The sequence below is a fragment of the Paenibacillus sp. Root52 genome (assembly GCF_001426865.1).
Classification (GTDB): domain Bacteria; phylum Bacillota; class Bacilli; order Paenibacillales; family Paenibacillaceae; genus Paenibacillus.
In genome coordinates, this window is record NZ_LMFO01000016.1 from 1 (window position 1) to 57,671 (window position 57,671).

56 protein-coding genes and 1 riboswitch (1 of these 57 running past the window's edge) are annotated in these 57,671 nt (G+C 45.7%); of the genes, 53 read left to right on the forward strand and 3 right to left on the reverse strand.

The window, feature by feature from the left end; genetic code table 11:
• Nucleotides 1–266: 266 nt before the first annotated feature.
• Nucleotides 267–704 carry a hypothetical protein gene (locus ASD24_RS15730; protein ID WP_235540614.1) on the forward strand — a complete coding sequence of 146 codons (438 nt, stop codon included), beginning with the start codon at nucleotides 267–269 and terminating at the stop codon, nucleotides 702–704.
• 717 nt (nucleotides 705–1,421) lie between these two features.
• Here the strand turns inward: ASD24_RS15730 and ASD24_RS15735 are convergent.
• Nucleotides 1,422–1,946 carry a hypothetical protein gene (locus ASD24_RS15735; RefSeq protein WP_056697363.1) on the reverse strand — a complete coding sequence of 175 codons (525 nt, stop codon included), beginning with the start codon at nucleotides 1,944–1,946 and terminating at the stop codon, nucleotides 1,422–1,424.
• Between the two features lie 498 nt (nucleotides 1,947–2,444).
• Here ASD24_RS15735 and ASD24_RS15740 point away from each other — a divergent pair, with 498 nt between their 5' ends.
• From ASD24_RS15740 to rsmI, 12 genes are all read left to right on the forward strand, one after another.
• On the forward strand, nucleotides 2,445–2,630 hold the full coding sequence (locus ASD24_RS15740; protein WP_056697365.1) for a sigma factor G inhibitor Gin: 186 nt from the start codon (nucleotides 2,445–2,447) through the stop codon (nucleotides 2,628–2,630).
• 301 nt (nucleotides 2,631–2,931) lie between these two features.
• A complete protein-coding gene (locus ASD24_RS15745) occupies nucleotides 2,932–4,764 on the forward strand; it encodes an aminotransferase class I/II-fold pyridoxal phosphate-dependent enzyme (protein WP_056697367.1) in 1,833 nt (610 codons plus the stop codon).
• A 121-nt stretch (nucleotides 4,765–4,885) separates the two neighbouring features.
• On the forward strand, nucleotides 4,886–5,227 hold the full coding sequence (locus ASD24_RS15750) for a CidA/LrgA family protein (RefSeq protein ID WP_162248953.1): 342 nt from the start codon (nucleotides 4,886–4,888) through the stop codon (nucleotides 5,225–5,227).
• On the forward strand, nucleotides 5,203–5,892 hold the full coding sequence (locus tag ASD24_RS15755; protein ID WP_200956162.1) for an LrgB family protein: 690 nt from the start codon (nucleotides 5,203–5,205) through the stop codon (nucleotides 5,890–5,892). Before ASD24_RS15750 ends, ASD24_RS15755 begins: the two co-directional genes overlap by 25 nt.
• Nucleotides 5,893–6,383: 491 nt before the next feature.
• On the forward strand, nucleotides 6,384–7,031 hold the full coding sequence (gene tmk / locus ASD24_RS15760) for a dTMP kinase (RefSeq protein ID WP_056697373.1): 648 nt from the start codon (nucleotides 6,384–6,386) through the stop codon (nucleotides 7,029–7,031).
• A 60-nt stretch (nucleotides 7,032–7,091) separates the two neighbouring features.
• Nucleotides 7,092–7,421: a cyclic-di-AMP receptor gene (locus ASD24_RS15765; RefSeq protein ID WP_056697375.1), complete on the forward strand. Its 330-nt coding sequence runs from the start codon at nucleotides 7,092–7,094 to the stop codon at nucleotides 7,419–7,421.
• A 379-nt stretch (nucleotides 7,422–7,800) separates the two neighbouring features.
• Nucleotides 7,801–8,244, forward strand: coding sequence for a YaaR family protein (locus ASD24_RS15775; protein WP_056697379.1), 444 nt, complete (start codon nucleotides 7,801–7,803; stop codon nucleotides 8,242–8,244).
• Nucleotides 8,245–8,253: 9 nt separating this feature from the next.
• A complete protein-coding gene (gene holB / locus ASD24_RS15780) occupies nucleotides 8,254–9,225 on the forward strand; it encodes a DNA polymerase III subunit delta' (RefSeq protein WP_056697381.1) in 972 nt (323 codons plus the stop codon).
• Between the two features lie 116 nt (nucleotides 9,226–9,341).
• The gene (locus ASD24_RS15785; protein ID WP_056697383.1) at nucleotides 9,342–10,142 is read left to right on the forward strand and encodes a PSP1 domain-containing protein; all 801 of its coding nucleotides are present in this window, start codon (nucleotides 9,342–9,344) and stop codon (nucleotides 10,140–10,142) included.
• Between the two features lie 28 nt (nucleotides 10,143–10,170).
• Entirely contained in the window at nucleotides 10,171–10,539 is a 369-nt protein-coding gene (gene yabA / locus ASD24_RS15790) for a DNA replication initiation control protein YabA (protein WP_056697385.1), read from the forward strand.
• Nucleotides 10,540–10,641: 102 nt separating this feature from the next.
• The gene (locus tag ASD24_RS15795; RefSeq protein ID WP_056697387.1) at nucleotides 10,642–11,421 is read left to right on the forward strand and encodes a tRNA1(Val) (adenine(37)-N6)-methyltransferase; all 780 of its coding nucleotides are present in this window, start codon (nucleotides 10,642–10,644) and stop codon (nucleotides 11,419–11,421) included.
• Complete coding sequence (gene rsmI / locus ASD24_RS15800) at nucleotides 11,422–12,303, forward strand: 16S rRNA (cytidine(1402)-2'-O)-methyltransferase (protein WP_056697389.1); 882 nt, start codon at nucleotides 11,422–11,424, stop codon at nucleotides 12,301–12,303.
• Between the two features lie 319 nt (nucleotides 12,304–12,622).
• Here rsmI and ASD24_RS15805 read toward each other — a convergent pair whose 3' ends face one another.
• The gene (locus tag ASD24_RS15805) at nucleotides 12,623–12,877 is read right to left on the reverse strand and encodes an AbrB/MazE/SpoVT family DNA-binding domain-containing protein (protein WP_024633700.1); all 255 of its coding nucleotides are present in this window, start codon (nucleotides 12,875–12,877) and stop codon (nucleotides 12,623–12,625) included.
• Nucleotides 12,878–13,198: 321 nt separating this feature from the next.
• Between ASD24_RS15805 and ASD24_RS15810 the strand changes: the two genes are divergently transcribed.
• From ASD24_RS15810 to ASD24_RS15870, 13 genes are all read left to right on the forward strand, one after another.
• Nucleotides 13,199–14,476: an HD domain-containing protein gene (locus ASD24_RS15810; protein ID WP_056697391.1), complete on the forward strand. Its 1,278-nt coding sequence runs from the start codon at nucleotides 13,199–13,201 to the stop codon at nucleotides 14,474–14,476.
• A gap of 368 nt (nucleotides 14,477–14,844) precedes the next feature.
• Nucleotides 14,845–15,615, forward strand: a complete 771-nt coding sequence (locus ASD24_RS15815) for a TatD family hydrolase (protein ID WP_200956163.1) — start codon at nucleotides 14,845–14,847, stop codon at nucleotides 15,613–15,615.
• 240 nt (nucleotides 15,616–15,855) lie between these two features.
• Nucleotides 15,856–16,109, forward strand: a riboswitch (cyclic di-AMP (ydaO/yuaA leader).
• A 272-nt stretch (nucleotides 16,110–16,381) separates the two neighbouring features.
• Nucleotides 16,382–17,581 (forward strand): 3D domain-containing protein, encoded by a 1,200-nt coding sequence (locus tag ASD24_RS15820; RefSeq protein WP_056697393.1) that lies wholly within the window; start codon nucleotides 16,382–16,384, stop codon nucleotides 17,579–17,581.
• A 157-nt stretch (nucleotides 17,582–17,738) separates the two neighbouring features.
• Nucleotides 17,739–18,284 carry a ribonuclease M5 gene (rnmV, locus tag ASD24_RS15825; RefSeq protein ID WP_056697395.1) on the forward strand — a complete coding sequence of 182 codons (546 nt, stop codon included), beginning with the start codon at nucleotides 17,739–17,741 and terminating at the stop codon, nucleotides 18,282–18,284.
• A gap of 5 nt (nucleotides 18,285–18,289) precedes the next feature.
• Nucleotides 18,290–19,192: a 16S rRNA (adenine(1518)-N(6)/adenine(1519)-N(6))-dimethyltransferase RsmA gene (gene rsmA / locus ASD24_RS15830; protein ID WP_056697397.1), complete on the forward strand. Its 903-nt coding sequence runs from the start codon at nucleotides 18,290–18,292 to the stop codon at nucleotides 19,190–19,192.
• 142 nt (nucleotides 19,193–19,334) lie between these two features.
• Nucleotides 19,335–20,231: a sporulation peptidase YabG gene (gene yabG, locus ASD24_RS15835; protein WP_056697399.1), complete on the forward strand. Its 897-nt coding sequence runs from the start codon at nucleotides 19,335–19,337 to the stop codon at nucleotides 20,229–20,231.
• A 153-nt stretch (nucleotides 20,232–20,384) separates the two neighbouring features.
• Nucleotides 20,385–20,660, forward strand: coding sequence for a biofilm formation stimulator Veg (gene veg / locus ASD24_RS15840; protein ID WP_056697400.1), 276 nt, complete (start codon nucleotides 20,385–20,387; stop codon nucleotides 20,658–20,660).
• A gap of 236 nt (nucleotides 20,661–20,896) precedes the next feature.
• Nucleotides 20,897–21,073 carry a small, acid-soluble spore protein, alpha/beta type gene (locus ASD24_RS15845; protein ID WP_056697402.1) on the forward strand — a complete coding sequence of 59 codons (177 nt, stop codon included), beginning with the start codon at nucleotides 20,897–20,899 and terminating at the stop codon, nucleotides 21,071–21,073.
• 150 nt (nucleotides 21,074–21,223) lie between these two features.
• The gene (gene ispE, locus ASD24_RS15850) at nucleotides 21,224–22,078 is read left to right on the forward strand and encodes a 4-(cytidine 5'-diphospho)-2-C-methyl-D-erythritol kinase (protein WP_056697479.1); all 855 of its coding nucleotides are present in this window, start codon (nucleotides 21,224–21,226) and stop codon (nucleotides 22,076–22,078) included.
• A gap of 139 nt (nucleotides 22,079–22,217) precedes the next feature.
• Nucleotides 22,218–23,045 carry a pur operon repressor gene (gene purR, locus ASD24_RS15855; RefSeq protein ID WP_056697404.1) on the forward strand — a complete coding sequence of 276 codons (828 nt, stop codon included), beginning with the start codon at nucleotides 22,218–22,220 and terminating at the stop codon, nucleotides 23,043–23,045.
• A gap of 188 nt (nucleotides 23,046–23,233) precedes the next feature.
• A complete protein-coding gene (spoVG, locus tag ASD24_RS15860; RefSeq protein WP_017691372.1) occupies nucleotides 23,234–23,518 on the forward strand; it encodes a septation regulator SpoVG in 285 nt (94 codons plus the stop codon).
• Nucleotides 23,519–23,908: 390 nt separating this feature from the next.
• The gene (gene glmU, locus ASD24_RS15865; protein WP_442952594.1) at nucleotides 23,909–25,300 is read left to right on the forward strand and encodes a bifunctional UDP-N-acetylglucosamine diphosphorylase/glucosamine-1-phosphate N-acetyltransferase GlmU; all 1,392 of its coding nucleotides are present in this window, start codon (nucleotides 23,909–23,911) and stop codon (nucleotides 25,298–25,300) included.
• Between the two features lie 100 nt (nucleotides 25,301–25,400).
• Nucleotides 25,401–26,354, forward strand: coding sequence for a ribose-phosphate diphosphokinase (locus ASD24_RS15870; RefSeq protein ID WP_017691370.1), 954 nt, complete (start codon nucleotides 25,401–25,403; stop codon nucleotides 26,352–26,354).
• Between the two features lie 363 nt (nucleotides 26,355–26,717).
• On the opposite strand, the gene ASD24_RS15875 is transcribed toward ASD24_RS15870, so the two are convergent.
• The gene (locus ASD24_RS15875) at nucleotides 26,718–26,963 is read right to left on the reverse strand and encodes a hypothetical protein (protein ID WP_235540616.1); all 246 of its coding nucleotides are present in this window, start codon (nucleotides 26,961–26,963) and stop codon (nucleotides 26,718–26,720) included.
• A gap of 134 nt (nucleotides 26,964–27,097) precedes the next feature.
• Between ASD24_RS15875 and pth the strand changes: the two genes are divergently transcribed.
• From pth to ASD24_RS16010, 27 genes are all read left to right on the forward strand, one after another.
• Nucleotides 27,098–27,658 carry an aminoacyl-tRNA hydrolase gene (gene pth / locus ASD24_RS15880; protein ID WP_056697409.1) on the forward strand — a complete coding sequence of 187 codons (561 nt, stop codon included), beginning with the start codon at nucleotides 27,098–27,100 and terminating at the stop codon, nucleotides 27,656–27,658.
• A gap of 261 nt (nucleotides 27,659–27,919) precedes the next feature.
• Nucleotides 27,920–28,150 carry an anti-sigma-F factor Fin family protein gene (locus ASD24_RS15885; protein ID WP_056697411.1) on the forward strand — a complete coding sequence of 77 codons (231 nt, stop codon included), beginning with the start codon at nucleotides 27,920–27,922 and terminating at the stop codon, nucleotides 28,148–28,150.
• Between the two features lie 278 nt (nucleotides 28,151–28,428).
• Entirely contained in the window at nucleotides 28,429–31,956 is a 3,528-nt protein-coding gene (gene mfd, locus ASD24_RS15890) for a transcription-repair coupling factor (RefSeq protein ID WP_056697412.1), read from the forward strand.
• Nucleotides 31,940–33,094 carry a peptidylprolyl isomerase gene (locus ASD24_RS15895; RefSeq protein WP_056697414.1) on the forward strand — a complete coding sequence of 385 codons (1,155 nt, stop codon included), beginning with the start codon at nucleotides 31,940–31,942 and terminating at the stop codon, nucleotides 33,092–33,094. The genes mfd and ASD24_RS15895 overlap by 17 nt, the downstream gene beginning before the upstream one ends.
• A gap of 281 nt (nucleotides 33,095–33,375) precedes the next feature.
• On the forward strand, nucleotides 33,376–33,918 hold the full coding sequence (gene spoVT, locus ASD24_RS15900; protein ID WP_056697416.1) for a stage V sporulation protein T: 543 nt from the start codon (nucleotides 33,376–33,378) through the stop codon (nucleotides 33,916–33,918).
• Between the two features lie 170 nt (nucleotides 33,919–34,088).
• Nucleotides 34,089–35,876 (forward strand): putative polysaccharide biosynthesis protein, encoded by a 1,788-nt coding sequence (locus ASD24_RS15905; protein WP_056697418.1) that lies wholly within the window; start codon nucleotides 34,089–34,091, stop codon nucleotides 35,874–35,876.
• Between the two features lie 303 nt (nucleotides 35,877–36,179).
• Nucleotides 36,180–37,673 (forward strand): nucleoside triphosphate pyrophosphohydrolase, encoded by a 1,494-nt coding sequence (mazG, locus tag ASD24_RS15910; RefSeq protein ID WP_056697420.1) that lies wholly within the window; start codon nucleotides 36,180–36,182, stop codon nucleotides 37,671–37,673.
• Between the two features lie 305 nt (nucleotides 37,674–37,978).
• Nucleotides 37,979–38,251 carry an HU family DNA-binding protein gene (locus tag ASD24_RS15915; protein ID WP_056697421.1) on the forward strand — a complete coding sequence of 91 codons (273 nt, stop codon included), beginning with the start codon at nucleotides 37,979–37,981 and terminating at the stop codon, nucleotides 38,249–38,251.
• Nucleotides 38,251–38,529 carry an RNA-binding S4 domain-containing protein gene (locus tag ASD24_RS15920; protein ID WP_056697423.1) on the forward strand — a complete coding sequence of 93 codons (279 nt, stop codon included), beginning with the start codon at nucleotides 38,251–38,253 and terminating at the stop codon, nucleotides 38,527–38,529. Before ASD24_RS15915 ends, ASD24_RS15920 begins: the two co-directional genes overlap by 1 nt.
• Before the next feature lie 177 nt (nucleotides 38,530–38,706).
• A complete protein-coding gene (gene yabP, locus ASD24_RS15925; protein WP_056697424.1) occupies nucleotides 38,707–38,991 on the forward strand; it encodes a sporulation protein YabP in 285 nt (94 codons plus the stop codon).
• A complete protein-coding gene (yabQ, locus tag ASD24_RS31515) occupies nucleotides 38,988–39,557 on the forward strand; it encodes a spore cortex biosynthesis protein YabQ (RefSeq protein WP_056697426.1) in 570 nt (189 codons plus the stop codon). The genes yabP and yabQ overlap by 4 nt, the downstream gene beginning before the upstream one ends.
• A gap of 12 nt (nucleotides 39,558–39,569) precedes the next feature.
• Nucleotides 39,570–39,905, forward strand: a complete 336-nt coding sequence (locus ASD24_RS15935; RefSeq protein ID WP_056697428.1) for an FtsB family cell division protein — start codon at nucleotides 39,570–39,572, stop codon at nucleotides 39,903–39,905.
• Nucleotides 39,906–40,103: 198 nt separating this feature from the next.
• Nucleotides 40,104–40,628 (forward strand): S1 domain-containing RNA-binding protein, encoded by a 525-nt coding sequence (locus ASD24_RS15940; RefSeq protein ID WP_056697430.1) that lies wholly within the window; start codon nucleotides 40,104–40,106, stop codon nucleotides 40,626–40,628.
• 545 nt (nucleotides 40,629–41,173) lie between these two features.
• The gene (gene spoIIE / locus ASD24_RS15945) at nucleotides 41,174–43,681 is read left to right on the forward strand and encodes a stage II sporulation protein E (protein ID WP_200956164.1); all 2,508 of its coding nucleotides are present in this window, start codon (nucleotides 41,174–41,176) and stop codon (nucleotides 43,679–43,681) included.
• A gap of 82 nt (nucleotides 43,682–43,763) precedes the next feature.
• A complete protein-coding gene (locus ASD24_RS15950) occupies nucleotides 43,764–44,516 on the forward strand; it encodes a vWA domain-containing protein (protein ID WP_056697432.1) in 753 nt (250 codons plus the stop codon).
• Entirely contained in the window at nucleotides 44,500–45,447 is a 948-nt protein-coding gene (locus ASD24_RS15955) for a serine/threonine protein kinase (protein ID WP_056697434.1), read from the forward strand. Before ASD24_RS15950 ends, ASD24_RS15955 begins: the two co-directional genes overlap by 17 nt.
• A 43-nt stretch (nucleotides 45,448–45,490) precedes the next feature.
• Nucleotides 45,491–46,930 carry a tRNA lysidine(34) synthetase TilS gene (tilS, locus tag ASD24_RS15960; protein ID WP_056697436.1) on the forward strand — a complete coding sequence of 480 codons (1,440 nt, stop codon included), beginning with the start codon at nucleotides 45,491–45,493 and terminating at the stop codon, nucleotides 46,928–46,930.
• A gap of 53 nt (nucleotides 46,931–46,983) precedes the next feature.
• Complete coding sequence (gene hpt / locus ASD24_RS15965) at nucleotides 46,984–47,523, forward strand: hypoxanthine phosphoribosyltransferase (protein ID WP_056697438.1); 540 nt, start codon at nucleotides 46,984–46,986, stop codon at nucleotides 47,521–47,523.
• A 100-nt stretch (nucleotides 47,524–47,623) separates the two neighbouring features.
• On the forward strand, nucleotides 47,624–49,669 hold the full coding sequence (gene ftsH, locus ASD24_RS15970) for an ATP-dependent zinc metalloprotease FtsH (protein ID WP_056697439.1): 2,046 nt from the start codon (nucleotides 47,624–47,626) through the stop codon (nucleotides 49,667–49,669).
• 333 nt (nucleotides 49,670–50,002) lie between these two features.
• Nucleotides 50,003–50,941 carry a quinolinate synthase NadA gene (gene nadA, locus ASD24_RS15975; RefSeq protein WP_056697442.1) on the forward strand — a complete coding sequence of 313 codons (939 nt, stop codon included), beginning with the start codon at nucleotides 50,003–50,005 and terminating at the stop codon, nucleotides 50,939–50,941.
• A 35-nt stretch (nucleotides 50,942–50,976) separates the two neighbouring features.
• On the forward strand, nucleotides 50,977–52,593 hold the full coding sequence (gene nadB, locus ASD24_RS15980) for an L-aspartate oxidase (protein WP_056697443.1): 1,617 nt from the start codon (nucleotides 50,977–50,979) through the stop codon (nucleotides 52,591–52,593).
• Entirely contained in the window at nucleotides 52,590–53,456 is an 867-nt protein-coding gene (gene nadC / locus ASD24_RS15985; RefSeq protein ID WP_056697445.1) for a carboxylating nicotinate-nucleotide diphosphorylase, read from the forward strand. Before nadB ends, nadC begins: the two co-directional genes overlap by 4 nt.
• A 6-nt stretch (nucleotides 53,457–53,462) precedes the next feature.
• Complete coding sequence (locus tag ASD24_RS15990) at nucleotides 53,463–54,233, forward strand: type III pantothenate kinase (protein WP_056697447.1); 771 nt, start codon at nucleotides 53,463–53,465, stop codon at nucleotides 54,231–54,233.
• 90 nt (nucleotides 54,234–54,323) lie between these two features.
• On the forward strand, nucleotides 54,324–55,241 hold the full coding sequence (gene hslO, locus ASD24_RS15995; RefSeq protein ID WP_156395476.1) for an Hsp33 family molecular chaperone HslO: 918 nt from the start codon (nucleotides 54,324–54,326) through the stop codon (nucleotides 55,239–55,241).
• Between the two features lie 23 nt (nucleotides 55,242–55,264).
• The gene (locus tag ASD24_RS16000) at nucleotides 55,265–56,215 is read left to right on the forward strand and encodes a peptidyl-prolyl cis-trans isomerase (protein ID WP_056697451.1); all 951 of its coding nucleotides are present in this window, start codon (nucleotides 55,265–55,267) and stop codon (nucleotides 56,213–56,215) included.
• Between the two features lie 337 nt (nucleotides 56,216–56,552).
• A complete protein-coding gene (cysK, locus tag ASD24_RS16005; RefSeq protein WP_056697453.1) occupies nucleotides 56,553–57,491 on the forward strand; it encodes a cysteine synthase A in 939 nt (312 codons plus the stop codon).
• 142 nt (nucleotides 57,492–57,633) lie between these two features.
• Nucleotides 57,634–57,671: the 5' end (the start) of an anthranilate synthase component I family protein gene (locus ASD24_RS16010; RefSeq protein WP_056697483.1), read on the forward strand. The gene runs 1,558 nt beyond the window's last position; the window shows 38 of its 1,596 coding nt (coding positions 1–38); the start codon lies at nucleotides 57,634–57,636; the stop codon falls past the right edge of the window.

Below are 57,671 nucleotides of genomic sequence, written 5' to 3' on the forward strand. Positions count from 1 at the left end.
GCCGATGGTACTTGGACCGCAGGGTCCTGGGAGAGTAGGACGCCGCCAAGCAAAGAACCACTGCCGATGTTATTCGGTGGTGGTTTTTATTTGTTTATTGTTCTTTTCTGAAAATATGATATCGTTTTGACATTTTCTAACGAAAAGAAGGTAACAGTTTTGTTACGGAAAGAAAGCTCAAAACCAGTATAATAGGACTATGTTAATTATGCTAAAAGTACCTCAACACAGAGCTGGAATGTGCAGCTGTGAAAAGGAGGGTGTGTGTGTTAAGTCGGCGAAGACTCGGACTATGTTCATTTCTAATGATCTGCATGTTGGTTTTACTAACCGCTTGCGGTGAAACAGGAGTCGCATGGACTTCTTATGAAGGAGCGGTTAATGAGAAAGGATTCCCCGTTCCCAAGGTAGCCAATAAATCTGACCAATCTGAAGGTAATTCGGATATGGATTATGTACGATATACATTGTCTGGTATCAGTGAAAGCACAAGCTTGCCTGAAGTATATCTAAACGAAATCAAAAATTGGGGCTGGACAGAGGAGCAAGCTAAGCGTAATTCCAATACCTCAAGCTCCCTACGTGTATTTGCTAAAGAGGGACATATCGTACAGTTAGCTGTGCATGATGGATTCTTTACGTTAATGGTTCCAAAGAATGATACAGCCCAAACGACTGTGAAATCATTGGATGACGAGGACTAGCGATGTCCGTGCATGATCATGAAGTAGTTTAGAATGATGAAATCAAGCCTATATATAAAAGTGCTCGTTACATTGACGAGTGCTTTTTTGTTTGGATGTAGTGGACTTTATTTAATGTGAGAGGATACATATGAGAGTTTAATACTAAAGAACCTTAAGATCGGACAGGTAAGCCCAATGACGTTTAACAATTTCCTCAAGACTAAGGTAGCTAAAAGGGAAATAAGCGCAGATGGAGTAGGGCGAAGACAGAAGTATTAAGGTAATCATATTCCCGATATGAAGGGCATAGAGAGAAACAGAGAGGAACAGAGAAGGCAAGGTGCAGAAGCTGTGTAAGATACGGTTGGGATCTGTGTGAAGCCCAGGTCATAAGGGGCATAAGATTTGACGTCATCTCTACCTTCCTCCGGTTTGTTACTGGCAGTCACCTTAGATCGAGGGGAGAGTGAGCTATAGAGGCAGGAAGATACGGGACATTATTTAAACTAATTGGTGGGGATAACTCTGATGGCTTGTACCCAGCGTGTGGATAAAGGAGTATTTAAGCGAAAGAAAAAAGGTTATCCACAGTGGATAACCTTTTTTATGTTGGTTGATTACTTATCTTGAATATGGAGTGATTCAATTTTAAATTAGGGTAGTAAGAGAAGCGACAATAGTGAAAGCAATATGTAGTACTTAAAACTGATCTCAATCTGCATGAGACCGGATTCATTATTGAAGATAATAAGAGACATCTTGATTAGTCAATTTAATCAAACCATCTTTGCGTTCTCTGGAAAGAAACAGAATTACATATAAGCGAGGTACAAGCAGCCAGATATGCCAGAATATTAACGCAAACGTAAAGGATAGCGGTGACCAGATCAGACATACTGTGATGATGCATAGGCCAATCCAGCAAATATTAAGATGTACGCGTACAAACATACGGTAGCTGAAATGCTGGTCAGGGATATAGCCAAGCCAAGGCATACGGAGGCTCCAGCGCCAGCGTTTGGTATAAGAGCTACGCACTAGAAGGAGTATCGTCCTGGAGATGACATAGTGAATCCAAATTGTAATGGGACCTGCTAGTACAAAAGATAAGAGACCCATCCAGGAGAATGCGAGTAAGTTAAAGAAAAGCATGATAATAGGCAAGCAGAGATAGCTGTAGATGACACTACGAGCGATGACCTTTTTTTTCAGAAGCCGGTATTGATAGAATGTAGCTTTATTCTCCGGTTCAGCGAACATACGTGGACAAATCCTCCTTCAGGGATCACGTTAATGTGCAAAGATGCTTCAATCTAGTTGTGGTGTGAATCCTTATGCTTATATGAACCTTGTATGTCATGGTGAGATGATGTACAAGATGTTAAACCTTTTTGAGTCTAGAACCAATTATACTCCCGATGAGACAGACTGTCAGTTTCCAATGGTGATGTATTATATATCGGCTGAAATTCCAAGATTTTTTAAGGTAATAGAATATTAGTTTTGGAGCGCATCCTAAAAGGTGATATTTAACGTTTAAAACATAAGCACGTAGGCTGCCTAATCCAGCCCGAAGATCGTATAACATGCATGAATAGACGCTTTTTAAAGTGATGATGATGTTTATTATAGGTACAGACACCCAAGAGGGGAGAAGTGAATATATATATTTTGTAAAAGAAATGCACTATGAAAAGGTTTAAAATAATAGAAACTGTGCAATACTGATAGTAAACGTAAAACAAGGTGGGATGGTTGATGGAAGAACACACCGAACACACATGTATCATATGCGAGCAACGTAAACGAGACGGCATTTTTATTGTATCCGAATTTATATGTGATACTTGTGAAGCTGAGATGGTTCATACCGATGCGCAGGATGCGAAGTATAATTATTTTGTCCATCAGATGAAGCAAATATGGGTGCAAAAGAACGCTTAAAGAAAACAAAACAATATATAGGTGTAGGTATGATCGAGACCCCGGGAGGGTCTTTTTTCTGTGTATTCAAGGGTATGATTGAGAAAGAGGGGGAAATCATCTCATGAGTGCGGTAAAAAGGGATATGCTAAAATGGAGATTGAGTTAAGAAATCAATTGAGTTCAACGGATAGAGGATCATTGGTGGAGAGCTTCGTACATCATATAGGAAGAGTTATGGAGTCAGTGTTACTTTTAATCTTAAAAAATGATGGATTAGCACTAGATTATTAAAATACTGAGCGTATGGGAAGGTTAGGATATGAAATTGGAATCACATCGTGCACCGCTTTACGAGGCATTACTTGCGTATCGGGACTCAGGACAACGTTCCTTTCATGTACCGGGTCACAAAAATGGACAAGTCTATCGAGCTTTATTGCAAAAGGAAAGAAGCACACATTCTGATGATCAGGCTACAAGTGATAATGAGAGCCATTTGGGGAGAGAGCCGTTAGAGCAATCACAACTACATATAGTAGAGGGAGAGCATGTAAGTACCGGTGAAAGACAGGTGCCTTTACAAGATACTACTCTACGGGAAGAGAAGCATCAGGAGGAGCAGTCCCAGTCCAACATCGTACCCACGAGAGCATTCCTAGAGATGATGCGTATGGATGTGACAGAAATCTCGGGCACGGATGATTTGCATCATCCTGAGGGAGTTATTTTGGAGGCGCAGCAGTTGGCAGCGGATTGTTATGGTGCTGAGGAAAGTTTCTTTTTGGTCGGGGGGAGCACAGCTGGCAATCTATCGTTACTCTTAACCGTGTGTGATGAGCCGGGAAGTATCGTGCTGGTACAACGTAATGTACACAAGTCCGTTATTTATGGGCTGATGCTCGCCGGTGCCAAGGCTGTATTCCTAGAGCCTTGGGTTGATCCTACGTCTGGACTTGCCGTTATGCCGTCTGTTCAGACGGTGCAAGCAGCTGTCCAGGCATATCCCGAAGCAAAGGGACTACTTGTCACGTTGCCTAACTATTATGGGATGGGCGCTGATCTGACGCCTATAGCCCGTATTTGCCACGAGGCCGGTATGCCGTTGCTCGTGGATGAAGCGCATGGCGCGCATTATGGGCAGCATCCGGAGCTGCCTGCATCTGCACTGTCCTGCGGAGCGGACGGTGTAGTGCAGTCTACGCATAAGATGCTGTCTGCCTTCACCATGGGAGCCATGCTGCATGTTCAGGGAACACGGGTTAACCGTTCCCTGCTGCGTCAGCGATTGGCCATGGTGCAGAGCTCAAGCCCATCATACCCTGTGATGGCTTCGCTCGATCTTGCGCGCCAGCTCCTGCATGTGCGGGGCGCGCAGACTTTCACGGCGGGGCTCGCCGCCGTGAGCACCTTCAAGCGCGGCCTCGCGGAGCTGCCGCGTTTCCGATTGCTGCAGCCTGCGGCGCTGCAGCAGCAAGTGCTGTCAGCCGATGTGGAACCGGCTGACCAAACTGTCCGAGCATCTGCTGCACAGCCAGAGCAGATGCACGGGCAATCGGCGGCAGGGCTAGGCCACGCCGCAGCAGGATACACCGCTCAGGATCCATTCAAGGCCGTCATTTATGACGGATTAGGAATACTGAGCGGTTATGGCTTGCAGCAGCAGCTTGAAGCGCGCGGCTGCATACCCGAGATGAGCGACGAACGATACGTCGTCTTGCTCTTCAGTTTGGGGTCTACAGAGGAGGATGCCCAGCAGGTGTTACAGGCTTTGCAGGACATCAGCTCAGCTTCTGCTGGTGAGGAAGATTTGCTCTGTCCTGAGGAATCAGGAGAACATATGAGAGAAGAGAAGCATTACATTTCCACGTGGAACAATTTCCAAGAAAAGGTAACCTACTCGGAGCCGATCCTATTTTCACTCCAGCCCATTAGAGAAGAGCACACAATAGAAGTACCTATTAATGAATGTGCTGGGCGCTATTCTGCAGAGATGGTTATTCCATACCCTCCAGGTATTCCTCTCATATATCCTGGGGAGCGTATAAGCCCTACAATACTTGCACGTATACAGCTTCTGCGGGATGAGGGAGCTAAGTTCCATGGCGTAACCGATGCTTCTCTGCAAACAATGAAGGTAATGAAGAACCAATAGAGAGAGTTATTTATTTTTTAATAGAGAGAAAGAAGGTACACCGTTGGGTATTCCGCTAAAAAAATATACAGGAATAGTCCTACAAGTCATATGTATGTATGGCTTCTATTGGGTAGGAAACATGATTCAAACCATACTGAATCTACCGCTTACGGGTAGCATCATAGGGATGTTAGTACTTTTCATTGTCATTCAACTAGGCTGGATCAAAATAAGCTGGGGTGAAGAAGGCTCGTCTTGGCTTCAGTCCAATCTGCAATTGTTATTTGTGCCACCAACTGTCGGTATTATTAATCATTTCGATTTCTTCCGAGCCAATACCATCTTACTTGTCCTTGGGCTAATTGTAAGCACACTAACTACTTGTCTGTTATCTGCCTTAACCAGTCATTGGATTATGGCTTGGAGGGAGAAGTATCAACGGAAGGAGGAACTCTCGTGTCATCAATCCTCCTTGGATTAGGAATGATTATATTGACGGTTGTGATGTATGTGGGAGCGACATATATGTATCGCCGATTCAAATGGCCTATTGTTATGCCTGTTCTAACGACAACGGCTGTCATTGTTCTGATTTTGGTTATTACAGATATCCCGTTAGATACGTATATGCTTGGGGGGCAATGGATTCAAGAACTGCTCGGCCCTGCTGTTGTTTCCTTGGCGTTCCCCTTATCCAAACATATCCATGTGTTAAAAAAGAATATCCTACCCGTTATAGGTGGCACCATTATAGGTAGCATTACAGGCATGTTCACAGGTGCATCGGTGGCAATTGTGCTAGGATACCCGAAAGAGATGGTCATCGCCATTTTGCCCAAATCGGTAACTACACCTGTTGCTATTCAGCTTGCTGATCAGGTTGGAGGAAATTCCTCTTTTACTTCACTGTTTGTGATGATTGCGGGTTTCTCCGGTATATTACTGGGTCCCATGCTGCTAAGGTGGGCAAAAATAAAGAGCAGCCATGCCTATGGGGTTGGTCTAGGTTCAGCATCTCATGCACTGGGAATGGCTAGATCTTTCGAGTATGGGGAGAATGCTGTGGCATTAAGCTCTGTTTCGATGATTATGAGTGCGATTGTTGGATCAATGATGCTTCCGCTCTGGGTATGGGTGCTGTATTAGAGGCATCTCAGCGTCGAGTATGGGATTCAGCCCAAATAAGTGGATAGTTACGAAGTTTGTTTTCTTCGCAAACAATGAGTTGCCCACGTAGTTTGGTCTACGCTCCGCTACTCCATTTCTAGCTTCATCCCATCTCCTCGGTACTGAAAACCGTCCTTTTTGAACATGATTATAAGGGAAATGCTGACCATCAGCCATTGATCATGTATAGTAATATAAATAGAAGCTTGTACAAAAGTAGACAGTGAGGCTTCTGGGTGCATGGGCATACACCTTCAAGCAGGCTACTTCATAGTCTGGAGTATGTAGCCCAGTGTACGACAGATAAATTCAGCTATGTGGATTTAACTAACGGCAATCTGGATGAGTTTTTTTATCAAGAGATCAGTCGTAGAAGTTATGTAGCTGAACTTACACAGAGCATATTCATTACACAGTACTCACGATCACACATTTAGACGCAATAATCGATATAGAAAGCAGGGAAGCATATGCAGGGCAGAGGTAAATTCATTACGCTGGAAGGGGGAGAGGGTTCCGGAAAAACAACGATGATCAGCAGGTTAGGTTCTTACTTGGAAGAACAGGGTATACCATTGCTAGTTACTCGTGAGCCTGGTGGGATTGAGATTGCGGAGAAAATACGTTCCATCATCCTTGACCCTCTTCATACGTCAATGGATTCACGAACCGAAGCACTGCTCTATGCGGCTGCTCGTAGTCAGCATCTGGCGGAGAAGGTGGAGCCAGCACTGAAGGCAGGTAAGATGGTCATCTGTGACCGGTTTGTTGACAGCAGTCTGGCTTACCAAGGATATGCTCGTGGACTTGGCATGGAATCCGTATGGGCTATTAATAAGTTTGCGATCGGTGACCTAATGCCAGATGTGACGCTGTATCTGGATATTGAACCTGAAGAAGGGCTTGCCCGGATCAATGCTCATAATGGACGTGAAGTGAACCGTCTAGACTTGGAAAGTTTAGAGTTTCATCGAAAAGTACGTGAGGGTTATTTTCTTCTAAAGGAACAATTCCCAGATCGGATTCAAATTATTGATGCTTCCCGCAAGCCAGATGAGGTTGCTGCTTCAATGATTTTGTCGCTTAAGGCAGGGATTTTGAAGGATTTTGACGAGTAATTGTCTAATATATAAACATGGCATTTATGAAGTGCTTATTATTGAAGGAGGTTATGCAGGATGAAACTAATTGTTGCGATTATACAGGATAAAGACAGCAACCGATTATCCAGCGCCCTGGTCAAAGCGAATTATAGAGCTACGAAGCTGGCCAGTACCGGTGGGTTTTTGAAGGCAGGCAACACGACGTTTATGATCGGTGTCGATGATGGTCAGGTCGAATCCGTAATGAACGTCATTCGCAGCAGTTGTAAGGTTCGTGAACAGCTCGTAACGCCAGTTACGCCAATGAGTGGAACAACCGACTCTTACCTGCCGCTACCTGTTGAAGTTCAAGTCGGGGGAGCAACCGTGTTTGTTCTGCCAGTTGATCGTTTTGAGCACTTTTAAGAGGGATTAAGCGTAATCTCTAATACGCCTCGGATGAATCATGCCTCAAGGCATAATAGAGAAAAGTTACGTCTTTCTTAAGATCAACAATCGACATTCTTCGTCCAAGAAAAATAATCCATAATAGTGTACGTTCAAAAGCTTTTTGAACAACCTCAACTGTATAGGACGGCTCTTCTTGGACGAAGGCTGACTATTCTAGAAATGCATAAATTGCACATGATGGTGAATTTTCTCTACCATTATATATAGAGGTTTATACAGCTCATAATAAAGGCTAATTTCACGCACAGGCGCAATGCGCACTGTGCTGATGGGCGATTGCCCTACAGAAGACGTATCTTGATAACAGGTATTATAATAGAAAGCGGGCGTATCCATGAAAATCAATCCTGGGTTCCGGCCAATGCAGAGCGGTATCAGTTCTTCCGATTCTAGCTCTAAGCCGGTTCAATCCAAAAACTTCTCTGATATGATGAATCACCAGGGTGAACGAGCGTCACAGGCTGAATTGAACCGTAGATTAAGTGAAATTCAAATGCAGGGTGACCGCTTGGCTCGATCCATGACGATCCGCGAACTCAAAGCTTATAAGCAGCTCGTAAAGCGGTTTTTAGAAGAAACGGTTCGTCGCGGTGTCTCTATGAAAGAAACTCGGGGATGGGATCGCAGAGGACGGGGTAAACGGTATAAATTGATTGATGAAGTCGATGCAGCCCTGTTAATAATGGCAGATGAGCTGCTTGAGACTGAGGATGGAAAAATTACACTGCTTCAACAAGTCGGTGAAATTCGGGGAATGCTTATTAATTTAAGCTTCTGAGGAGGAAGTATGTCTTTTCAACAAATTATGGGTCAGCAGGCAGCGAAGCAGATGTTACAGAGCAGCTTAAGGCGTGAGGCGGTCAGCCATGCATATTTGTTCAGCGGGCCATCTGGCAGCGGGCAATTGCAGACAGCGATTACGTTTGCCAAGGCGATATTCTGTACAGAGCTAGAGGACGATGCCTGCGGTCAATGTTTAGAATGTCGAAAGGTAGAGCATGGCAATCATCCTGATCTAACGATGCTTGCTCCAGATGGAAACAACATCAAAATTGATCAAATTCGAGATTTACAGCGCATTTTCTCCTATCGTTCAGAGGCTGGACATCCTAAAGTGTACATTATAGAGCAGGCTGAAAAAATGACGGTTCAAGCGGCCAATAGTTTGCTGAAGTTTCTGGAAGAGCCTCAGGTACCTGCAGTAGGTATCCTGATTACCGATAACGGGCAGGCAATGCTACCAACCATTCGTTCTCGTGCGCAACTCGTTCCATTTAACGCGCTCAATCCGGAAGAAATGCTTCAAATATTGATTTCGGAAGAACACCCAGCTAATCTAGCTCGTTCTGCAGTCCATTTAGCGTCAGGTTTGGAAGCATGTAGAGAAATTCTCCAGCAGAATTGGTTTGCAGAAATTAGAAACGTAATGTTACAATTAGGGAAGGAGTCCCTGGGTAGAGGAAGTACATCGTTGATCTCTGCACAGCAGAAGCTTTTCAAAACCGGACTCTCAGAACATCTGGATATGATGCTTAGTCTATTCCATTTATGGTTTAGAGATATGCTCTATATTCAGTACGGTAGGCATGAACATATCGTTTTTATAGATCAGTTGGACATGCTGTCTCAATTGGCCAGAACCCGGAGTACAGATCAGTGGGTCTCCTATATGGATTCGGCCGCGGCATGTAGAAAAAAATTGCGTTTCAATGTCAATGGCCAGCTTTGTCTGGAGCAATTTTTGATCGGTTTGGCATAAGACTGGGAGAGGACAGGTTTGTTCCAATCATATGCAAACGGTTATAACTTCGGGGGGTTCCTTAAGAAGATAGGGCTTCAGACGAAGTGGGATTGGCTTACAAGGGGGTTAATTTTTTGTATAGTGTAGTGGGTGTCCGTTTCAAAAAAGCGGGCAAAATTTATTACTTCGATCCCCTGGACCTTCCCATTGAGAAAGAAAACTGCGTTATCGTGGAGACAGCGCGGGGGGTAGAGTACGGTAAGGTTGTAGTTGGTAAGAAGGAAGTAGGCGAGTCCGATGTGGTATTGCCGCTGAAGAAAGTCATCCGCGTAGCAGGTGAGACAGATGCTCGTGTGGTAGATGAGAACAAGCGTGCAGCCAAAGAAGCATTCGGTACTTGTTTAAATAAAATCAAAGACCATGGCCTCAAAATGAAGCTGGTCGATGTGGAGTTTACGTTTGATCGCAATAAAATTATTTTTTATTTTACAGCTGAAGGAAGAGTTGATTTCCGAGAGCTGGTCAAGGATCTAGCAAGCATTTTTCGAACGCGGATTGAGCTTCGTCAGATTGGAGTTCGAGATGAGGCGAAAATGCTTGGAGGAATCGGACCTTGCGGCCGTGTATTATGTTGTTCTTCCTGGCTGGGAGACTTTGAGCCGGTATCAATTAAGATGGCTAAAGATCAGAGCCTGTCACTGAATCCGACGAAAATTTCCGGGTTGTGCGGAAGACTCATGTGCTGTCTGAAGTTTGAGCATGATAACTATGAAAGTGTGAGAGAAGAACTTCCGGCTGTAGGCAAGTTGGTCGTCACCTCAATGGGTGAAGGAAAAGTTGTTGGGATCAACGCCGGTAATCGCACAGTCCATGTTCAACTGTTCGACATCAGTAAAGTCAAAGAACTTCCGCTGGATGACGTCGTTATCAAGTAAACCATAAAGGTTGCTTCGGGGTGGAAACTTGGAAAAGAAAAATCTGTTTACGCACATTCATGAAATGGAAACCCAATTGGGTCAGTTGCACAGTGATTTAGGTGAGTTAAAAATGATTGTCAAAGAGCTGCTTGAGGATAATCAGCGGCTTACGATTGAGAATGAGCAGTTACGTAAACTGCTTAAGCGTGAAGCTCCAGCTGATCTGCCTGCTGCTTCTGCACTAGCTCCGATCGCAAGGCCTGCAGGGCCGGCTACCGGAGAAGATGTTGTAGGTGAAGGGTATGATAACTTAGCTCGGTTGTATCACGAAGGCTTCCATATCTGCAATGTCTATTATGGACATTTACGGACGGAAGGCGATTGTCTGTTCTGCCTGTCTTTTCTTAATAAATGAAGTGACCGTAGGGAAGATACCCTACGGTTTTTTTTAAGGTTAAAGCATTTTGAGTATAAAGAATGTAACGAAGCATAGCATACCGGAGGATGAGTGCATCATATGACAGAAAATTCAGTAATGTTACATGAGTCAGAGCGGATTGATGACTTGCTCTCTCACGATCTGAAGATTATTCAAAGTGACGAAGTGTTTAGCTTTTCCATGGATGCTGTGTTATTAGCGAGGTTTGCCTCTGTGCCTAAACGTGGGCGGGTGCTCGATCTATGTACAGGTAACGGGGTCGTTCCGATTTTGTTAACGACACGCACACAGGCTAATTTGGAGGCGATTGAGATTCAGCCACGATTAGCAGATATGGCAAGACGTAGTGTGCAGCTCAATGGACTGGGCGAGTCGATCACCATTCATGAGGGGGATTTGCGCGAACTGGTCAAAGTGACTGGACATGCAGCTTACGATGCAATAACGGTTAATCCACCATACATGCCACTGAATGGTAGTGATCTGAAGATGAATACCCATCAGGCTATGGCACGCCACGAAGTCGGATGTACATTGGAAGAAGTAATTCAAGCATGCAGTAGACTGCTTCGCAATGGCGGAAAAGTTTCGATGGTTCATCGTCCTCAGCGTATTGCCGAGATCATTTCTCTCATGCGGGAATACAAACTGGAACCCAAGCGGATTCGAATGGTTCACCCTCGTTCACATCTGGAAGCAAATATGGTATTAATAGAAGCTTCTAAGGATGGAAAGCCAGAAGTACGGATGCTTCCACCGCTCATTGTGTACAATGAAGAGGGAACCTACTGTGAGGAGATTATGGATATCTACTATGGCTCACAGCACAAACCACACCCTGTGGAAGGAGGGCTATAGATGACATTGAAAGTTCAGAAAAGCTATGTAGATTTATCGGAAGGCTCAGGAAATTTATATTTGGTTGGAACTCCAATTGGTAACTTGGATGATATGACCTTCAGAGCCATCAATACGTTGAAGCAGTGTGATATCATCGCGGCCGAGGATACTAGACAGACGAGAAAGCTCTTAACCCATTTTGATATTACACCTTCCATGCTGTTTAGTTACCATGAGCATAATAAGGCCGCAAGTGGGCCTGAACTGATACGCTATATAATAGAAGGAAAAAATTTGGCACTCGTCAGTGATGCAGGTTTACCGGCTATTTCTGACCCAGGTTCTGACCTTGTGCAGCTCGCCATTGAAGCTGGAATTCGAGTTATTCCGATCCCAGGACCGAATGCAGCATTGTCTGCTTTGATTGTATCGGGATTACCAACAGAACGATTCACCTTTGGTGGTTTTCTGCCACGAGAGAAAAAGGATATGCGAAAAGTGTTGGAGGCTTTTGACGAATCAAACGGCACTTTGTTGTTTTATGAGTCACCTCATCGCATTCGTAAAACACTAGCTCATTTGGAAGAGATCTTAGGCGATCGTCCGGTAGTTTTGGCTCGAGAATTGACTAAGCGCCATGAGGAATTTGCAAGAGGTAGCATTCGAGAATGTATCGAATGGCTTGAAGAGCATCCACCGCTCGGAGAGTACTGTCTTCTGGTCGATGGAATCAAGGAGCATGAACGAAAAGCAGAACGTGAAGCATGGTGGCAACTGCTTTCGTTGGAAGAGCATGTAGCCCATTATGAGTCCGAGGGTCTAGGTCGTAAGGATGCAATGAAGAAAACGGCAACAGATCGAGGGTTAACGAAGAGAGACGTGTATAACGCTTTATTATAATTTCAACCCAATCTATGTACAGACTGACAAAACTAAACCTTAAAGCAACCTTAATTGGAAACTTAAAGAAATATTAAAATGAAGATGCGGTGGAAAATAATTTAATAAGTATATGGCATTAACATTATACCTCTTTATATTGTCATATCGGATCCACCGCTTACTTCGCATTCGCCTCAGTGGCAAGACAAGTAGGCTTTTTTTGGGTAAAGGAACAAAAAAAGACCTTCCAACGGTGGGGTTCACACCGGGAAGGCAAGTAAGGAATATAAAAAGGTTAGAAATAACTATTGAATAAGTCCATTATACCTGATTTTTCTTATTTTGTCACAGGTGCAGGGATCTCGGAAATACATTCGTTACAAACGATTTTGCCTTTGAAGTAAGTTACGTTCTCAGCATTACCACAGAAGATACAAGCTGGCTCGTATTTTTTCAACATGATGCGCTCACCATCAACATAGATCTCAAGAGCATCCTTTTCGCCAATACCCAGCGTACGGCGCAATTCGATTGGAATAACTACCCGTCCCAGTTCGTCGACTTTTCTTACAATACCTGTTGATTTCATCATTATAATCAGTGCTCCTCTCAGCTACTTATCATTGTCATTATTCGACATTATTTTATGTTTTATGATACCCATCATACCAACGATTCCCAAAACAGTCAACCTTAAAATTAGCTTAAAATTAAGGCTGTTTTTGATAAAATTAAGATGGGTAAGGGATTGGAAGCTATTTTTCACATTTAAACACGAATGTCAGCTTTGTCGATTTGGAAAACATTATAACCCCTGTATTCGACAGCATTCGACAAACAGTGTCGAATCGATGATGGATTTCGGGGCAGAAACGACAAAACAAATTAAAATAAATCAAAAGGAGTGACAATTATGGAACAGCGCTTAACGGAGGAAAAGGTATTCAAAGATCCCGTACATAATTATATTCATGTGCAAGACCCGATTATCTGGCAGTTGATCAATACCCCCGAATTTCAACGCCTGCGTCGTATTCGCCAACTAGGCACATCTTATCTAACATTTCATGGAGCAGAACACAGCCGTTTTTCACATTCGCTAGGTGTGTACGAGATTACACGTAAAATTATTTCACAATTTGAAAGAAGTCATTATTCGGATTGGCCGAAAGAGGAGAAGATTGTGGCTCTCTGTGCTGCCTTACTGCATGATTTGGGCCATGGCCCGTTCTCTCACTCAATTGAAGAAGCTTTTGATATGAATCATGAAGATTGGACTTGCCGCATCATTATGGGCGATACCGAGGTAGGGGCTATCTTAAGACGGTATGCGCCAGACTTTCCAGAGAAAATAGCATCGGTGATACAAAAAACGTACGAAAAACCTATTGTGGTCAATTTGGTTACAAGCCCGCTTGATGCTGATCGCATGGATTACTTACTCCGCGATGCATATTTCACAGGTGTTAACTATGGTACGATTGACCTTGATCGGATTTTGCGTATGCTCCGTCCATACCACGGACGAATTGTGGTCAAAGAGTCGGGTATGCATGCTGTTGAGGATTACTTGATGTCAAGGTACCAGATGTATTGGCAGATCTACTTCCATCCAGTTACCCGCAGTTCTGAGATTATATTGCGTCAAATTTTCAAACGAGCTAAAACGCTGGTGCAGCAGGGATTTAATTTCCGTTTCATGCTAGATCCTCTGCCGCAGTTGTTTGAAGGCGAACTTGCTGTTCATGAGTATCTGCAACTGGATGAGGCATTGATCCAAACGGCATTCATGCAATGGCGCAAAGAAGACGATACTGTTCTAAGTGAGTTGTGCGAACGATTTATGGATCGCAGACTATATAAGTATGTAGAGGTTGAACAGATCGATGTAGAGACGATAGAAGAGATGCGGGAAGCTTTCGCCAAGGCAGGATTAAATCCTGAGTATGATCTTGAAATTGATTTTCCGACCGATCTTCCGTATGATGTGTTTCGTCCGAATGAATCGACGGATAAGCAGATCTTGTTGCTAGATCGGCAGGACCAGCTGCATGAGTTGTCAGAGGTTTCCGATATTGTCCGTTCAATCAGTGGCATTCATCGTGGAAAGCATCATTTATACTATCCGCAGAATAAGGTTGATACCATTCTTCATGAGCTGCCATCTCATTTGCGCCCCTACTTCTCCTGATTGGGTGGTGCGGCTTTATGCCAAAGTAGCTATGCTAAAAAGCATTTCTAACCTGAGATGTTCTCATGATACAGTAATCTGCTTTAATGGAGAGGATATGTAGATCGACATAATTTTGTAATCTTAGGTTTTTTTATAAAATTATATATCTCTAAAGAGATCTACATATAGAGTATGTTGTGACCGATTCATTCCACATATTGTAGTTAGTTAGGGTCAAATTGATTGAAAAAAACCTGTATAGGCTAATTTTATCCACCCTAAAAATTTACTTTTTTCAAATAAAATTAATCAGATATGGTTGCACATTGCTTAAGCGTGAATAGACAGCCTATTTATTCTGATTCGACAGAAAGGGAGAACGAAACATGATGTTATTCGACACCCATACCCATCTAGATGCGCCCCAATTCGACGAGGATCGTGAAGCTATGATTCAAAGAGCTGTTGATGCAGGAATTAGCCGCATGATTAATGTCGGTTTTAACCGAGAAACGATTCCATCCACTATGAAATTAGCCGAGACATATGACTTTATTTACGCAGCTGTTGGGTGGCATCCCGTGGACGCGATTACGATGCAAGAGGGTGACTTGGAATGGATTGCATCTTTATGCAAGCATGAAAAAGTCGTTGCGATTGGCGAAATTGGTTTAGATTATCATTGGGATACATCACCAAAGGATGTGCAACAGCGTGTATTACGACAACAGATTGGACTAGCTCGTGAGTTGAACATGCCCATAGTCATTCATAATCGGGATGCGCATGAGGACATCGTGAAAATTTTGCGGGAAGAAAAGGCTGGGGACGTTGGCGGAGTAATGCACTCCTTCTCAGGTAGCTGGGAAACCGCGAAACAATGTCTAGATCTCGGGTTTCACCTCTCGTTCGGGGGGCCGATTACGTTCAAAAATGCGAAGCAACCCAAAGAGGTACTGGAGAAGGTTCCGATGGATCGTTTCTTCCTCGAAACCGATGCTCCTTATTTGACTCCACATCCATTTCGCGGTAAACGAAATGAGACAGCGCATGTACGTCTGGTTGCAGAAGCAGCTGCGGAAATTAAAGGCATTTCGTTAGAGGAAATTGCCGCAATAACCACCAAAAATGCCATGGAACGATTTGGTATTCGTTAAAAACTAGAGCAAATGTGATGAAAAAGTGAGCTAGGCGGAGGTAATTTGCTTTTTGATCCAAATAAATCAAGAATATTACAATATTTTAACCAAATATTTAGAAAAACGTACTTGAACAACGCTTTACAACATGCATCGAAACAGGATATCATCTTTTCAGTGAATTGTTGTGCGGAAAATTGGACAGATGTTCGGGGGATGAACAAAGGGACACTTTCCGATGAACAACATTACTTTCATGAATCGATCTCGCTGAGTCTCCGTTATCGGAGAGCGGGGGAACCAATAGGGCTTAAACATCGGTGAATATAGCCGGTGCGCATCGTTCGCTGACCCAAAAGCAGCGGAATGATCTGCGAAGCACTATTTGATTTCTTCTTTGGGTCTCGGGGTGAATTCAAGGGCATCCGCCATGAGCGGGTGACCGGAGATAGGGCGGCTCTCTTTCGCCCGAACCCGACAGCTAACCTCGCAAGCGGAAAAAGAGAGGCAACCTCGTGCATGAATTTCCGATATTCAAAATCATTCGGAAGCCACGAAAGAGTCCTCTTATACTCTTTCTTTGGCTTTTTTTGTTTTTGAATAAAAGAAATACTGTCATCATACGGTAAGTATTCAGGAGGATGACATCATGTTGCGAAGATTGATTCATGGTGCAGAACCGGCTAGGTTGATCTAATCCGTGTTCTGTAGAAAATCAGGTATAGTCGCGTCAAAGACATCATGCATTACTCTAGACGGCGAGGCTATGAAGGAGGACGGAGAAGTGGGCACATTCCAAACAGAAGAGACCCATGAGTCACGATCATCCAGTAAGTCTTTCGCGTTACGGTGGAAGCATGAGAACATGCGTCAAATGGCATTGATCGCGATATTCTCAATTGCGCTTACAATCATGATCTTGTTAGTCGTATATGGTCAGGCCGGGAAACAAATTTCGCTGGTTATCGATGGCAAAGCTCAGGCAGTAGAGACTCGTACAGGAATGCTTCAAGAATTGTTAGAGGAGCAGTCAATCACAGTCAGCCCTCACGATCAGGTATCCATGCCCTTGAATGGGGCGATTGCAGATGGAGACCGCATCGTTATTGAGCGGGCCATTCCAGTAAATATTACGGCAGACGGAGACACCAAGACTCTGTATACAACCGATGCTTCGGTAGAAGAGGTAATTCAAAAGTCAGGTATTGAAATTGCAAGTAATGATAAAGTTTACCCTGCACTCGGAAGTTCAATCAAAGAGGATATGAAAATCCGTGTAGTGCGTGTAACAAAGCGTACAGTTGATGTGGAACAGCCCATCGCATTCAAAGTCATCAAAACGGCTGACCCAAGCTTGTACAAAGGTGACAACCGTGTCATCGTAAGTGGTAAAGAAGGTACACTCGTACAACACATTGAGAAAGTGTTCCAAGATGGAGAATTAGTCTCCAAAAAGATGGTTGGCAAGTCGGTTGCGACGAATCGTGTAGATAAAGTCATCGCTGTCGGAACCAAAGCTAAACCTGCACCTGTCGTGAAGGAGCCTGAGATCCAAACGGTATCGGCTAGCACTTCGAAGACAAAAACAGCAACAAAAACGGCATCATCGAACTCGGATAAACCCTCTGCCTCGGGCAGCAAAGTCATTACCGTTTCAGGTACTTCTTTTAAATATTCTAAAGTTCTCAAAAATGTGTCTATGACAGCATACTCTTCAGAAGAGCCTGGCATTGGCACCAAAACAGCCTCCGGTACTCGGGTAACAGAAGGTCGCACCATTGCGGTGGATCCGAAAGTCATTCCAATCGGCTGGTGGGTATACATTGAAGGTCTCGGTTTCCGTCGTGCTGAAGATACGGGCGGAGCTATCAAAGGGAATAAGATTGACGTATATTATGACAGTGTGAAGCATGCCATTAACTTCGGTCGCAAAAAAGGCAAGACGGTCTATGTGATCGGTCCGGTGAAGCCGGAAGCGAACTAAAATCGTTTTACTTTGAAATGGGAATGCTATAAAATATAAGGCATGAATGATTCATGCGGAATATGCGGCGGGAGGGTCTGAATTCAGTCTCGCCCGCCGTTTGCCAGAGAAGAGGGATATTCCTCTTCTTTTTGCGTTAGAAAGGAAGAATTGGAACATGATAAAAGAAGTGATCGTGGTTGAAGGCCGTGACGATACGGTGGCGATAAGGCGCGCCGTTCAGGCGGATACCATTGAAACAGGCGGCTCAGCCATTAATCAGCGGATTCTGAAGCGTATTGCACTTGCTCAGGAGCGGAGAGGTGTCATTGTTCTGACCGACCCAGATCATGCTGGTGAGCGGATACGGAAAATCATCGCCAATAAGGTACCAGGTTGTAAGCACGCCTTCATTCCTGAGGCTGACGCAACGCGCAAAGGAGATATCGGAGTCGAGAACGCTTCGCCAGAAGCCATTCGCCATGCCCTAGAACGTGTGCATACGTCCTATGAGGGGGCACCGAGTCTGATTGATTGGGAGGACCTCATCGCTGCTGGACTCATTGTGCATCCACAGGCTGCCGCACGTCGTATGGAGATGGGGAACATACTCGGCATCGGATATTGTAATGGTAAGCAGTTCCACAAGCGGTTAAGTGTGTTTCAGATCACCCGAGAAGAATTCTCTGCCGCATTATCGCAAATCGAATGTGAAGGATTGTGAAGTAAATGAAGGGTATGGAAGAGACGTTGGAAATCGCAACACCCAAACGAACGAAAGAGATTATTCAGAAACATGGATTTTCATTTAAGAAGAGTCTAGGACAGAACTTCCTAATTGACCAAAATATATTGAACAAGATTGTTAACGCTGCAGATTTGGACGAGTCCAAAGGTGCACTTGAGATTGGACCTGGAATTGGAGCACTAACGGAGCGGCTTGCTAGGGTTGCGGGCCCTGTAACGGCAGTAGAGATTGATCAGCGGCTCTTACCGATCTTAGGTGAAGTGATGGAGCCTTATCCCAATGTACGGGTTCATCATGGAGATGTATTGAAGCTGGATCTGGAGGAGTTATTCCGAACGGATTTTGGTCAAGTAGACAAAGTTAGCGTTGTTGCGAACTTGCCTTATTATGTGACAACACCAATCATGATGAAGCTACTGGAAGAAAAATTGCCCGTGGACAGCATCGTGGTCATGATTCAGAAGGAAGTAGCAGAACGTATGGCTTCTGCACCTGGTTCCAAGGAGTACGGTAGCTTAAGTATTGCCGTACAATACTACAGCGTACCTGAGCTCGTCTGTGTTGTTCCACCAACCGTATTCATTCCTCAGCCTAATGTGGAATCGGCGGTTATTAAACTTAAGGTTCGGGAACAACCTCCAGTACAGGTTCCAGATGAAGCACACTTCTTCGAGGTGGTACAGGCTTCTTTTGCACAGCGTAGAAAGACCATTTCTAACAATCTGAAATCTCGCTTTTTCACAAAGGATAACCGGGAGCAGGCTGACCAATTATTGGAGCAAGCAGGCATTCAGCCATCTAGACGTGGTGAGACTCTTAGCTTGGAGGAGTATGCAACGTTAAGTACGGTGATGTGGGAAGCTGGAGTACGTGCAGCGCTATAGGCATTTTAGACAATGCATTTTTTAGAATTGCCTTCTTGTGAACTGTCATTTGTAAAATCTTAGGTCTGCAAGGTAATGTACTAAAATCGGATGAACCAATCCGGGTGCTAGCCCATACGATGGGTTAGAGGTGATTATGTTGATGAATATCGGAGACTTGGTCGTTCGGAAGTCATATGGAGGAGATGTGACTTTTCGGGTGGAAGGCCTTCAGGTGGACAGCGCTGTTATTAAAGGTACCGAGTTCCGGCTGCTCGCTGATTCCCCGGTGGATGATTTGATACAGGTTCCATATGAACCGCAGAGCGCTAAGACTCGACAGGCGCATGTTAAGGCTCACCAGACGCTCTCACGTATACAGCAGAATCGGATGGAACAGGCGGAGCGGAATAGAGAAGGATTGGGTCAGGAATGGGCCCAGCAGCAAGAACCTGCCTATTTCGAAATGCCTGGCAAAGTGCTTCACCTGGACGGAGATCCAAACTATTTGAAAAAAAGTATGAATCTCTACGAACAGCTTCGCGTCCCAGCGGAGGGACAGTATGTACATGAATCTGCTATGGCCGATACGTTGTATCATCTTTTACCCAAGGTTAGGCCGGACATTGTGGTTATTACAGGACATGATGGCGTGCTGAAGACTCGCCAGCCGTACGATCTGTATAGTCTGGGAAGCTATAAGAACTCTCAGAACTTCGTGGCAGCGATTCAGGTTGCAAGGCAGTACGAACGTCACCTGGATGCACTCACCATCGTCGCAGGGGCGTGTCAGTCTCATTTTGAGGCTCTGCTGCGGGCAGGGGCGAACTTCGCTAGTTCACCAGGCAGAATACTGATTCATGCGCTTGATCCGGTATATGTGGCAGCCAAAGCCTCCTTTACTTCAGTCAGAGATACGGTGAACATGAATGACATTCTGCATAATACGATTAGCGGAAGCCAAGGCGTGGGTGGCGTAGAAACGCGTGGCAGTTACCGTGTCGGATTACCTGGATTGAACGATTTATCTACGTTAAAAGTGAACCCGTCTGCGGTTTGAGTATGTGCGAAGAAAGTCCCAGTTCGGGGCTTTTTTTATTTGCAAAAAAATTCATTGACAGAAACTTTTCGATGCTGATATAATAATTAGTTTTGATTTGACATAGACTGTAAATTAAGGTATAATGGACAAGAAAAGAGGTGGTCGTCGACAATGGCTAAAAATACGCTGTTGGATATCAAACGCAATCTCGACGCTCATATAGGTCAGAAAATTATGTTGCGGGCTAATGGTGGCCGCCGTAAGACTATCGAGCGTACGGGTGTATTGGAAGAAACGTACCCTTCTGTTTTTATTGTTAAGCTTGATGAGGAACAAGAAACTTTCAAGCGAGTATCTTATAGTTATGCAGATATACTTACGGAGTCGGTGGAAGTCATGGTATTTGATCCAGGCAGCCAGACGCATAGTTCTTATATGGAGCCGTAAGCATCGTTTTACAGGCGATTCGCCCCACAAGGCGGATCGCTTTTTTATTTTCATAAAAGAGGAATCCCACCACTCCATCAATTTAGGAATGAGGTTTAGGTAGTTACGACATACTACATATACAGGTTCAAGTGATCTTAAGGATTGCTTCTTCACCAGCTTGAGCCTGTTCGTCCGTCATTTCTGCATTACCGAACTGGACTAATTGATGAGCTTAATCTAAGGGGGATGGTTGCATGAGCCGCAGAAGAAGAAGTGTGATGTCAGAGGAGCTTAAATACGAGCTTGCCAAAGACCTCGGTTTCTACGATACTGTTCAGCAAGAAGGCTGGGGCGGTATCAAAGCCAAAGATGCGGGCAACATGGTGAAGCGAGCGATCCAACTCGCCGAGCAGGCAGCACGCAAATCCTAATTTGAATTTCATCTGGTTTGGAGAGCGGGGCAATCCATCAGGATCACCTCGCTTTTTCCCCATAGATGTGGAATAGAAATGACTTGACAGCCCTATTTTGATATAATATGTTAAGTTGTCTTAGGGAAAAGGTGAGGACGGGTGAACGTCTTGAAAATTTACGAAAAAGCGCCTGCTAAAATTAATTTAATGCTGGACGTTTTACATAAAAGAAATGATGGATTCCATGAAGTTGAAATGATCATGACTATGGTCGATTTGGCTGATCGGTTAGAATTCTCCGAGCTTCCTCGGGATACGATCTTCATCTCTAGTCAAGCTGGATATATTCCGCTGGATGAGAAAAACCTGGCTTTTCAGGCTGCAAGGCTGATCAAAGAACGTTATGATGTTCGATCAGGGGTGCATATTCATCTGGATAAAAAGATTCCAGTGGCTGCCGGTCTTGCAGGCGGCAGTAGCGATGCAGCAGCAACGCTGCGTGGCTTGAATCGTCTCTGGCGTCTTAATATTCCCGACCAGGAGCTACAAGAGCTTGGAGCTGAACTTGGATCAGATGTACCATTTTGCATTACTGGAGGTACGGCTCTAGCAACAGGTCGAGGTGAGAAGCTTACGCCAATCCCGAATCCACCGCAATGTTGGGTCATACTGGCCAAGCCGCCTATTAATGTATCTACAGCAGATGTGTATGGTCGTTTCCGCAGTGACAAGATTGTTCGCCATCCGAGTGCTGCCAAAATGGAACAGGCGATTCGCAATCAGTCGTTTGCTGAGGTATGTGGACAGATGGGGAATGTGCTTGAGGATGTAACCCTGAAGTTATATCCAGAGGTACTGCATCTGAAGGAAGCCATGATCAAATTGGGAGCAGATGGCGTATTAATGTCCGGAAGTGGCCCAACTGTGTTTGGGTTGGTGTCGAAGGAGTCTAAGGTCGCACGGATCTATAATGGGCTGCGTGGCTTCTGTAAAGAAGTATATGCTGTGCGAATGCTGACATAGCATTCGCTTTTAGCAGTTGTTCAAAGCGTTCGCTTTTTGAACACATACTTTTGTGATGTACAAACACGTATAAAGGTGATATATTTTTATATAATTATTCGGATTTGGATGTTTTCCGTGATCGTGAGGATGGATCTCTGTGAAGAAATTAAAACGAAGCGCAAGGCTGGTTGAAATGACGCAGTACTTATTGTCTAGACCGCATACGGTGATTCCGCTCACCACATTTGCCGAACGTTATGGAGCTGCGAAGTCGTCAATCAGTGAAGATTTGGCGATTATCAAGGAAGTGTTCGAAGAAGGTGGGTCAGGAGAACTGCAAACGTTGGCCGGAGCAGCCGGGGGAGTCAAGTGGATTCCTAAGGTGTCCAGAGAACTGGCTCTTACTTTTGCTGAGCGACTCAGTACCCAATTGGAGCAGCCGGATCGGATCTTGCCTGGTGGATACCTCTACATGTCGGATTTGCTTGGTCAACCTGCATTAATGAATGAAGCAGGCAAAATCTTTGCCACTGCATTTGGTAATATGGGCATTGATGTAGTTATGACGGTAGAGACCAAAGGCATACCACTCGCATATGCGACGGGTGCCCAGCTCAACCTACCTGTTGTGCTCGTGCGCAGGGACCATCAGGCTACGGAAGGATCAGCCGTAAGTATCAATTATGTATCGGGTTCGCATAAAAGCTTGCATACGATGTCCCTATCGCGCCGGGCGATGCGTGAACATTCGCGAGTACTCATCGTGGATGATTTCATGAAAGCTGGGGGCACGGTTCAGGGAATGATCGATCTACTGGCCGAATTTAATGCGACTGTAGCTGGTGTAGGGGTCTTGGTTGAATCTGGTTCTATCGATTCAGAAGAACGCCTGTTGACCGATTATGTATCTTTGGCGAAGTTGACTGCAGTAGATGCGAAGAGCAGACACATTTCCGTCAAGCCTGGCAACTATTTTGATCTGTAGAAAGATGGCGAATAGCGTGTCGGGAAAGCTTCTTTTCCATCGACCTGGCACTAACGTTGTCGAATTGTGTATTAAATAAAAAAATTCCTGAAATTAGGACATTTTTGTGGTTATAAAAAGAAGGAGTTCGTATAGGCTGTGTGGAATTATACACCAAGTTCTGATGGAAAAAGGTGGTGAACACACACATGCAAATTACGGATGTCAGACTCCGCCGCGTTAACTCGGAGGGGAGAATGAAGGCTATCGCATCCATTACCATCGATAACGAATTCGTCGTTCATGACATTCGTGTCATTGATGGTAACAACGGAATGTTTGTTGCTATGCCGAGCAAGCGGACTCCTGACGGAGAGTTCCGTGATATCGCCCACCCGATCTCTTCCGGTACTCGTGAGAAGATTCAGGCGGCTGTATTGACTGAATATGATCGCGCTGCTACTGAGGAAGAAGTCATTGAAGAAGGTGCCTGAGAACATTATTGGGGTTCGAAGGAAAAGAGAGCCATGTCTTATGGCTCTCTTTTCTTTTTGACCGGAATAAGATATATTCAGTATTGAGTTTATTCGCAGAGTAATGTTTCATAACGATTGGTTATGAATGTTGAAAAACAAAAAAGCGCAGCGTGCGCTTGGTGACAGGGCGGCATCTTAGGAATCATGGGATTCGGTTAAGCTCGCAGGTACACGGCGTATACATATAAGGTCACGATTGTTGGTGTCCGCGTTGTTACGCGTGAATACAGGACAGCAAGCGATGAACAAGACCGGCGCAGAGCCGGCTGAACGATACTCATCAATTAGGGATATGCACCCCGAGAAAGATGGGATTTTCAGAACAGGAGGTCGTGAATTTTGAAACGAATGGCTATTGTTCTTGCCGCAGGGCAAGGAAAACGGATGAAATCCAAATTGTACAAAGTACTGCATCCCGTATGTGGTAAACCGATGGTGGGTCATGTGCTTGATGCGGCTCTACGCGCAGGTGTAGAACGCAGTGTAGTCGTGGTGGGTCACGGTGCCGAAGCGGTGCAGTCATTTTTGGGTTCAAGAGCAGAATATGCTCTTCAGGCAGAACAGCTGGGAACAGGTCATGCAGTTCAACAGGTGAAGTCTCTGCTTGGCAATGAAGCCGGATCAACGATTGTAGTCTGCGGAGACACTCCGCTTGTAACGAGTGAAACGTTGGAAGGTCTAATGAAGCTTCATGAGAGCCGCGGTGCAGCAGCTACCGTACTTACAGCTGAATTGGACAATCCCAAAGGATATGGACGCGTTATTCGCGGAGAAGATGGTTCTGTACAACGAATTGTGGAGCAGAAGGATTGTAACGAGCAAGAAGATGCTGTGAAGGAGATTAACACAGGTACTTACTGCTTCGACAATGAAAAATTGTTCGCAGCGTTGGAGAAAGTAACGAATCAGAATGCTCAAGGAGAGTACTATCTTACTGATGTTGTTGGCATATTCCGCAACGATGGAGAAGTGGTTGAAGCCTACATGTCAGATGATATTGCAGAATCCATTGGGGTAAATGATAGACTTGCTCTTTCACAAGCGGAAGCATTCATGCGTGAACGTCTTGCCGTTAAACATATGTTAAACGGTGTTACGATCATCGATCCGTCATCGACATATATCGGAGCGGATGTTACGATTGGATCAGACACAGTACTGTACCCAGGAACGATTCTTAAGGGCACGACTTCCATTGGTGAAGCTTGCCATATTGGTCCGCATGCAGATATCGAAGACAGTATCATTCAGGATGGTGTTACGATTAAACATTCTGTGTTGTCGAGTGCTGAGGTTGGTGCCGAGGCTACTGTAGGTCCATTTGCTAATTTGCGTCCAGGAACTAAATTAGGTCGCAATGTAAAAATTGGTGACTTTGTTGAAGTGAAAAATGCTACAATTGATGAAGGCTCCAAAGTGTCTCACCTTAGTTATATTGGGGATGCTCAAGTAGGGAAAAACGTAAATGTTGGTTGTGGTGCAATAACGGTCAATTATGATGGTTATAATAAAGCTGTGACAACCATTGAAGATGATGCCTTTGTAGGCAGCAACGTCAATTTGATTGCACCCATTACGGTAGGAAAAGGCGCTTATGTCGTTGCAGGTTCCACCGTTACCCATTCCGTTCCCGAGAATGATCTCGCCATTGCTCGTCCACGCCAGGAGAACAAACCTGGTTATGCGGAGAAGATCCGCGGACGTGCCAAAGCCAAGAAACAAAATGCCAAACCCGAATAAGGGGTTTTGATAACAACATTGCCTCTCGATCTTCGGGAGGTGCCGACATGTCGCAGACGCTTATAGATTCCAATGAACCAGCACGGAGGGTTTTTATTTTATGACTTATTTTGATTCGAAATTAAAAATATTTACTTGCAATTCTAACCCAAAGCTTGCCCATCAAATTGCTGATTATATCGGAATTCCTATGGGTGAATCTCACACAACTAGCTTCAGCGATGGTGAGATCCAAGTGAAGCTCTCCGAGAGCGTACGGGGCTGTCACGTTTATATCGTGCAGTCAACTTGTTTGCCAGTTAACGACAACTTGATGGAAATGCTCGTCATGATTGATGCACTTAAACGTGCTTCTGCCAAGACAATTAACGTTGTAATTCCTTACTATGGCTACGCTAGACAAGATCGCAAAGCACGTTCCCGTGATCCAATTACAGCGAAGCTGGTAGCTAATCTGATTGAAAAAGCAGGCGCAACGCGTGTAATCGCAATGGATCTTCACGCAATGCAAATTCAAGGATTTTTCGATATTCCAGTTGACCATCTGCTTGGTGTACCGATTCTGGCGCAATATTTCCGGTCAAAACAGATCGAAAATCCAGTTGTCGTATCTCCTGACCATGGTGGCGTAGTACGTGCACGGAAACTCGCTGACTTCCTGAACGCACCACTGGCGATTATCGACAAACGTCGTCCTGAGCCTAATGTCAGTGAAGTCATGAACATCATTGGTAACATTGAAGGTAAGACGGCAATCCTGATCGATGATATCATCGATACAGCAGGAACGATTGTATTGGGGGCAAATGCCTTGATGGAAGGCGGCGTGAAGGAAGTATACGCATGCTGTACTCACCCAGTATTGTCTGGCCCTGCTATGGAACGTTTGGAGAATGCACCATTGAAGGAAGTTATCGTAACGGATACAATTCCGATTACGCATGCTAACCCGACAAGCAAACTCAAAGTGTTGTCTGTAGCGCCTTTGCTCGGAGAAGCAATTATCCGGGTTCATGAGGAATTATCAATCAGCAAGCTGTTTGAAATTGAATAAGGATGTCTGCATAAAGTAGTAGAGGGGTTACGTTTTCCGGATCAATGGAAAATGTAACCCCTGTCGGCGTGCCGTATGATAAAAGTGAAAAACCGCTCGGTTATCTTATATATGTTGAATCTATATAAATTAAACTATACATTTACACGAGAACGAAGAGGACAGAAATAACATGGAGAAGCGGAGCGTTCGCCTGAAAGCTTTCTACAAGAAAGCTACCTCGAAAGCATAAGCTATCGCCGGATTTTCCCTTAGGAAAAGGGAATCAAAAAAATCTGGGGATAACAGCGATCGGAAGGTTATTCTGTCATCGGAGTGGCAAGTGTGAATATTCTTCGGTTCAATTAATATAGACTTATATATCTAATAGCCTGGGCGGGAAATGAAACGGAATCGGCGCCGATGGAAAAGCGTGTCGGCAATTTCGACAAATTGATTATCGAAGCGTGTAATTAATCCAATCTCAATATGAGTGTCGCGGTCGTATACCTGTACAGGTACGTGATATTCAAGATGATAGATAAAATCGCTATGTTGAGTCAGTTGTCCAGTGTCTTCGCGCAAAACCCGCTCACCTTCCTGGGTTAATAAAATATATGATGTAAACACGGATATAAGATCAACTAAAGATGCAGCAGTTGAAATTATAGATCGTTAAACGGAACTTCACTTTCTAGATATTATATGAAATATAACAAATGAAGTCTATGCTACAGCTCAAGTGATGCCAAGGAGGAAACGAGATGAAGTGGATTGTTGGCCTCGGAAATCCGGGCTCTAACTACGCCAAAACCCGTCATAATATTGGCTTTATGGCGCTCGATCGACTGGCAGATCGTCATAATATCTCCATTACCCAAAGTAAATGCAAAGCGTTGATTGGAGAGGGCAACATTGGCGGTGTCAAAACGGTATTGATTAAACCCATGACATTCATGAATTTGTCCGGTGAGTCGGTACGAGCCTATATGGATTTTTATAAGGTAAGTCTGGAAGATCTAATCGTTGTGTATGATGACATGGACACGGAAATTGGTAAAGTGAGATTGCGTTATCAAGGTAGTGCAGGTGGACATAACGGAATTAAGTCTATTATTCAGCATACAGGTACACAGCAGTTTAACCGGGTACGCATGGGAATATCCCGTCCAGAACCTGGACATGCCATTGTAGACTACGTTCTTTCGACATTTATGAAGAAGGAAAAGGAAGCACTCGAACAGACGATTGAACAGACCTGTGATGCACTTGAACACAGCCTGAATCATACGTTTGAGCAAACGATGGCTAAATTCAACGGGTAGTTGATTCTAGGGCGTGTCTGAAAACTCCGAAGGGAGCAGATTTTGGCGAATTTTCGTTCCAGGCAAGGAAGTTTTCCGCAGGCGTGCCGGGGCACGTCAAGGAGAAGTGACGCAGCAGGGGGCGAATAAGGCGGTAAAAGATGCACTTCAGCGAGTTGTCAGACACGGCCTGGCATTATTGGCAAAAATGATCATAAACTGGGTTCGATTCAGTCTAAATGGGCATACTGGACGTATAAACTAGGTTCAGGAGGCATAAACATGTCAGTGAATTATGTATGCAGGCATTGCCGTACCTTTATAGGACAAATCGATTCTACCGGTATAACGGAAGCGCAATTAGGCTTTCATTTCTTGACCCCCGACGAGCGTAGGGATATAATAGCGTATAATTCGGGTGGAGATATCACCGTTCGGATTACATGTGACTATTGCAAAGAAGCACTGGAACTTAATCCAGAGCTGAGTCTGCTCGCTAGTCCTCTTCAATAGAGTGACGTGGTAGTGACAATACGTAATGACAGATGATGGAGGTAGCGGAATACCGCTCCACCTTTATAGCCTTGGCAGCCTGCTGAGGCTTCTTTTCAGTTGAACTGGAATTGTATTTTGGCTGATCAACGTCAAGGCACATCAAGCAGATGTGGCAAAACAGCGAATAATCCTTTATGATGAAACAGGGTAAAAAGGGATTTGTATCCAATTTTAAGAATGTTGTATTGCGCTTTGTGCGCTAGATAACCAAGTAAGTTATAAGAGAGGTGCCCCTTTTGTTACAAGCACTTATACAAGCTTTTTCCAAAGATCCTGACTTCGGATCCATAACTGCCGGTATTACATCCGGGATGAAAGAGCAGTTGGTATCCGGTCTATCCGGATCAGCACGTCAAATCATGCTGGCTGCCTTACATCAAGAGATGAACCGGCCTTTGCTCGTCGTTACGCACAATATGTTTTCTGCACAAAAAATTGCAGAAGATTTACAGGAAGCGCTTTCACCAGATCGGGTGTTGCTCTATCCTGCCAATGAACTTGTCGCCGCTGAAGCTGCTGTTTCCAGTCCGGAAACACTAGGTCAGCGTATTGATGTGTTGGTTCGCTGCGCCCAAGGTTTTCGGGGCGTTGTTGTTATTCCTTTTTCCGGGGTACAGCGGTATCTTCCGCTTCCAGAAGTCATGGCAAAAGCCCAAATCACAGTTAAACAAGGAAGTACGCTTGAGCTAGATGCCTTCCTGCTGGAAATGGTGAAGCTAGGTTACGAGCGCGTAGAACGCGTAGAATCCCGCGGTGAGATGAGTGTACGTGGTGGGATCATTGACTTCTATCCGGTTACATCGCCGATTGCTTACCGGGTGGAGTTGTTTGACGATGAGATCGATTCGATTCGAACCTTTGATCCTACGGATCAGCGTTCTATTGAGCGGATAGAAGAAGTCATTGTACTGCCGTGCAAAGAGTTGATCGCAGATCGTGAACGCATGGAGAAGGCTGCAGATGCGGCTGTTATTTTGCTGGAACAACAACTTGAGAAGATGACAGATCGGCAGGCGAAGCTGCGTCTCCGTGAAGAGATTCATCGCGAAATTGAGATGCTTCGTCAGCATGTATACTTCTCAGAGATGTATAAATATATCTCACCACTCTATCCAGAGCACAAGACCATTTACGATTATATGCCTGAGGATACGTTACTTGTACTCGATGAGCCTGCAAGACTTGCTGAGACATCTAAACAGTTGGATCGGGATGAATCTGAATGGAATCTGCATTTGATGCAAAATGGTAAGACACTACCTGACCTGCATTTATCGGCTGATGGAGATGAGCTTCTGTATGAACGCCCATTCCAGACGATATTTATGTCTATCTTCTTACGTCAGGTTCCACACACGCAGCCACAGAACATTCTGAACTTTATCAGCCGGGGTATGCAGGATTTCCACGGGCAAATGAATGTACTTAAGGCAGAGATGGAGCGCTGGCAGAAGGCTGGAGTTCATGTATTGATGCTGGCGAGTGGTGAGGAAAGGCTCGACCGTATGCGTCGGGTATTGCAGGATTATGACATACCAGAACCTGAGATGCTCATTGGTAATTTGCAAACAGGATTCGAGATGCCATCCATTCAATTGGCCGTTGTTACGGAAGGGGAGATGTTCTCCCAGAAGCAGCGGAAAGTACGGAAACCAATTCGAAACGTGGACAATGCGGAGCGAATTAAATCATATAGTGAGCTGAAAGTGGGCGATTATGTCGTCCACCAAAATCACGGTATCGGTAAATACATGGGGATCGGTACCCTTGAGGTAGCTGGTATCCATAAGGACTACATGCATATTTTGTATGCGGGTGGAGACAAACTGTCTGTACCGATCGAGCAGATTGATCTGATTCAGAAATATGTGGGCTCAGAAGAGAAGGAGCCTAAGATTTATAAGCTCGGTGGCAACGAATGGACACGGGTAAAAAACAAAGTTCGTTCATCGGTACAGGATATTGCCGACGATCTAATCAAACTCTATGCAGAGCGGCAAACGTCCAAGGGATACGGCTTCGAGAAGGACTCTGCAGAACAGCAGGAGTTCGAGGACATGTTCCCGTATGATGAGACGCGTGACCAGATGCGTGCAATTGAGGAAATCAAGAAAGACATGGAACAAAATCGTCCGATGGATCGTTTATTGTGTGGGGATGTCGGCTACGGCAAAACTGAGGTTGCGATCCGTGCAGCCTTCAAAGCAGCGATTGAAGGGAAACAGGTTGCTGTGCTCGTGCCTACCACGATTTTGGCACAACAGCACTATGAGACATTCCGTGAACGTTTCTCAGGTTACCCATTCAACATCAACGTGCTTAGCCGATTCCGTTCTCGCAAAGAACAAAATGAAACGGCCAAGGGTATCAAGCAGGGTACAGTTGATATTGTTATCGGCACTCATCGCTTATTGTCACAGGATCTTGTGTTCAAGGATCTGGGATTGCTCATCGTGGATGAAGAGCAGCGCTTTGGTGTAACCCATAAGGAGAAGTTGAAAAAACTCAAAACAAACGTGGATGTGTTGACCCTTACGGCAACGCCAATTCCGCGTACATTACACATGTCTATGCTTGGAGTCCGTGATCTGTCTGTCATTGAGACACCGCCAGAGAATCGGTTCCCTGTGCAGACCTATGTGGTTGAACACAGTCAAGCACTGGTTCGAGAAGCCATTGAGCGTGAACTGGCTCGTGGTGGTCAGGTCTATTACCTGTACAATCGTGTTCAAGGTATCCAGGAAATGGCTGCCGAAATTTCTGAGTTGGTTCCAGAAGCGAAGGTTGGCGTGGGGCACGGTCAGATGTCCGAGACGGAGCTGGAGAAGACGATTCTAGACTTCTTGGATGGCGAGTACGATGTGCTGGTCAGCACCAGTATCATCGAGACAGGTGTCGATATTCCAAACGTTAATACGTTAATCGTTCATGACGCAGACAAAATGGGACTCTCCCAGTTGTACCAGTTGCGTGGACGCGTGGGTCGATCCAACCGGATTGCTTATGCGTACTTTACGTACCAACGGGATAAGGTACTGACTGAAGTGGCAGAGAAACGTATGCAATCCATCAAAGAATTCACCGAGCTGGGCTCTGGGTTCAAGATTGCAATGCGCGACTTGTCGATTCGAGGTGCAGGTAACCTGCTTGGAGCAGAGCAGCATGGCTTCATTGCTTCCGTGGGATTCGATCTGTATTCTCAGATGCTTGCTGAGGAAATTAACAAACGGAAAGTGACGATGCTGGGTGAAGAGCCTGTACCTTCCGACCAATGGAATACAACGCTTGATCTTAGTATTGATGCATATTTGCCGTCTGATTATATCTATGACAGCATTCAGAAGATTGAAATTTACAAAAAGGTGGCCGTTATCTCTTCCTTCGATGATGCAATGGAGCTGGAAGATGAGTTAGTCGATCGTTTCGGTGATCTTCCAGAAGCAGTTATTAACCTAATGGCTGTGGCGAGGCTCAAAGTTTACGGCAAAATCTATGGAATTGAGTCTATTACACAGCGTGGGGATGACCTTACGGTGAAGTTCTATGAAGGTCGTGAACACGCATTCGAGCTCTCCAATATTGCACACATTGGAAATCAGTTCGAAAGACGTGTACAATTTGAACAAGGACCCCATATGCTTATTCATGTCAAAGGCAAAGGGCTTGGGGACAAGCAACTCATGGAACTAGTGGAGAAATTCCTGGAATCCATGAAAAGTGCTTTTAAATCAAAGGGGGAACTAAAAGATGTTACAAAAGTATAAAACAGTGAAGAAAGTACTGTCCGTGAGTATGGTTGCAGTGCTGTCTTTATCACTGCTAGCAGCATGTGGTAAGAAGGAAGAAGCAACAACACCAGAATCAACAGACACAAGCGCAGTTGTAGCAACATATGATGGCGGTACAATCACAGCCAATGAATTCGACATGGAACAGCGTGTGATGAAATTCCTGTATCCAGAATATGCACAAATGATGGACATGGATGACTTCAAAGACTACTTGGTTCGCCAAGAAATTGCATACAAATATCTGAGTGAAAATGCGAGCGATGAAGCGAAAGCGGAAGGTTCCAAAGTGGCTACTGAGCAATTCGACAAAATGAAGGCTCAAGTTCCAGAAGAACAATGGCCGGAAATGCTGAAGGCGCAGAACCTTACGGATGATAACATTAAGGATTATATGACTCGGATCATGACCGTGATTAAGGATAAAGAGACTGGCGTAACAGAAGACGACATGAAGGCTGAGTTTGATAAAAATAAAGAGCAGTATACGACGGCTTCCGTTCGTCATGTACTGATCAACTTCACGGATCCAAAAACACAAAAAGAGCGCAAAAAAGAAGATGCACTTAAAATTGCTGAAGAAGTAAAAGCAAAACTGGATGGAGGAGCAGATTTCGCAGAAGTTGCGAAGGAGTATTCTGAAGATCCAGGATCTGCAGACAAAGGTGGTTTGTATGAGAACGCGGCTGTTGCTCAGTGGGTGGAAGCATTTAAACAAGCAGCAATCACGTTGCCTTTGAATAAAATCAGCGATCCAGTGGAAACGGAGTATGGCTATCATGTCATGAAAGTAGAAGCACGTACAGATGCATATGACAAAATGACAGCTGAGCAAAAAGACAGCATTAAGAGTTCCATTGCTGCTGCCAAAATTGATACGTTCATGACAGGTGGCGAATTGGATAAACTCGTAAAAGAAGTGAACCTGCCAAAAACAGATAAAGCTGAAGAAGGTAGCACAGAAGGTACAGAAGGAACAGGAACAGATACACAAACGGGAACCGAAGGTGAATCCAAAACGGATGACACTAAAGGTACAGATACCAAAACAGATGCAGGTACAACAGATCAAGACGCAACAACAAGTGAAGGTACAGATTCAAGCAGCAAGTAAGGAATTAACCGTCGTATAGCTGCAATTCTGGACAAGCATGATAAGGAGTAAGGGGGACTTTTAGCCTCCCTTACTCCTTTTTATATTCAATCTCAGAGTGAATAGGTAGATGGTCATTTTCTTGCGAAAGAACACAACTATATTCTACAAACCATGTATAAGGAAATGGGAACAGATGAATACTATGGTCAAGATATCACACTAAACGTTCTGGGACTTTCCTCTACCCATTAAGGAACAGTAGTTGAAAAATCTTCTCGAGAAAGTGGGGCAACATGTAAATGAAAGCTACTGGTATTGTCCGTCGTATAGATGACCTGGGTCGTGTGGTCATTCCAAAAGAAATTCGTCGTACGCTACGTATCCGTGAAGGAGATCCGCTTGAAATCTTTGTGGATCGAGATGGAGAAGTTATTCTTAAAAAGTACTCCCCGATTGGTGAGCTTGGTGATTTTGCTAAGGAATATGCGGAGTCCTTGTATGAAAGTACAGGTCATGTCACGTTAATCTCTGACCGGGATACTATCATCACGGTAGCTGGTGGCTCCAAGAAGGAATATTTGGACAAGCAGGTAGGCCAGTTGGTTGAGAACTGTATGGAAAACCGTAAAACCATTATCGAGACCAATAATGGATCTTATGAAATTAGCAAAGATCATGACGAGACGTTATCTTCCTTTGTTATTGCGCCAATCATATCCGGTGGAGATCCGATCGGAACCGTCGTTCTGTTCAATAAGGATGAGTCGGTGAAGATGTCACAGATGGAAATTAAAATGTCAGAGACTGCTGCTGGTTTTCTCGGTAAACAGATGGAACAATAAAGTTCAAACAACTCCTGGTGCCTATAGGCAGACAGGAGTTTTTATTTTGAGAACCCTCTAACTCAAAGACAATATAGGCAGAAAAACGGAATTCGTCTACGCAGGCCCAGCCAGTTATAATAACAGGAGATTGTTATTGATCCAGATGTATGGATACGCAGGAGGGACTTATGAAACAGCCATCAACAGGATCAAGGCTGCTGCAGGGCGCATTTGTGCTAGGACTTGCCGCCATTATCTCCAAAATCATTGGTGCCTTTCAGAAAATTCCGCTACAGAATCTAGGCGGAGACGGCGTTTTCGGTATATATAACACGGTGTATCCGTTCTATATGATGGTGATTACCATTGGGGCTGCGGGGCTACCTGTTGCCATATCCAAATTCGTGGCTGAACAGCACGTACTTGGTAGACCGGAAGAGGGAAGGCGAATCATACGATTGTCATCTATGCTGCTAGGTGGAATCGGATTAGTGTTAGCAGTCTTGATGTATACAGGGGCTCCTTGGATCGGAAAATGGATCGGGAATGGACATGTTATTCCATCGATCCGTGCTGCCGCACTGGCTTTACTGGTCGTTCCATTGATGACGGGACTGCGCGGGTATTTTCAGGGGATGCAGCAGATGGTGCCTACAGCCGTATCACAGGTCGTAGAACAGATCATTCGAGTCACAGTGATGATTGTGCTGCTGCTGTGGCTCATGGCACGTGAGGCTTCGCTAGATACGATTGCCGCTGGGGCGATGCTGGGTTCGTTTGCGGGTGGTGTAGCTGGACTACTGGCGATGCTTATGTATGGATCCCGCCATCGGAAGCAAATACGGAACCTGGTTCAAGGGAAGAGTCCTGAAGATCAAGGCAGTAGGAACGAGCTGAGTTCTGAAGTAGCAACGGTTGATGATTCGAGGCTTACTGGTTCAACGATGTCGATCGAAAGTAACGTGTTGAACGCAGATGAAGCGGTGGGTGTAGATGCAAAAGGTCGAATAGTTGGCGCTGCTGAGCATCAGCGTTCCAATAGAGAGTGGATTCGAGCCTTGCTTGTTTATGCAATCCCGGTCTGCCTTGGATCTCTGGCTGTGCCTTTGATGAATCTGGTGGACACGTTCACCGTACCGCGGTTATTACAACAAGAGGGATTAAACGAGCTACAGTCTATGGTCTCGTTCGGCATATATAACCGGGGATTACCGCTCGTTCAGATGGTGACGATGTTAGCAATGTCACTTTCGGTGCTCTTTATTCCGGCAATGGCCGAAGCCAAGCTTCGTGGCGGGCCAGAAGCCGTGAGACAGCAAGCGAGCCTGGCGCTGCGCTGGTTCTGGTTGATCGGCTTGGCAGCATCCGCAGGACTCGCGGTGCTGGCGGAGCCGATTAACCGCATGCTGTACGGTGATGCCGCAGGCACCGAAGCACTGCGGTACATGGCGCTGACGGCAGCGGGCAGCACCGTCAGCATCATTGCAGCAGCGCTGCTGCAAGGGCTTGGCAGCGTGCGCGCACCCGCGTTCAGCATGCTGGCCGCCGCAGGCGTCAAGGTGCTGCTGAACGTCTGGCTTGTGCCGGCGCTGGGCATCGTCGGCGCGGCCATGGCTGGGGCAGCCGCCTATATGCTGGCGGCTGCCCTGAATGTGGCGCTACTGGCGCGATACAGCGCCCTGCGCCTAGCCCCTAGCGCCGTCCTGGCGAAGCCGGCGCTGGTTATTGCCGCCATGAGCTTGGCGGCGGCAGGCATGGCCTGGGCCACCGAAGCGCTGCTCGGTGGCATGGGAATCGCGGCTGACCGCAGGATCGCCGCGGTAGGCGTCAGCCTGCTTGGCGTAGCCGCAGGCACAGCCGTGTTTGTGCTAGCGGCCGCGCGCGCAGGCCTGCTCACTGCTGCAGAGCTGATGGCTGTGCCCAAGGTTGGGTCACGCCTAGCCAAAATTTTACGCAGCCTGCGGGTGCTGCGCTAAACCAGCCTGTAAGGGCAGCTACACAGAGGCATTTAATCTTTCACAGGTTCGATTGCCGGTAACTGTTAAAATGAATGCGATGTAATCATTATCCAACAGATTCAGAACTTGAAGAAATACATCAGTAAAATCGCAAATTATAGGATACCGCCTGATTCTGGTATAATACGTTTAATTATAGAGCGCTGCCTTGCGTGAAACTTCTTAGGCTGATCCATTTCATTTTCATGACTCACTTATGGGATGGGTTCACATATCAAGAAATTTACGCGGGCAGGTTGGTTCGGATGGAGGACAGGAACGATGAGTGCAGCTTTAACCGTAGTGGGTCTTGGATCAGGAGATGCAGATCAACTAACTGTAGGTATTATCAAAAAAATGAAACAAGCGGCCATATTGTATGTCCGCACATTGGATCATCCCGTATTGCATGATCTGAAGCAGGAAGGGCTGGAGATGACATCGTTTGATGCCATCTACGAGGCAAAGGACTCATTCCCTGAGGTGTACGATGAGATCGCAAATCGTTTGATTGAAGCGGCTCGGCAAGGCGAGCCAGGAACAGAGATCGTCTACGCTGTACCAGGTCATCCTATGGTGGCAGAGGCGAGTGTGCGCCTGTTGAAGGAACGTTGCCCACAGATGGGGATCTCACTTCAAGTGATGGGCGGTGAGAGTTTCCTCGACGAGGCATTTATACGACTAGGCTTTGACCCGATAGAGGGGTTCCAGCTTCTGGACGCCAGCAGTTTGAACACGGAGCTAGTGCAGCCGCAACTACATACGCTCATTGGACAAGTCTATGACGTATTCACCGCGTCAGATGTGAAGCTGTGCTTGATGGACGTGTACCCAGACGATTATCCTGTATTTGTTGGACATGCCTTGGGGGTTCAGGGACAAGAGGTCATTCACAAGATACCGCTCCACGATCTGGATCGCATCGAGGGTTATGGCAACCTTTCACTCATTTATGTGCCCAAAAATACAGATGATGCATTGCGGCGGCGGTCGTTTGCCCGTTTGCATGAGATTGTCAACATTCTGCGTAGTCCCGGCGGCTGTCCTTGGGATCAGGAACAGACGCATCAGTCTATTCGCAAAAACCTGATTGAAGAAACCTATGAGGTCATTGAAACCATCGATGAAGACGATCCCGACCACATGAAGGAAGAGCTGGGTGATCTGTTACTTCAGATTCTACTTCACTCCCAGATGGAGGAAGAGGTAGGTACGTTTAATGTGTATGACGTTATTGAAGGGCTGAATGATAAGCTCATCTTCCGTCATCCGCATGTATTTGGTGAGAATCAGGCAGAGGATGCGAATGAAGCTCTACAAAACTGGGAACAGATGAAGGCAGAGGAGAAAAAGCGCAAGGGGCTAGATCAACAGAATGATTCCGTATTAGACGGAATACCACGCGACCTGCCTGCTCTGATGAAGGGATATAAGTTACAGAAGAAAGCAGCTAAGGTAGGCTTCGACTGGGATGACGTTAATGGCGTATTTAGCAAAATTGAAGAAGAGCTGGCTGAGCTTAAAGAAGCTGTACAGCAGAATCAAACTGTAGAAGAACAGAAGCTGGAGCTAGGTGATTTGTTATTTGCTGCTGCCAACGTGGCGCGATTCATTCATACCGATCCAGAAGAGGCACTTGCGGCGACGAACCGCAAATTCACACAACGCTTCCAATACATTGAGGCACAGTTGCGTGAACAGGGTCGTACCCTTGCAGATAGCAATGTAGACGAGATGGAGCAATACTGGCAGGCAGCTAAGAAGGCAGGGCTATAACAAACTTTTGTTTTGGCTCATATTGGGAAAACGTATTCCAAGATTGCAGCTAGTGTGTTATGATACGAACAAGTGTTTCGTTTGAATAGGTAGACATACATGATTAAACCTTGGCTGTTTAGGGTACTGGACTTAGACTGCTGTTGGACAAGTAACTGCACGAAAGAAAAAAAGTCGTGAACCAAGGCAGGAATTCAGGTACCAAGCCAGAATACATGTGTAGTAACCATACGCGGGGTCAACAGCAACGATACGTTGCCAAGGCATCGCAGATACTTTTTTTTCAATTTGGGAGGCTTTTAAAAATGAACAAAACAGATCTGATTAACAACATTTCCACCAAAAGCGGTTTGACTAAAAAGGACGTTGAATCCGTATTGAACGGCTTTTTGGGAGAAATTACAGATGCACTTGCTAGCGGAGACAAAGTACAATTGATCGGCTTTGGCACTTTTGAGACCCGCAAACGTTCCGGTCGTACTGGCCGTAACCCACAAACAGGGAATGAGATCGTGATTCCTGAGTCCATCGTTCCTGCATTCAAAGCAGGTAACAAACTTAAAGAAGCCGTAAAATAATGCGTCTTGATAAATTCCTGAAGGTCTCCCGGCTGATTAAACGCCGCACAGTAGCCAAAGATGTCTCTGAACAGGGACGTGTTCTGGTAAACGGACGTGAAGCGAAACCTAGCGCCGCTGTCAAAGTTGGCGATGAGCTTACCGTTCAGTTTGGTCAGAAGCTAGTTACAGTGAAGGTGGAACGTCTAGCAGAGAGCACCAAGAAGGATGAGGCGAGTAGCCTCTATACCTTGGTTAAGGAAGAGCCGATTGCCAAGGACAACGGGCTGGACTGGTAACAGCACTACCCAGCATACCCTTTTACAAATGAATAACCTTTGAATAGAAACGTCTTTCCCACCTCGGGGAGGGCGTTTTTGTAATGTTAGATAGGTAATGCGTCAGTGCACAATCCTTTTGGTTCTATTCCGTACTTCTGCTCCATAAGCTAGGTGTATGAAGGAGGGGTACATGCCATGGTTGAGCACGGGAAGGCTAAACAGCATCATTTGAGCATGCAAAATCGGAAACTGTTAGATCTGACAGGCGTCTCCAATGTGGAGAGCTTCGACAGTGAAGAATTTTTGCTTCAGACTGAACTTGGGCATCTGACCATCCGGGGGCACAATTTACATATCAAAAACCTGAGCCTGGAGGAAGGTCTACTGTCCATTGAGGGCACGGTAAGCTCACTTCAATATCTGGATCCCGGTTCTCAGAGTAAGAACAGTAAAGGCCTGTTTGGCAAGATGTTCCGATGAGTCCAGAAACACAATGGATCACATTGATGTGGATGCTGCTTTCGGGAGCCGTGATGGGAGTGGCCTATGACAGTTACCGGGTACTGTCCGGTCAACTTCGGTTTCCAAGATGGAGCATCCACACGCTCGATCTATTATATTGGGTTGCCTCCGCGCTGTTCGTTTTTCGGATGCTCTACGCCGGGAACCACGGACAACTGCGGTTTTATGTCTTTTTGGGGCTGATTTTGGGGGTTTGCTTCTATTTTTGGCTTTTAAGTGTTACAACCCAGCGTTTTGTGGTAATGTTAATTAAACTCGCAAGAACGCTGATTCATTGGTGTGGACATATCCTTAACATCCTGATCGTTATGCCAGCTAAAGGAGTGTACAAGTTAGTTCGTGTGCTGTTAGGTTTTTTGCTCGCGATCCTGCTATTCCTCGGCAAGTTGGTATTGCAATGTTTGGTACCATTCGGTAAGTTGTTCCGCTGGATGTTTAGGCCGCTCCTGAAATATTGGGTAACGCCACGCTTTTTGATCCGTGCGGGTGCAAGTATTGCAGCGATATGGAGACGCTTGTTTTAAGGAGGTCCGATAATGGGTAAAAAGCCTGTGGGTAGATCCACGGTTCCAACAGGTCAGGTTAAATCTGCGGGTGCACGAAGACGTCTAATGCTTTGGATGACATTTGTGATTGTTTTTGTCATTTGGGCAGGATACACCTTCCTTGTTCAGAGTGCGCAGATTTCGGACAAGAGCTCGCATCTAGCTACACAGCAAGCTTCTAAGGAAGATACGTTGAAAAGGCTAGATCAGTTGAAGTATGAGGTCAGTCGGTTGAAAGACCCTGAATACATAGGACAACTGGCGCGCAAAAAAGGTTACTATTTACCTGAAGAGACACCAATTAAGGTGGAAGAGTCAGGTAACTGATGGAATTAGGCTCATTACGGAGCAAGGGTTATAACTCATATATCTGAAGCCGTCATACCGGAAAAAATAGGCTCCCTTATAGGGTAGTGCTTAGTTGACCTTGGTTTGCGGCATAAGGTATAATTAAACCAGCACAGCATTGATTTTGGCATTCAAAAAATCGGGTTGTATATTTTTAAGGGAGGATCATTTTATTCTATGGCAATTGAAGTGGGCACCAAGTTAGAGGGCAAGGTGACAGGAATCACGCATTTTGGAGCATTTGTGGATCTGTCAGGAGGTGTCACGGGTCTCGTTCACATCTCGGAAATCGCCGACAATTACGTCAAAGATGTCAACGACCACCTGAAGCTGAATGACCAAGTTACAGTAAAGGTTATCAACGTTGACAAGGATGGCAAGATCGGACTTTCCATTAAGCAAGCTGTTGACAAACCGGTTGAGCAACAAACACAATCCAGACCTCCGAGAGCTCCAAGACCGGAACGCAGTGGAGGAGATCGCGAACGATTCAGCGGCGGAGGCCCAAGTGGTGGCCAAGGTCGTGGTGGTGGCGGCGGATTTAACCGTGACCGTGGAGGCCGTTCTTTCAAGCCCGCAGCAGGCAAACCTTCATTTGAGGATAAAATGTCACGCTTCCTGAAAGATAGTGAAGAGCGGATTTCTTCGCTCAAGAAAAACACAGAAGGCAAACGCGGAGGCCGTGGAGCTAAGCGCGTATAGTCTGTCTCAACCTGATATCTAATATAAGAAAAGCCGTTGTCCTAAGGGACAACGGCTTTTTTGCATGCTCTTTTATTCGAAATTGTAGAGATATGTGTATGTGGCAACAACATATTTACGCATTTTGAGGTTTACTGTCGTCCTTGTACGATGGACGGGATTAGTCGTCTTTTTTGTAAACTCATGCTCGGTCTCACCGATTTTCTGCGCTAGGCTGAAGAAGATATAAGAACATTTGTCGTCTACCATTTTTTACCGACATGTTTCCATGGCATTCCGCAGGTATCCCGGTTAATACGAGCTCATGCTGGAGACATGACGGTTCATAATCAGACATATTGGTTCTCGCTTTAGAACGTCCAAACAGAAGAAATGGCAGTAAGGCCGGGGGATTGTCTCCTCCGCGCCAGTCGTATTTCTTTTGTCGTAAACTTTTTGAATCCTACCCACCTATTATGACAAACTACGTCTCTCAATCTATCTATAATCAGAAACATCGAGAACGAAACACGAAAATAACAATTATGCGAATGGGGTGCCTTGGGATGATGGAAAAGTGGAATGTCATTCAATTTCCGGGAATGAAAGCTGGTAAAGGGAGTGCAGAAGCTCGGGAGGAGCTATCGGTGCGGCTCAAACAGTGGATTAGTTCCCGCAAGGCTGTCCAGGTCGTAGCTACACGTAAATGGGTAATCCTGCTCACATTTATGGGTTTCCTGCTTGGCAAGGCAATGATACTAAATGAATTGTCACCGTTCGCTATCGCTTACTTCGCAGTCATTGCGTTCATGCGCAGAGATTACATTATTCCCGTCGGTGCTGCATTGTTAGCGGGAAGTCTCTTTGCCCCATTTCCAGTCCCACTCATCGTTGCCACAGAAATCGCTATCTTCTATCTCTTTTTTAGAGGTTTAGAGTCTTATGACCGTGCTGAATTATCTTATGCACCAGCGATGGTGTTTACGACTACTTTTATGGTCAAGTTGTTCGCTGTTGTCATTGGGCCATCGTTCAGTTGGTATGCCATGCTGATGCTTACGATGGATTCCGTACTCAGCTTCGTGCTTACGCTAGTGTTTATTCAGGCGATACCGATTTTTACGTACCGCAAAAAAAAGTTCAACCTAAAGAACGAGGAGATCCTCTGCCTAATCATCTTACTAGCTTCTGTCATGACAGGAGCAGTTGGGTGGACGATACAGTCTTTATCTGTCGAGCATATGCTCTCCCGATATCTGATTCTAATCTTTGCGCTAGTGGGCGGAGCCCCCCTTGGTGCTTCAGTGGGAGTTATTACAGGGCTTATCCTGAGCCTGGCTGATATGACAGCCATATATCAGATGAGTCTTCTCGCTTTTGCAGGGATGCTGGCAGGGATGCTACGAGAGGGGAAACGAGCAGGGGTAGCGTTAGGCATGCTGCTTGGATCATCGATCCTGGCGATATATTTAGGTGGACCAGGTGACGTTATGAATTCGTTATGGGAGACCTGCGCAGCCATCGTGCTATTTATGTTAACGCCAAAAAGTATGATGACGGCCATATCCAAATATGTGCCGGGCACGCAGGATCATACCAAGTCGCAGCATGAATATGCGAAGCGAATACGCGATGTAACCGCAGAGCGAGTAACCCGTTTTTCTCAAGTGTTTCGGCAATTGTCACGTAGCTTTGATCAGATGTCGGGCACGGGAGAAGCGGCACAGAATGAAGGCGGGATGGAGCATTTTATGAATGCTGTGGCAGAGGGATCATGTGCTAATTGCTTCAAACGGGCTCAGTGCTGGGATGCAAAGTTTATTCAGACGTACAAATATATGACCGATGTCATGAGCTCCATTGAAGCTAATCCCGAAATGTCTGGCAAGCAGATTCCAGCTGAATGGAACCGGGTCTGTGCCAAGCCTGAGGAGGTACTTGAGGTAATGAGAGCCCAATATGGGCTGTATCAGCATAACATGCAGTGGAAGCGTCAGATCGTCGATAGTCGGCAGCTCGTGGCAGAGCAGCTATCTGGCGTATCCCAAGTCATGGAGGATTTAGCGAAGGAAATTCAACGTGAAAGTGAGGAAATGGTTCAACAGGAGGAGCAGATTCGAGATGCGCTTGAATCACTGGGGCTGTCTATCCACTCCATTGAAATTATAAATCTGGAAGCAGGGAATGTTGAAATTGAAATTGTACATGCGTATACACGTGGGTTCGATGAATGCCGCAAGATGATTGCGCCATTAATATCGGATGTATTAGACGAGCACATTGCGGTGCTGCATGAAACGATGATGGATGCTCGGCAAGGCTTAGCGACGGTAACCTTCGGGTCAGCCAAAACATTTGAGATCAGCACAGGAGTAGCTGCGGCTGCCAAAGGGGGAGATCTGTTATCAGGGGATAGCTTCAGTACGGTTGAACTGGGCAATGGTACTTTTGCAGTGGCGCTAAGCGATGGTATGGGCAATGGGGAACGTGCACGCATGGAGAGCAGTGCAGCGCTGAATATCCTGGAACAATTACTTCAATCGGGAATGGATGAAAAGCTGGCGATCAAGTCAGTAAATTCTGTACTCATGCTTCGGTCACCTGAAGAGATGTATGCCACAGTAGACATGGCTTTGATTGATGAATATACGGCAGAGACCACATTTATGAAAATTGGTTCGACGCCAAGCTTTATTAAACGAGGGCAGGAGGTTATTCAGGTATCAGCTAGTAATTTGCCTATTGGCATTATCAAGGATATTGAGGTCGATCTGGTAACGGTACAGCTTCAGCCTGGGGATATTCTGATCATGATGACCGATGGCATCTATGATGCACCCGGCTATGCCGTCAACAAAGAATTATGGATGAAGCGACTTATTCAAGAGATTGACAGTGACGATCCGCAAGATGTGGCAGACTGCTTGCTTGAAAGTGTTATTCGATATCAGCAACATGAGATCTATGATGATATGACTGTGGTTGTAGGCAAAGTAGAGCATTATCGCCCGGAGTGGGCTACGCTTCGCGTGCCTGGCATTAATCGAATGGAACGACCACGAACGGTGAGTTAATTCTCTCTACTCTGTTTGAACTCTCTCCAATCTGGCAATGCTATTCATAGAGTTGGAGAGTTATGAAGCGGAGGGATATCGAATGAAGCAAATTTTGTTGATAACCGACGGTTGTTCAAATGTAGGGACAAGCCCAGTACTCGCTGCTTCTGAAGCGAACGAGGAAGGGATTACGGTCAATGTTGTTGGCGTTATAGATTATGGCACGATAGGTGAACTAGGAAGCCGGGAAATAGAAGAGATTGCGAAGGCTGGGGGCGGGATTAGTCAGATTGTGGGGACAAGGCAGCTTACTCATACAATGCAGATGATGACTAGAAAAACAGTGGTTCAGACGATTCAGCAGGCGGTTAATAGAGAGCTAACACAAATTTTGGGAGATCAAAGCCCCAAAACGGTGACTGATCTTGACCCAGAGCGTCGTGCTCAGGTCGTGGAAGTGATGGATAATATGGCGGAAACCGCCCCGTTGCAGGTCATTCTGTTAATCGATGTAAGTGCGAGTATGAAACCTAAGCTTGCAGCCGTAGAAGAGGGAATACGAGATTTGATGTTAAGTCTACAAGCTCGTGCTGGATCAAGCCGACTTTCGGTATTTCATTTTCCTGGGCGTCACAGTGGTGAGGATGCTGTCATGGATATCAACTGGACAACCGATCCGAGTAGTGTCCGATCTCTGTTCGGACGTCTGCAGATGAGGGGAGCGACGCCCACAGGTCCTGCGATTCAGAAGGTGATTGATTTTTACCGATATGGTACACTGGAGGGACAGCAGGAAATAGAAGGGAAATATCGCATTGAAAGAGAAGAGATGCTCGGTGACAACGTTGTCTGACGCCTCTTTCCCACCAGGAACAGTTATTACTGGGAAATGGAATCGCAGCCGTTATACGATTCGAAAGTTGCTGGGCAAAGGAGCTAACGGCATCGTTTTTCTTGTCCAGCGGGGTGAAAATGGCAAACACTATGCACTTAAAATGGGGTTTGATCCCGTAGATTTGCAATCAGAGATCAATGTGCTCAAATCTTTTCAATTACAGCGCAATCATGAGGCCCTTCGGCAGAGCGGCGTTCCCTCCTATCTCAAAGATGTGGATGATTATGCCGTTCGTGACCGTGATATTCCTTTTTACGTGATGCGTTACGTTCGAGGTGAGGCTTTACATCACTTCATTCGACGTCAGGGTACGGAATGGACACTATTGGTTGGACTCAGACTTCTGCAAAAATTGGCACAGCTGCATCAGGCAGGGTGGGTATTTGGTGATCTTAAACCCCAGAATGTACTCGTATCCGATTATGGTCATGTAGAACTTATTGATTATGGTGGAGTTACATCGATTGGTCGAAGTGTCAAACAGTTTACAGAGTGGTACGACCGTGGATTCTGGAATGCTGGAAGTCGGACTGCTGACAGCAGCTATGATGTATTTGCTTTTGCAATGCTGATGATTCATGTATTGGAGGCTGATGCGCTCAAGGCACTTGCTGCTGAAGGGTTACCACAATTGCGGAGTGTGAACCAACTGGTGAGCTTGGTGGAGCGGAGTGAACGACTCAGACCGTTTCGTCATTGGATGATCCAGGCGTTGCGAGGTCAATTCCTTGATGCCGAACATGCGACCAAGGGTTGGAAGGAGCTTATGGCTCGGCCGATTCCTTCGAGACGACGTTCTCAGCATTCAACACCAAGATGGCTCAAAAATTCATTTGCTGTATCCGTTATACTACTTATTGGGGTACTGATCTATGCGCTTCGGTTCTAATGTTCAGGGTGCATATACATAACGTAAGGAATGAGGAAAAGGTATGGAAGCTTTACGCTGGGACAAGCTGGTGAAACATGTTCTGGATGCAGCGGAAGAGCATCAATTATGGGTTCCTGGGGATCGGATTGTCGTCGCTGTGTCGGGCGGGCCGGACTCGGTGGCTTTTTTGCATATCATGCACGAGATAAGCTCAAACCATATGCCGTTACAATTGATCTGTGCTCATGTACATCATGGATTTCGAAGTGAATCTGATCAAGAAGCGGAAATGGTGGAGGCACTGGCAGCCCATTTGGGAATGCCATTTGAATGGATACGAGCAGATATTCCTTCTTATATGAAGATTACAGGTCAAGGATCTCAAGAGGCTGCACGAGATAGACGTTATGCATTTTTACATGAGGTAGCAAGCAAATACGATGCAGCAAGCATTGCACTTGCTCATCATGCCGACGATCAGGCGGAGACGGTCATGCTTCATTTGCTGCGTGGCAGCGGCCTATCTGGACTGAGTGGAATGAAGTTTAAACGGCGTGAAAAAAATGTGGAACTTATTCGTCCATGTCTTCGTATAAACAAGACAGACCTTGTAGAAGCTTGTAATACCAAGGGATTTCCGTACTTTACGGATGAGAGTAACTCCCTGCGTAAATATCGGCGTAATGCCATTCGCTTGGATGTCCTTCCTTTTTTGGGGCAGTATAATGGACAGTTAACGCCGTCATTGAATCGACTCGCTGAAATTGTAGGCGATGAAGACGATTTCATGGAACAAGGTGCATATGACGCATACAGGTGTCTAGTGCAGGAGAACGGCGGAAGGCTAACCTTTGAGGTGCCTTCCTTTTTGAAGTTACATGTCGCTTTACAACGAAGGTTGATTAAACTAATATTGAATTATCTGCCTTTGGACAGTGATTTTGTCGACTTTACCCGTATCGAAACCATTCGCCGGAAGGTGATGGAGCCCTCTGTGACGACCTGGAGCCTGGATATAGGACAGACACTTGTCTGTACCCGGGAGTATGATTTGATCTCCTTTGGCATACGGAATGACGTACAGGATCAAACCTACGAGTATCGTCTAACGAATTGGAGAGAAACGTATGAGTTTCCACTCTCCGAAATCAATCGATTTCTTCGCTTGACGACCGTAATCCCCGAGGACTATCTTGTACCGGAATCAGCGAACCAAGCCGCATTCGATGCGGATCAACTGGTTATGCCGCTGATTGTGCGTTCACGGTTACCTGGAGATACCATGAAAGTCATGGGATTAAACGGAAGCAAAAAGGTGAAAAATATTTTCATCGATGAGAAAATCCCACCCTCTGTCCGTCCACGAATTCCAGTGGTGTGTGATGGAGCGGGCAACATTATTTGGTTGCCTGGTGTTCGTCGCTCGAACGTAGCACCGGTTCAAGAGGATACTTCCGCAATTTTATACATGACTGTAGGCGATTCAGCGATTCAGGGGTAGTGGTTATGGTTCAGGTAAGGCTTTCATAGTATAACTTTAGGAGGTTCGCACAGTTGCAGAATGATATTCAGGAAGTATTGATTAGCGAAGAAGAGATTCAGAGTAAGGTTAAAGAATTAGGCGCAACATTAAGTGCCGAGTATGAAGGTCGCAACCCTTTGGTCATTTGCGTGCTCAAAGGTGCGTTTATATTTATGGCTGATTTGGTTAAGAACATAACGGTACCTGTTGAAATGGATTTTATGGCAGTATCCAGTTATGGCGCTTCCACCAAATCGTCAGGGGTTGTCAAAATCATTAAGGATCTGGATGTTTCGGTTGAAGGTCGCGAGGTTCTGATTGTCGAAGACATTATTGATAGTGGACTCACGCTCAGTTACCTGATTGATCTTCTTGAAAACCGTGGCTCCAAGTCTGTGCGTGTAGTCACGCTGTTTGATAAGCCATCAGGCCGCAAGGTCGAGCTAGAAGCTCATTACACAGGCTTTGACATTCCTGACGCATTCATCGTTGGATACGGTTTGGATTACGCTGAGCAGTACCGGAATCTTCCTTATATCGGGATTTTGAAGCCGGAAGTCTACACCAGCTAATATCATCCTGGACCCAAGCCTTGAGAGTTTTCTGGCTTCTGTTGAGAAGCCGTGTCGGGCTATGTTAAAATAATTAAAGTGTCTCGAGAGGAGGTAGGGGATGAATCGGTTCATCCGGAATTCTGCTTTTTATTTAATTCTTTTTTTAGTCGTGGTGGGCATAGTCCAATTCGTCAGCAATGGCGGCGAAGCCACCGATAATCCTAGATATGATCAGTTGCGTGCAGCAGTTAAGGCCAACAATGTTGCTGAATTGACGGTTCAATTCGACGGTCAGTCGTTTCTGGTAACCGGTCAATACAAAGAGAAGCCTGCAGAAGCCAAATCAGAAAACTTCTCAACGTATATTCCTCCTACGGATGAAGCGATTAGTGAACTTGTAGCGGCAAGTGAAACTAATAATTTTCAATTTAATCAGGAGCCAATGAGACGTGACAGCATCTGGCTGACACTGTTGACCTCTTTTATTCCTTTGATCATTATGTTCCTGTTGTTCTTCTTCCTGTTTAATCAGGCGCAAGGCGGCGGCGGTAAAGTAATGAACTTTGGTAAAAGTCGTGCTCGTCTCTATAACGAAGAGAAAAAACGGGTTACGTTTGAAGACGTTGCTGGTGCTGATGAAGAGAAGCAGGAACTTGTTGAAGTCGTTGACTTCCTCAAAGATCCTCGTAAATTTGCAGCAGTAGGTGCACGTATTCCTAAGGGCGTATTGCTCGTAGGTCCTCCGGGTACTGGTAAAACATTGCTCGCACGTGCCGTAGCCGGTGAAGCGGGTGTACCGTTCTTCAGTATTTCCGGTTCTGACTTCGTTGAAATGTTCGTCGGTGTCGGTGCATCACGTGTACGTGATTTGTTTGAAAATGCGAAGAAAAATGCCCCATGTATCATCTTTATTGATGAGATTGATGCTGTAGGACGTCAGCGTGGAGCTGGCCTTGGCGGTGGACACGATGAACGTGAACAGACGCTCAACCAGTTGCTCGTTGAAATGGACGGATTCGGCGCTAACGAAGGTATCATCATCGTAGCTGCAACGAACCGTGCAGATATTCTTGACCCTGCCTTGCTGCGTCCAGGACGTTTTGACCGTCAAATTACGGTTGACCGCCCAGATGTTAAAGGCCGTGAAGCTGTCTTGAAAGTACACTCTCGTAACAAACCTCTGACCAAAGATGTGAAGATGGATGTTATCGCGAAGCGTACAACGGGCTTCTCTGGTGCTGATCTAGAGAATCTCTTGAACGAAGCGGCATTGCTCGCAGCACGTCGTAATCGTAGAGATATCTCCATGAAAGAAGTTGACGAGGCGATTGACCGTGTCATTGTTGGTACGGAGAAGAAGAGCCGTGTTATCAGTGACCGTGAGAAACGAATTGTTGCTTATCACGAAGCAGGTCACACCATTGTTGGTTATTTCTTGGAACATGCCGATATGGTACATAAAGTTACTATCATTCCGCGCGGACGTGCGGGTGGATATGTAATCATGTTGCCAAAAGAAGATCGTATGCTTGTCACCAAGCAAGAGCTGCTCGACAAAGTAACAGGACTCCTTGGAGGCCGTGTTGCAGAAGAATTGTTCATCGGCGAAATTGGTACTGGTGCATACAGCGACTTCCAACAAGCGACAGGTATTGTTCGTAGCATGGTTATGGAATATGGTATGAGTGAAAAATTGGGTCCAATGCAATTCGGAAGTTCACAAGGACAAGTGTTCCTTGGTCGTGATATTGGGCATGAACAGAATTACTCGGATTCCATTGCATATGAGATTGATCAGGAAATGCAGCGCTTTATTAACGATTGTTACGAGAAATGTAAGGACTTGCTCGTAAAACATACGAGAGAGATGCATCTGATCGCAGAAACGTTGCTTGAAGTGGAGACTTTGGAAATGGATCAGATCAAGCAATTGATCGAGACAGGTTCTCTGACTCCGGTAGCTGAGAGCAACAATGATGATGAAGGTACGCCGAACGAAAGCGGAGAGCCAATCGTTGATAACATCGGCGATGTGCGTGTCCGTATTCAAGGCAAGGATGAAACACCTGGAACACCATCGGGTGATATTCCTAACGAAACTCCGAATCTGGATAAACCTAATGGTAATGATCCAGATGATGGTGGAACGAAACCAACATCATAATCTAAATTAATGATCTGTCTAATGACAGATACAAAGAGGAGAGCCCAAGGGCTCTCCTTTTTTATGTCTTAGAATCAATTCAAGGAATGATGATATGCATACGGATTATTTTAAATTATATATAACGATAATGACGAGATTGAGGAAGAACCATGCAGAAAATGGGTAGTTATCGGGGAGTTCTGCAGCCTTTTCATTTATTGACAGAGTCGTGAACGTTGTGTACATTAGGTGTTAAACCGCTTGTGATTCGTTTCTCAAGCGAAAAATGGTGACGTAGACAGTCATACGAAACAGTGAACAACACTGTCCCGATAAAGGAGAGGATCACAGGTGGAAGCTCTGGCTTTAGAGCGCAAGGCTGAGATGAACCGTGAGCTGCGTGAGCGGTTGATGGAGTTGAAAAAGGAACGTAATGCTATTATTCTTGCTCATTATTACCAACGTGATGAAGTACAGGAAGTTGCCGATTTTCGCGGAGATTCATTTCTGTTAGCTCAAAAGGCTGCAGAGACTGATGCAGATGTAATCGTATTCTGCGGGGTTCATTTTATGGGTGAAAGCGCTAAAATTCTGGCACCAAACAAAACGGTTATTATTCCGGATGAACGTGCAGGTTGCCCGATGGCCGATATGGTCAACGTTGAAGGGCTCCGTAAGTTAAAAGCACAACATCCAAATGCCAAAGTGGTTACGTATATCAATTCCTCGGCGGAGATCAAAGCAGAAACGGATATCTGTTGCACCTCAGCAAATGCTGTTAAAGTGATCCAATCTGTTGATTCCGATGAAATCATCTGGGTACCTGATAAAAATCTAGGTCATTATGTGCAGCAACATACGGACAAAAAGATGATTATCTGGGAAGGGTACTGTAATACCCACGATATGCTAACGGTTAAAGATGTTGTGGAGATGAGAGCTAAATATCCGAATGCTGAATTTGTTGTCCATCCTGAATGTCGCCCAGAAGTAGTGGAGATGGGTGATTTTGTAGGCAGCACTACAGCTATTCTTGAATACTGCAAGAAGTCCACAACGAAAGAGTTCATCGTAGGTACCGAAGATGGAACAGGGTATCAGCTCCGTCTGGATAGCCCAGACAAACAGTTTCATTTTGCCACCAAGTTTCTCGTTTGCCCTAACATGAAGGTGAATAACCTGAAGAAGCTGGTGAAGTGTCTGGAAACGATGAAGCCGCAAATTTACGTACCACCAGCTGTTGCTGACAAAGCTAGAGAATCACTAGAGCGTATGTTACTGGTGAAGTAACGTGCGTTACTCTTGCTCCAAGACGGGTGAATAATATGATACCTTCATACTTAGTCGATTTTGATCTCTCCTCACTGCCTGTAGTCGAGACGGATGTGCTAGTGATTGGTTCAGGCATTGCGGGATTGTTCACTGCCATCAAAGCCGGTGAAGAGCGCCGCGTGTTGATGATTACGAAGAAATCGTTATTGGAAAGCAACACACGGTATGCCCAAGGAGGAATTGCCGCTGTCATTGCAGAGGATGATTCCCCCGCATACCATTTACAGGATACGTTAATCGCTGGAGCAGGCTTATGCCGCTCCGCAGCGGTTGAGGCGTTGGTGAATGAAGGCCCAGATGGTGTTAAGGAATTAATCAGACTGGGAACAGCATTCGATGAGGAGAACGGCGTGCTGGCGTTGACGCAGGAAGGAGCGCATAGCCACCGCCGTATTTTGCATGCAAATGGAGATGCAACAGGGTATGAAATTGTGCGAGCGCTGGCTGTAGAGGCCAATGAGCACCCTGGCATTGAAGTATGGGATGAACATTTTGTTATTGATTTGATCACTGATCATGGTGAATGTATAGGAGCCCTTGTCCAAAAAGCAGATGGCTCACAGGTGTTTGTAAAAGCTCAGGCAACAGTTCTATGCTCTGGCGGTGCTGGACAGTTGTATCGATATACTACGAATCCAGAGGTCGCAACGGCTGATGGGGTAGCTATGGCTTATCGTGCCGGGGCTGTCATTCGGGATATGGAGTTCATTCAATTTCATCCGACCTCCTTATGTTACCCGGGAGCCCCACGTTTCCTCATATCGGAGGCAGTTCGGGGTGAAGGTGCTGTGTTGCGTAATGTGAAAGGCGAACGCTTTATGGAACGCTACCATGAACAGCTTGAGCTGGCTCCTCGTGATATTGTAGCTAGAGCGATTGTCAGTGAAATGGAAGCCACCAACAGCACCTTCGTCTACTTAGACATTACGCATGAATCAACCGAACTGATCAAGCATCGCTTTCCCACTATTCATGAAACCTGCATGAGGTACGGGCTTGATATGACCACAGACTGGATTCCAGTTGCACCTGCAGCCCATTACATGATGGGTGGTGTGAAGACAGACCTTAGCGGCGAGAGCAGTATTGGCAGGTTGTTCGCATGTGGCGAGGTTTCATCTACAGGAGTACACGGAGCAAATCGTCTGGCGAGCAATTCCTTGTCAGAAGCGATCGTGTTTGGGCGAAGAATAGTGGAGCGAGTTCTTACCCTTCCGCCGCTGGCTCCAATACGTTATGAGCACTTTGCTGGAGGTATTGGAAGAAAAGTCGTGGCAGAGCAGAGACCTGTATCTGAACGACGTCTACGACTACAAAAAATGATGGTGCGTTATGTTGGTCTGCGCCGTAACGGGGTTAATCTGCAAGGAGCTATGGAACAACTTCAGCATGAGTTACACTATTTTGACCAGATGCTTACACAAAGGGAAGAGATGGAGTATGCCAACCTTTTGACATGTGCATGGCTAGTGACTACAGGTGCGTTACATCGGCAGGAAAGCCGAGGGGCACACTATCGGGAAGATTTCCCGCAGCGTGATGATGTAGTCTGGCAGAAGCATAGTCTGCAGCAGCGAGAACAAGCGATTGTGGAGGAATTGATGTCATGATATTGAACGGATATAATGAAGAACTCATCGAACAAATTAAAAGTTGGCTTCGTGAGGATGTTGGTGCCGGGGATGTGACCTCTAGTGTAACGATTCCAGCAGGCCATCAATCCAAGGCGGTTATTCATGCCAAAGACAACGGCATCATTGCAGGTATCAATGTAGCTGAACTGGTGTTTCAAGTTGTAGACCCTGCATTAGTATTTAAACCGCTGGTTCAAGATGGCGACTTGGTTACAACAGGTACTATACTCGCTGAGGTGGAAGGAAGTACACACCGCTTGTTAACAGGTGAACGGCTGGCTCTGAACCTGCTGCAGCGGATGTCGGGTATTGCTACTCGTACACGTTCTTATGTGGAAGCAATCGAAGGCCTAGCCACGAAGCTTGTAGATACACGTAAGACTACACCGGGTCATCGATTACTTGAGAAATACGCCGTGCGTGTGGGTGGTGGATCGAATCATCGCTTTGGTTTATATGATGCGGTTATGATTAAAGATAATCATATCAAGGGTTCAGGTGGCATTACAGCCGCAGTTGAGCGTGCTAGGGCAGCTATTCCGCATACCATGACCATTGAAGTGGAGACGGAAAACCTGGATCAGGTACGAGAGGCATTGCAAGCTGGAGCGGATATCATTATGCTGGATAACATGCACCCAGATCGTATGCGTGAGGCGGTTGCGATAATCCGTGAGCAGTCTCCGCATATGAAAGTTGAGGCTTCAGGTAACGTCTCTTTGAAAACCATTCGTGGCATTGCAGAGAGTGGTGTGGATGTAATCTCAGTTGGCAGGTTAACCTACTCTTTTGAGAGCCTGGATATTAGCCTTGATTTAAACGAAAAGAAAGAGGGGTGAACCTCTTTGATTCTTGTAGTAGACGTGGGCAACAGCAATATCGTTCTTGGTGTATATCAAGGTCGAACGTTGCTCCACCATTTTCGCTTGAGCACATCTCGTCAGTCCACAGTGGATGAATACGGCGTATTGATTTATAATTTATTTCATATGTCCGGTATCTCTACACGTGACATTGAAGGAGTTATCATTTCATCTGTCGTTCCACCACTGGTGAATGTAATTGAAACAATGTGTGCTAAGTATGTTGGCAAAAAGCCAATGCTTGTTGGGCCTGGAATTAAGACAGGACTTAATCTGCGTTACGAGAACCCTCGTGAAGTAGGTGCAGATCGAATCGTGAATGCAGTAGCAGCCGTTCATAAATATGGGGGGCCGCTTGTCGTTGTTGATTTCGGAACAGCTACGACATTTGACTGTATTGACGAGAAGGGCAATTATTTAGGTGGTGCCATCGTACCAGGCATTCATATTGCCACCGAAGCACTGTACGAGCGTGCGTCTAAGTTACCTCGTATTGAGTTAGAGAAACCCAAGAAGGTCATAGGCCGTAATACGGTTCATGCCATGCAGGCGGGTATTATCTATGGTTATGCAGGGCAGGTAGATGGGATCGTGGAACGCATTCGTGAGGAGCTGGGAGCGAAGCCAAAGGTCATCGCGACCGGTGGACTTGCTGCCTTGATTGCAGAAGAAACCCGCAGCATCGAAGAAGTCGATCCGCTGCTTACGCTTGAAGGGCTGCGTATCATTTATGAGCGGAACCGGGAAAGGTAAGATCAAAGGGCGCAGACAGCGGGCTGATTAGACAGTCTTACGTGTTGTGCCGTTTTTTTTCTTCTACATTAGATGGATACACAATAATACATGGCAAAACGCCAAAGGAGGCTGAATGACTTGGAAAACAAAAAACAAGATCGATTAATTCGAGGTACAGCAATGGATGGACGGGTTAGAGCATTTGCTGTCCAGACGACAGAATTGGTTGAGGAGCTGCGCAGAAGACACGATACGTTTCCCACGGCTACAGCTGCCATGGGGCGTACCCTTACAGCTGCGGCTATCATGGGTGCTATGCTTAAGGGAGAAGAGAAGCTCACCATTCAGGTTAAGGGCGATGGCCCAATCGGCCAGATTGTAGCAGACGCTAATGCGAAAGGCGAAGTGCGTGGTTATGTTTCCAATCCACACGTGCACTTGCCTAGCAATAGTATGGGTAAATTGGATGTTGCGGGTGCAGTTGGAACGGAAGGTTTTGTCAATGTAACGAAGAACCTTGGACTGAAAGAGCCTTACCGCGGTAGTGTCCCAATTATCTCTGGTGAACTAGGTGAAGATTTCACGTATTATTTTGCTAAGTCAGAGCAAACGCCGTCTGCTGTAGGTGTAGGTGTTCTGGTTGATACGGATAACTCCGTGATCGTGGCAGGTGGATTTATTGTACAGCTCCTTCCAGGACTATCTGATGATGAGATTACGGTTATTGAAAAGTCCATCGGCACACTGCCGCCAGTTACAACTTTGCTGGATCAAGGACTTGAGCTCGAACAATTATTGACTCGAATCCTCCCTGATGTACAAGTACTAGATGAGATGGATATTCGATTCCGTTGTGAGTGTTCACGGGAACGCGTAGAGCAAACGCTCATTAGCTTAGGCCAATCTGAGATGGAACAATTAATTGAAGAAGAAGGTCAGGCTGAAGTGGTATGTCAATTCTGTAATGAAGCGTATGATTTCAATAAGGAACAACTCGAGACCATTCTGGAGCAAGCCAAGAACTGATTCTAGCGGGGACGGGATACGGAATGACAAGGCAAGAAAAGGGATTGTGGACGGCTGTAATTGTCTTGACGCTTGGTATGCTTGTGATGGGTTCGGTCATGGTGGTGCAGGGTCTCAGGACAGGTCGTGAAGAGGGTGAACTGCCCCATGATTCGGGTCAAGAGGAAGGTAGCGCTGTAGCCACAATTAACGGAGAAGTGATCACGGATAAAGATTGGACAGATGCTTTGAAGAAGCGCTATGGCAGCGAATTATTGCTTCAGATGCTCAACCGCAAAGCAGTATATGCAGAAGCCATTGCACGTAATCTAACGGTGACACCTAGAGAAATTGCGAAGGAACTTACCAATGCAATGGATGGATATGATTCGGAACAATCGTATTATGAAGAGATGCAATCTCAGCTCGGTTTATCTAGGCAGGATCTTGAACTGGAGGCAGGGTATAGGCTTCTCTTGGAGAAGATTGCAACGAGCAGCATTCAGATTAAGGATTCAGATATCGAGCGTTACTGGAACGAGCATCAAGAAGATTACGTTTCCCCAGAGAAGTATGATCTGTCCATGATTGTGGTGAAGGATAAAAGAGAAGCGGATTCCTTATTGGAAGCTCTGGAAAACGGGGCAGACTTCGAGCAGACCGCACGCGTCGAATCAACCGATAGCTTCTCTCGTGATTTGGGTGGGAAACTAGGCTGGATTGAGCAGAATGATCCATTTCAACCCGAAGAAGTATTGAACCTTGCAGGTCAATTGGAGATCGGTGATATTGCAGGACCTGTAGATATTCAAGAAGGCTATGCTATCATCAAATTGAACGATATTCAGGAACGCCAGGAGCAATCGGCTGAAGAGGCTCACGAGGAAATTCGGATGCAGCTGGCGTTAAGTCAAGCAGACCCTCTTCCCCAGGTGGAAGAAAGACTGCGAAACAAGTATGAAGCGGTGGTCGTTTCCGATATTCCGGCGTCATAATCTATGAATAGATCTTGCGAATTAACTTCATCGTGATAAAAATACTCTGTCTACAGGCTTAAGGCCCAAGGCAGAGTATTTTTTTTAGTACTCATATTGACAATAGGGCGTAAGGTTGATAAGATAAAAATAATCAAATACCTACTCGTTTACTCGGAATAAAATAAAAACCAAAAAAGAAACCTACGGAATCCCCATACTGGTTAGAGGACATAGCTGTCAGCATGGATGTTAACGGATTTCCGCAGTTCTTCTATAACAACCAGAGGCTGCTTCAGCCGTACATGTATAGGTAACCGCACCAAGTATTATTCATCCAACTAAGGAGGGCATTCATATGGCTAAAGTAGTAAATAACGTAACAGAACTCATCGGAGGTACTCCGCTTGTTCGTCTGAACCGTATCGTACCAGAAGGCAGTGCTGAAATATTCGTGAAGCTGGAGTATCAGAATCCAGGGTCAAGCGTTAAAGACCGTATTGCAGTTAGCATTGTAGAAGAAGCGGAAAAAGAAGGCAAGTTGAAACCAGGTGATACCATTATTGAAGCAACAAGTGGTAACACAGGAATTGGTCTCGCGATGGTGGCTGCAGCTAAAGGCTATAAGTCCGTTATTGTTATGCCTGAAACAATGAGCTTGGAGCGCCGTAACTTGCTTCGTGCTTATGGTGCTGAGCTCGTGCTTACGCCTGGCGCTGAAGGTATGAATGGTGCTGTCAAAAAAGCGGAAGAGCTCCTGAAGGAGAATCCGACCTATTTCATGGCTGAGCAATTTAAAAATAAAGCCAACGTGAAAATCCACCGTGAAACGACTGGCCCTGAGATTGTTGAAGCGATTCAATCTGTGGGTGGTACGTTGGATGCTTTCGTTGCAGGGATTGGTACAGGCGGTACAATTACAGGAACAGGTGAAGTGCTGAAAGAAGCATTCCCTTCTATAAAAGTTATTGCTGTAGAGCCAGCAGCTTCGCCAATTTTGGCTGGCGGTAAGCCAGGACCTCACAAAATCCAGGGAATCGGTGCCAACTTCATTCCTGAAATTTTGGATCAAGAAATCTATGATGAGATCATTCACATTGAGAATGACGATGCATTCGAAACAGCTCGCTTGGTAGCCAAAGAAGAAGGTATCCTATCTGGTATCTCTTCTGGTGCAGCGATTCGTGCAGGTTTGCAAATCGCTAAACAATTGGGCGAAGGCAAGCGTGTAGTGGTTATTGTACCAAGTAACGGCGAACGTTATTTGAGCACACCGCTATACAACTTCGAAGCTTAATTTTGTACCGAACATACATTCAATCCTCCTTGCCCATATGAAGGGCGAGGAGGATTTTTTGCTGAACGCTTTTAAAAGGAGCGGTGCTTTAGTATACTATCAGACAATAGAACTAGCGACAGATGGAGGGCGGTACACCGCAATGACACACGTGATGACAACATACGCCGACTGGACAGA

Excerpts from the sequence above, each read along its gene's own strand:
- veg (WP_056697400.1), top strand. The coding sequence starts at position 20,385 with ATGGCTAAAAATACGCTGTTGGATATCAAACGCAATCTCGACGCTCAT.
- ASD24_RS15735 (WP_056697363.1), bottom strand. The coding sequence starts at position 1,946 with ATGTTCGCTGAACCGGAGAATAAAGCTACATTCTATCAATACCGGCTT.
- glmU (WP_442952594.1), top strand. The coding sequence starts at position 23,909 with ATGGCTATTGTTCTTGCCGCAGGGCAAGGAAAACGGATGAAATCCAAA.
- ASD24_RS15950 (WP_056697432.1), top strand. The coding sequence starts at position 43,764 with ATGAAGCAAATTTTGTTGATAACCGACGGTTGTTCAAATGTAGGGACA.
- ASD24_RS15885 (WP_056697411.1), top strand. The coding sequence starts at position 27,920 with ATGTCAGTGAATTATGTATGCAGGCATTGCCGTACCTTTATAGGACAA.
- yabG (WP_056697399.1), top strand. The coding sequence starts at position 19,335 with ATGAATATCGGAGACTTGGTCGTTCGGAAGTCATATGGAGGAGATGTG.
- ASD24_RS15935 (WP_056697428.1), top strand. The coding sequence starts at position 39,570 with ATGGGTAAAAAGCCTGTGGGTAGATCCACGGTTCCAACAGGTCAGGTT.
- spoVT (WP_056697416.1), top strand. The coding sequence starts at position 33,376 with ATGAAAGCTACTGGTATTGTCCGTCGTATAGATGACCTGGGTCGTGTG.
- rsmI (WP_056697389.1), top strand. The coding sequence starts at position 11,422 with ATGACATTGAAAGTTCAGAAAAGCTATGTAGATTTATCGGAAGGCTCA.
- hslO (WP_156395476.1), top strand. The coding sequence starts at position 54,324 with ATGGCAAAACGCCAAAGGAGGCTGAATGACTTGGAAAACAAAAAACAA.
- ASD24_RS15750 (WP_162248953.1), top strand. The coding sequence starts at position 4,886 with ATGATTCAAACCATACTGAATCTACCGCTTACGGGTAGCATCATAGGG.
- yabP (WP_056697424.1), top strand. The coding sequence starts at position 38,707 with ATGGTTGAGCACGGGAAGGCTAAACAGCATCATTTGAGCATGCAAAAT.
- ASD24_RS15775 (WP_056697379.1), top strand. The coding sequence starts at position 7,801 with ATGAAAATCAATCCTGGGTTCCGGCCAATGCAGAGCGGTATCAGTTCT.
- ASD24_RS15815 (WP_200956163.1), top strand. The coding sequence starts at position 14,845 with ATGATGTTATTCGACACCCATACCCATCTAGATGCGCCCCAATTCGAC.
- ASD24_RS15915 (WP_056697421.1), top strand. The coding sequence starts at position 37,979 with ATGAACAAAACAGATCTGATTAACAACATTTCCACCAAAAGCGGTTTG.
- mazG (WP_056697420.1), top strand. The coding sequence starts at position 36,180 with ATGAGTGCAGCTTTAACCGTAGTGGGTCTTGGATCAGGAGATGCAGAT.
- ftsH (WP_056697439.1), top strand. The coding sequence starts at position 47,624 with ATGAATCGGTTCATCCGGAATTCTGCTTTTTATTTAATTCTTTTTTTA.
- ASD24_RS15940 (WP_056697430.1), top strand. The coding sequence starts at position 40,104 with ATGGCAATTGAAGTGGGCACCAAGTTAGAGGGCAAGGTGACAGGAATC.
- ASD24_RS15810 (WP_056697391.1), top strand. The coding sequence starts at position 13,199 with ATGGAACAGCGCTTAACGGAGGAAAAGGTATTCAAAGATCCCGTACAT.
- nadB (WP_056697443.1), top strand. The coding sequence starts at position 50,977 with ATGATACCTTCATACTTAGTCGATTTTGATCTCTCCTCACTGCCTGTA.
- spoVG (WP_017691372.1), top strand. The coding sequence starts at position 23,234 with ATGCAAATTACGGATGTCAGACTCCGCCGCGTTAACTCGGAGGGGAGA.
- tmk (WP_056697373.1), top strand. The coding sequence starts at position 6,384 with ATGCAGGGCAGAGGTAAATTCATTACGCTGGAAGGGGGAGAGGGTTCC.
- ASD24_RS16000 (WP_056697451.1), top strand. The coding sequence starts at position 55,265 with ATGACAAGGCAAGAAAAGGGATTGTGGACGGCTGTAATTGTCTTGACG.
- ASD24_RS15805 (WP_024633700.1), bottom strand. The coding sequence starts at position 12,877 with ATGATGAAATCAACAGGTATTGTAAGAAAAGTCGACGAACTGGGACGG.
- ASD24_RS15920 (WP_056697423.1), top strand. The coding sequence starts at position 38,251 with ATGCGTCTTGATAAATTCCTGAAGGTCTCCCGGCTGATTAAACGCCGC.
- yabQ (WP_056697426.1), top strand. The coding sequence starts at position 38,988 with ATGAGTCCAGAAACACAATGGATCACATTGATGTGGATGCTGCTTTCG.
- ASD24_RS15905 (WP_056697418.1), top strand. The coding sequence starts at position 34,089 with ATGAAACAGCCATCAACAGGATCAAGGCTGCTGCAGGGCGCATTTGTG.
- cysK (WP_056697453.1), top strand. The coding sequence starts at position 56,553 with ATGGCTAAAGTAGTAAATAACGTAACAGAACTCATCGGAGGTACTCCG.
- spoIIE (WP_200956164.1), top strand. The coding sequence starts at position 41,174 with ATGATGGAAAAGTGGAATGTCATTCAATTTCCGGGAATGAAAGCTGGT.
- ASD24_RS15795 (WP_056697387.1), top strand. The coding sequence starts at position 10,642 with ATGACAGAAAATTCAGTAATGTTACATGAGTCAGAGCGGATTGATGAC.
- ASD24_RS15740 (WP_056697365.1), top strand. The coding sequence starts at position 2,445 with ATGGAAGAACACACCGAACACACATGTATCATATGCGAGCAACGTAAA.
- holB (WP_056697381.1), top strand. The coding sequence starts at position 8,254 with ATGTCTTTTCAACAAATTATGGGTCAGCAGGCAGCGAAGCAGATGTTA.
- ASD24_RS15870 (WP_017691370.1), top strand. The coding sequence starts at position 25,401 with ATGACTTATTTTGATTCGAAATTAAAAATATTTACTTGCAATTCTAAC.
- ASD24_RS15845 (WP_056697402.1), top strand. The coding sequence starts at position 20,897 with ATGAGCCGCAGAAGAAGAAGTGTGATGTCAGAGGAGCTTAAATACGAG.
- ASD24_RS15765 (WP_056697375.1), top strand. The coding sequence starts at position 7,092 with ATGAAACTAATTGTTGCGATTATACAGGATAAAGACAGCAACCGATTA.
- rsmA (WP_056697397.1), top strand. The coding sequence starts at position 18,290 with ATGAAGGGTATGGAAGAGACGTTGGAAATCGCAACACCCAAACGAACG.
- ASD24_RS15895 (WP_056697414.1), top strand. The coding sequence starts at position 31,940 with ATGTTACAAAAGTATAAAACAGTGAAGAAAGTACTGTCCGTGAGTATG.
- pth (WP_056697409.1), top strand. The coding sequence starts at position 27,098 with ATGAAGTGGATTGTTGGCCTCGGAAATCCGGGCTCTAACTACGCCAAA.
- nadC (WP_056697445.1), top strand. The coding sequence starts at position 52,590 with ATGATATTGAACGGATATAATGAAGAACTCATCGAACAAATTAAAAGT.
- ASD24_RS15745 (WP_056697367.1), top strand. The coding sequence starts at position 2,932 with ATGAAATTGGAATCACATCGTGCACCGCTTTACGAGGCATTACTTGCG.
- rnmV (WP_056697395.1), top strand. The coding sequence starts at position 17,739 with ATGATAAAAGAAGTGATCGTGGTTGAAGGCCGTGACGATACGGTGGCG.
- tilS (WP_056697436.1), top strand. The coding sequence starts at position 45,491 with ATGGAAGCTTTACGCTGGGACAAGCTGGTGAAACATGTTCTGGATGCA.